We start from the raw sequence: 40,475 nt of genomic DNA, 5'->3' as shown, positions 1-40,475 counted from the left end.
GGTCAGGCCGCCCCGCCCGCCGGGGCCGGCACGCCCGGCCGCTCGCGCCGCCACGCGCGCCCGCCGGCCACCGCCGCCACCCCGCCGACCGCCGCCAGCACCGGCACCACCAGGAACGCGGTGTGCGAGCCCACGGAGTCCGCGAGCGCCCCGAGCAGGAACGGCGCGAGCCCCACGGCGACCCCGCCCCCGACGGTCGCCCGCGCCTGCGCCGCGTCGGTCGCGCCGCCCGAGGCGCCGAGCAGCAGCGCGATCCCCAGCGGGTACTGCGCGCCGTACCCGAGCCCCGCGAGGAACAGCCCCGCGAGGGCGACCGGCGCGCCCGTCGCCGTCCACAGCACGGTCCAGCCGGCGACCGCCACGGCGAACGAGGCGGCGAGCAGCCGGGCCGGCGACACGCGCAGCGACAGCGGCCCGACCACGAACCGGATCAGCGTCATCCCGGCGACGAGCCCCGCGGTCGTGGCCGTGGCGATCCCGGCGCCGGCGCCGGTGCGGTCCCGGACGAGGTCGGTCGCCCAGTAGGTGGTCGCGTTCTCGAGCGCCAGCGCCGCGACGATCGTCACGAGGAACCACCGCGACGCCAGCACCGCACGCCCGCTCCCGGCGGCGCCCGGCGGCGAGCCCGCCCGGTCCGCGCGCGCCCGCACGTCGACCTCGGGTCGCCCCAGCTCCCCGCCGGCGGGCAGCAGCCGCACGGCCACCGCCGTCGCCAGCGCCAGCGCCGCCGTCACCGCGACCGCGGGCCGCCAGCCCCAGCCCGCCGCGACGCACGCGCCGACCGCGAGCGGCCCCAGCAGACCGATCCCCGACCCGATGCCGTTGGCCTCGGTCACCGCCGCCGACGCCGCGCGCCGGTGGTGCAGCACGAGCCCCGCCTGCGCCGCGCTCACCGCGACGTTGCCGCCCACCGACACGACGACCATCGCCGACAGCGTGGCCGCCAGGGTCCAGCCGCTGATCAGCAGGCCGATCCCGGCGGCGATCAGCACGCCCGCAGCGACCAGCGCCGCCCGGCGCCCGAGCCGCCGCACGGCCCACGGCGTGAGGGCCGCCGCGAGCACCGCGCCGCCGGCCATCGCGGTGCCGTGCAGACCCGCCTGCGCGTTCGACACCCCGAGCTCGGCGGCGAGCAGCGGCACGCTCGGGTTGAACGAGTACAGCAGCCAGCCCCACGTGACGAACACGCCGTCGACGGTGAGGGTGAACCGGTCCCGGTGGAACCGCGGCGCCGGTGCCGGGGTCTGCGTCGTCACGCCGCGACCCTAGCGGCGCGGGCGCACCGCGGGCCGGGACCCCGCGCGGGCCGGGAGCTCGCGTGGAGCTCCCGGCCCGCGGCCCGACGGGGGCGCGGCGCCCGGCCACGGGGCCGCGCGGCGCCGCGCGTCAGTCCTGCACGGACACCGCCGCCGCGAACTGGCTCGCGTACAGCCGGGCGTACGCCCCGTCGGCGGCCAGCAGCTCGTCGTGCGACCCCTGCTCGACGATCGACCCGTGCTCCATCACGAGGATCACGTCCGCGTCCCGGATGGTCGACAGCCGGTGCGCGATGACGAACGACGTCCGCCCCGACCGCAGCGCGTTCATCGCCTGCTGCACGAGCACCTCGGTCCGGGTGTCGACGGAGGACGTCGCCTCGTCGAGCACCAGGATCGCCGGGTCGGCGAGGAACGCGCGGGCGATGGTGAGCAGCTGCTTCTCCCCCGCCGACAGGTTCGCCGCCTCGTCGTCGATCACCGTGTCGTAGCCGCCGGGCAGCGCGCGCACGAACTGGTCGACGTGCGTGGCCACCGCGGCCTCGACGAGCCGGTCCTCCGGCACGTCCTCGACGCCGTACGCGATGTTGTCCCGGATCGTGCCGCCGAACAGCCAGGTGTCCTGCAGCACCATGCCGACCCGCGAGCGCAGGTCGTCGCGCGTGAGCTCCCGGGTGTCGACGCCGTCGAGGGTGATCCGGCCGCCGTCGATCTCGTAGAACCGCATGAGCAGGTTGACCAGCGTGGTCTTGCCGGCGCCGGTGGGCCCGACGATCGCGACGGTCTGCCCGGGCTCGGCGACTAGGGACAGGCCGTCGATCAGCGGGGTCTCCGGCACGTACCGGAAGGACACGTCCTCGAACGCGACGCGCCCGCGCACCCGCTCCGGCAGCCGGGCCGGCCGCGCCGGGTCGGGCTCCTGCTCGTCGGAGTCGAGCAGCTCGAACACCCGCTCGGCGGAGGCGACGCCGGACTGCAGCAGGTTCATCATCGAGGCGATCTGCGTGATCGGCTGCGTGAACTGGCGGGAGTACTGGATGAACGCCTGCACGTCGCCGAGCGTCAGGGTCCCGGACGCGACCCGCAGGCCGCCGACCACCGCGACGATCACGTAGTTGAGGTTCGCGATGAACCCCATCGCCGGCTGGATGATCCCGGAGATGAACTGCGCCTTGAACGACGCGGTGTACAGCTCGTCGTTCTGGTCGTGGAACTCCTGCACCGCCTGGCGCTGCCGGCCGAACACCTTGACCAGCGCGTGCCCGGTGTACATCTCCTCGATGTGGGCGTTGAGCTTGCCGGTCCAGGTCCACTGCCCGATGAACTGCGGCTGGGACCGCTTGGCGATCGCCGCCGTCACCGCCACCGACAGCGGGATGGTCACGAGCGCGACCAGCGCCAGCACCGGCGAGATCCAGAACATCATCCCGAGCACGCCGACGACGGTCAGCACCGCGGTGATCAGCTGGGACAGCGTCTGCTGCAGCGTCTGGGCGACGTTGTCGATGTCGTTGGTGACCCGGCTCAGCACCTCGCCGCGGGGCTGCCCGTCGAAGTACTTCAGCGGCAGCCGGCCGAGCTTGGCCTCGACCCGCTCGCGGAGGCCGAACACCACGCGCTGCACGACGCCGGTGGTGATCCAGCCCTGCAGCCAGCCGAACAGCGCCGAGACGACGTAGATCGCGACGACGGCGAGCAGCAGGTTCCGCAGGCTGGTGAAGTCGATGCCCTGCCCCGGCACCACGTCCATGCCGCCGAGCATGTCGGCGAGCCGGTCCTGGCCCTGGGCGCGCAGGCCCTCGATCGCCTGCGCCTTGGTGACGCCCTCCGGCAGCTGCGCGCCGACGACGCCGTTGAAGATGACGTTGGTCGCGTTGCCGAGCACCTTCGGCCCGGTGACCGCGAGCGCCACCGAGAAGATCCCGAGCAGCAGCACCGCCGCGAGCTTCGGCCACTCGGGGCGCAGCACGCCGGCCAGCCGCTTCAGCGATGCCTTGAAGTTCAGGGACTTCTCCCCGGGCATGCCCATCCCCATGCCGGGGCCGGGCCCCATGCCGCGCCGGGGCACCCGCCGCGGGGTCTGGGCGGCCGGGGCCGCGGCGGCCGAGGCCTGGGCGGGCGGCTCGGTGGCGGTGTCGCGGGCGACGCCCGCCACGTCCCGGCTGTCGTCCGGGGTCGGGTCCGGGGTCCGGGTGGTCCGGTCCTGCGCGCTCACGCCGCCTCCTCCACGCTCAGCTGGGACAGGACGATCTCCTGGTAGGTGGCGCACGACGCCATCAGCTCGGCGTGCGTGCCGGTGCCGACGACCGCGCCCTCGTCCAGGACGACGATCCGGTCGGCGTCGCGGATCGTGGCGACGCGCTGGGCGACCACGACGACCGCCGACCGGCGGGTCTCCGGCACCAGTGCGGCCCGGAGCGCCGCGTCGGTGGCGAAGTCGAGCGCCGAGAACGAGTCGTCGAAGAGGTAGATCGCGGGCTTGCGGACCAGGGCCCGGGCGATCGCGAGCCGCTGCCGCTGCCCGCCCGACACGTTGGTCCCGCCCTGCGCGATCGGGGCGTCCAGGCCGCCGGGCATCTCGGCGACGAACGACCGCGCCTGCGCGACCTCCAGCGCGTGCCAGAGGTCCTCGTCGGTGGCGTCGGGGTTGCCGTACCGCAGGTTCGACGCGACGGTGCCGCTGAACAGGTAAGGCCGCTGGGGCACCAGACCGACCACCGACCACAGGTCCTCGGGGGCCAGGTCGCGCACGTCGACCCCGTCGACCGAGACCGTCCCCGCCGTCGCGTCGAACAGCCGCGGCACCAGGTTGACGAGCGTGGTCTTGCCCGAGCCGGTCGACCCGATGACGGCCGTCGTCTGCCCGGGCTCGGCGACCAGGTCGACGCCGTGCAGCACCGCGCGCTCGGCGCCCGGGTACCGGAACTCGACCCCCCGGAGCTCCAGGCGGCCCTGCGGGCGCTCGAGCCGGACCGGCTGCGCCGCCGGGACGACCGACGACTCGGTGTCGAGGACGGCCGTGATGCGCTCGGACGACACGACGGCGCGGGGCACCATCACGAACATCATCGTCGACATCATGACCGCCATCAGGATGTACATGATGTAGCTGAGGAACGCGGTCAGGGCGCCGATCTGCATGTCGCCGGCCTCGATCCGGCCCGCCCCGAACCACAGCACGCCCACGCTGGTGATGTTCATGATGAGCATGACCGTGGGGAACATCAGCGACATGAGCCGGCCCACGCGCAGCGAGGTGTCGAACAGCGCGTCGTTCGCCTCGGCGAACCGGGCGGCCTCGCGCCGCTCGCGCACGAACGCGCGGATCACCCGCAGGCCGGTGATCTGCTCGCGCATCACGCGGTTGATCGCGTCGATCCGCTTCTGCATCGTCCGGAAGTACGGCACCATCCGGCTGACGATCAGCCCGACCACGATGCCGAGCACCGGCACGACGACGAGCAGCAGCCCGGACAGGGCGACGTCCTCCTGCAGCGCGAGCACGACACCCCCGACCAGCATGATCGGGGCCATCAGCATGATCGTGAACGACAGCAGCGCGACCATCTGCACCTGCTGCACGTCGTTCGTGGTGCGGGTGATGAGCGACGGGGCGCCGAACTGGCCCATCTCCTGGGCGGAGAAGTCCTGCACGCGGGTGAACAGCCCCTCGCGCAGGTCCCGGCCGAAGGCCATCGCGACCCGGGCGCCGAAGTACACCGCGGCGATCGAGCAGGCGACCTGGAGCAGGCTGACGCCCAGCATCACGGCGCCGATCCGCATGATGTAGCCGGTGTCGCCCACGGCGACGCCCTTGTCGATGATGTCGGCGTTCAGGCTGGGCAGGTACAGCGTCGCGATGGTCTGCGCGAGCTGGAGCAGCAGCACGGCGACGACCTGGGGCCGGTAGGGCCTCAGGTAGTCCCGGAGCAGGCGGAGCAGCAAGGGATCTCCCGGGTGGGGACGGCGGCCGGGTGGGGACGGCGCGTCCGCGGCGGTGGCCGGCCGGGGCGGACGGGGTGCGGCGCCCGGCGGCGGGGCCGGGGTCGTGGCGGGCGGCCCCGGGGATCGAGCCGGGGCCTGGCGGCTGGGTCTGCTCCCCTGCGGGGGCGACGGTGGTCTCGGGGCGCGGGCCTCAGGTGCGGGCGGCGCCGTGCAGCAGCACGTCGACGAGCTCGGTGACCGGGACCCCGTCGTCGTCGGGCAGGACCGGCGGGCCCTGCCCCATCACCGCTGCGATCAGCAGGTGCGCGAGCCGCTCGGGCTCGATGCGCAGCTCGTCACGGTACGCCTCGACGCGCCGGACCACCGCCGCCCGCACCTCGGCGAGCGCGCGCAGCCGCGCGTCGCGGCCGGAGGGGCCGTGCAGCGGGAGGCGGTCGCCGGGGCGGTGCCCGGGGTGGTGGGCGCCGGGCGCGGCGTCGGCGTCGGCAGGCGCGGCGCCGGCGCGAGGAGCGGGGCCCGCGATCGGACGGCCGAGCGGGTCGACTCCGCGGGCGCCGCGCACGGCGGCGGCGCGGCGGCCCTCGTCGGACGCGAGGATCGCGTGCACCGCGAACATCACGCGGCGGACCCGCCGCCCGCGGGCGGCCATGACGTCGGCGAGCTGGGCGAGCTCCGCCGCGAGGTCCGGGGCCGGTGGCAGGTCGTCGATCTCCGCGACGCCGGCCGTCGGGTCGAGCGCGCGCTCGGCGGCGGCGGTCAGCAGCTCGACCTTGTCGTCGAACGCCCGGAACAGGGTGCCTTCCGCGACCCCGGCCGCCACGGCGATCTGCCGGGTCGACACCTGGGCGCCGTGGACCTCCAGCAGCGGGACCGTGGCGAGCGCGATGGCGGCGCGGCGCTCGTCGCGGCTCATCGGCCGCGCGCGTCCGGTCCGGGGCTCGTCCATGCCGCCGAGCGTAAGTGAGTGAGCGCTCACTCGTCCAGGCCGTTCGTCCCGGGCGAACGCCTGCGGCGCGGAGGCCCTGCCCCGGCACCAGGTCGGGGCGGTCGCCCGCCCGGTCCGCGAGTTCGGTACCTCCCCGGTCCGCGAGTTCGGTACCTCCCGCCGAGTTCGGCGCGTACGGCCACCGAACTCGGCGGGACCCACCGAACCCGACGCCCGACCGCCGTCGAGACCGGTGGCTCGCCCCGAGATCGGTGCTCCCAGCCACCGTTCTCGACGCGAACCACCGACCTCGGCACGTGCCCCCGCCGCCGCGCGACGACGCCCGCCGCACCCCGGAGGGTGCGGCGGGCGTCGGGTCGAGCGTGCGGCGCAGCGTGCAGCGTCCTGCGCGTCAGCGCGCGCGGCTCCGCCTCAGGGCGCCGGCGGCGTCGCCGGGCCCGGCTGCGCGGGCGGCTCGGGCTGGACCGGCGGGAGCTGGCCCTCGCCGGCGTCGCGCTGCTCGCGCCGCGTCCCGCCCGGCTGCGGCCGCTGCCCGGCCTCGGCGACCGGGTCGAACGGCCGGCCGCTGTAGGTGCCGGCGCTGGTGGCGTCGGCGGTGGCGGCCTCGGACTCGCGCCGCGCCTCGGCGAGCGCCTCCTTCGGGTCGGTCAGCGCGACCGGCGGCAGGTCGCCCGGCCCGAACGGGGACTCCCCCGCCGCCCGGCCCGACGGCGCGCCCTCCGGCGCCGCGCCGCCCGCGCCGCCGAACGCACCCGCGAAGCCCTGCGTGAACTGGCCGAGCATGCCGGTCAGCTCGGACGGCACGATCCACACCTTGTTGGCCGGCGTCGCCGCGAGCTTCGGCAGCGCCTGCAGGTACTGGTAGGCCAGCAGCTTGGGGTCGGCGTCGCCGCGGTGCACGGCGTCGAACACCTGGAGGATCGCGCGGGACTCGCCCTCGGCGGTGAGGATCGCGGACTGCGCGGCGCCCTCGGCGCGGAGGATCGCGGCCTGCTTCTCACCCTCGGCGGTGAGGATCTGGGACTGCTTGACGCCCTCGGCGGTGAGGATCGCGGCGCGGCGGTCGCGCTCGGCGCGCATCTGCTGCTCCATCGCGCCCTGCACGGAGGCGGGCGGGTCGATGCTCTTGAGCTCGACGCGGTTGACGCGGATGCCCCACTTGCCGGTCGCCTCGTCGAGGACCCCGCGGAGCTGGCCGTTGATCTGGTCGCGGCTGGTGAGCGTCTGCTCGAGGTCCATCGAGCCGATGACGTTGCGGAGCGTGGTCACGGTCAGCTGCTCGATGCCGGTGATGTAGTTCGCGATCTCGTAGACCGCGGACTTGGGCTCGGTCACCTGGAAGTAGATGACGGTGTCGATGCTCACGACGAGGTTGTCGGAGGTGATCACGGGCTGCGGCGGGAAGGACACCACCTGCTCGCGCAGGTCGACCCCCGCCCGGACCCGGTCGATGAACGGGATGATCAGGTGCAGGCCCGCGTCCAGGGTGCGGTGGTACCGCCCCAGCCGCTCGACGAGCAGCGCGACGGTCTGCGGGACGACCCGCACCGCCCGCGCCAGGGTCACCACGACGAAGATCACGAGGATGGCGAGGAGCGCCCACCCCACGATCGTGCCGATGCTCGGGTCGTCCACTGCGTCTCCTCCCAGCCGCGGCCCGGGTGGGGCCGCACGTGCGCGGCGGCGACCGGTCGGCCGCCGCCGTCCGTCAGATGCCCGCCGGGGCCTCGGGCGCGCCGGAGCCGTCGGTCGCGGGCCGGTCGCCGACGGCCTCGACGACCGCGGTGGCCCCGTCGATCCGCGCGACGCGGACCTCGGTGCCGGCGTCGAACGAGGTGCCCACGACGAGCGAGCGCGCGGACCAGACCTCGCCGCCGAGCTTCACGCGGCCGCCCGAGGCGTCGGTCGGCGCGACGACCACGGCGGGCCGCCCGACCAGCGCGGCCGAGTTGGTCTCGACCAGCTGGGTGCGCTCACGCAGCCGGTGCAGCAGGAACGGCCGCAGCGCGAACAGCAGCAGCAGCGCGGCGGCCGCGGCCACGATGATCTGGACCGCCAGCGGCGCGTCGAGGGCCGCGGCGAGCGCGCCGGCGAGGGCGCCGCCCGCGAGCATGAGGAAGATCAGGTCCAGCGAGAACATCTCGGCGACGCCCAGCAGCAGCGCGCCGCCCAGCCACCACAGCCAGTCCATCGTCGGCCCCTCTCAGCCCGGGTGCCCGGGACCGGGCACCATCGTCCGTCACCTCACGTGCGGGCGACCGCCGAGCGGCCGCTCACCACCGATCCTAGACGATCCCTTGACCGACCTGTGAGGAAATCCGGGCGCCTCTCGACCGACCGGAGGAACCAGGATGAACCGGGTCAGCGCCGCCCGCGAGCCGTCCACCGGTCGCCGGACCGCTCGACCTCGAGCGGCGTGCCGAACGCCCCGGTGAGGTTCTCGGACGTGAGGACCTCGTCGACCGGCCCGGCCGCGTGCACCTTGCCGTCGGCCAGCAGCAGCAGGTGGGTGAAGCCCGGCGGGATCTCCTCGACGTGGTGCGTGACCAGCACGAGCGCCGGCGACCGGCGGTCGGCCGCCAGCTCGGCCAGCGCCGCGACCAGCTCCTCGCGGCCGCCCAGGTCGAGGCCCGCGGCCGGCTCGTCGAGCAGCAGCAGCTCCGGGTCGCTCATCAGCGCGCGGGCGATCTGCACCCGCTTGCGCTCGCCCTCGCTGAGGGTGCCGTAGAACCGGTCGGCGAACCGCTCGACGCCGAAGGCGGCCATGAGGTCGGCGGCCCGCGACTCGTCGACGGCCTCGTACGCCTCGCGCCAGCGGCCCGTCACGCCGTAGGCCGCGGTGAGCACGACGTCCTTGACGACCTCGCCGCCCGGGATGCGCTCCGCGAGCGCCGCGCTCGCCAGGCCGATGCGCGGGCGCAGCTCGAACACGTCGACCCGGCCGAGCCGCGAGCCCAGCAGGTCGGCGGTGCCGGAGGTGGGGTGCATGCGACCGGAGGCCACCTGGAGCACCGTCGTCTTGCCGGCGCCGTTGCGGCCCAGCACCACCCAGCGCTCGCCCTCGCGGACCGTCCAGGACAGCCCGTCGAGGATCGTCGTGGTGCCGCGGCGGATGGTCACGTCCTGCAGGTCGAGCACGTCGGTCATGGACACCAGACCCTAGCCGCCCGGAGCGGCCCGGACGTGGACGTACGTTGGTGGCGTGGACCGCACCGCCCTCGCCCTGCCCCGCTCCGTGCGCCTCGCCCTCTGGCTCGACCAGGCGGGCTCCGGCGCGGACCCCGTCCAGCGCACGCTCGTCGCCGTCCAGGGCGACGACGAGCCGCACCGCGTCGTCGTCCCGGGTGCCGACGTGCCCGGGCTGGACGACGGCGCGCGCGGCTCGGCGACCCTGGCGGACCTCGTGGCGGCCTGGGCGAGCGGGCCGCGCGTGGTCGCCGCGGTGCTCCCGGCGCCGGGCGACCCCGCGGGCGCCCCGGCGTCGGTCGCGGGGGCGGCGCAGGAGGCGGGCGAGGCCGTGCTGGTGAGCACCCCCGACGGGGACTACGCCGCGGTGCCGCGGGTGGAGGTGTTCGGCAGCGTCTACGAGGCGGGGCACCTCGTGACGTGGGCGGTGCACCCGGTCGCGCCGTGGCGGAACGCGCTCGTGGGGCACGTCGGGACGCTCGCCGAGGCGGACCGCGAGCTGACCACGGCGCTCACCCGCGCGACCGAGGCGCTGACCTCCCTCGACGTCGCGCGCTGGCGGCCCGACGCCGCGGAGCGGATCGCCGCGCTGCGCGACACCCCCGACGCGCGGGGCGTGCTCCCGCGCGGGCTCGACCCCCGCCGGGTGCGGGTCATCGGCTCGGCGCTGCGGCTGCGCGCGATCGTCGACATCGCGGCGGCCGACGACGGCGCGGCGGTGAACCTGTGGCAGGCCGACCAGCGCACGTCGGCGCTGCGGGACGTCGACCGGGCGGCGCGCCGCGCGCTGGCGGTCGCGACCCACCCGGCGCACGACGCCCCGGACCCGCGCCGGCCCTGACCGCGGCGCCGCCGGGGTCGCCGCGCCGGGCCCGGTCGGGTGCGCCGACCTCGCGGCTCAGCCCAGGACGGAGCGGTACACCTCGAGCGTGCGGTCGGCGATCGCGTCCCAGGAGAAGTGGTCCTCGACCCGCTGCCGCGCGGCGACGCCCCAGGCGCGGGCGCGGTCCGCGTCGCCGACGGCCTCGGCCAGGGCCGCGCCCAGGTCGGCCACGAAACGGTCGGGGTCCACGGGCGTCCCGGTGCCGTCCTGCACCTGCTCGATCGGCACCAGCCACCCCGTCGCCCCGGCGTCCACGACCTCCGGGATGCCCCCGGTCGCGGTCCCGACCACCGGCAGCCCGACGGCCATGGCCTCGAGGTTGACGATGCCGAGCGGCTCGTAGACGGACGGGCAGGCGAACACGGTCCCGGTCGCGAGCACGGCCACCAGCTCGTCGCGCGGCAGCATCCGGTCGATCCACACCACGCCGTCGCGCCTCGCCCGCAGCTGCTCGACCAGCCCGGTCACCTCGGCGAGGATCTCGGGCGTGTCCGGCGCCCCCGCGCACAGCACGAGCTGCACCTCGGGCGGCAGCTGCTCGGCGGCCCGCAGCAGGTACGGCAGGCCCTTCTGCCGGGTGATCCGCCCGACGAACACCACGGCCGGCCGGTCCGGGTCGATCCCGTTGGCGCGCGCGACGTCGCGCGCGGTCGCCCACTCCTCGTCGCCCTCCGGCCGGCGCCAGCCCGCGAGGTCGATGCCGTTGTGCACGACGCGGACCCTCTCCGGGTCGATCGCCGGGTAGCAGCGCAGGATGTCCGCGCGCATGCCCGCGCTCACCGCGATCACCGCGGCGGCCGACTCGAACGCGGTCTTCTCGGCCCAGGACGACAGCGCGTAGCCGCCGCCGAGCTGCTCGGCCTTCCACGGGCGCAGCGGCTCCAGGCTGTGCGCCGACACCACGTGCGGCACGCCGTGCAGCAGCGAGGCGAGGTGGCCCGCGAGGTTGGCGTACCAGGTGTGCGAGTGCACCAGGTCGGTGGCCGGCCCGTCGCCGCGCCGCCCCACGCCGTCGACGATCGCCAGGTCCACCCCGAAGGTGGCGAGCGCCGCGTTGGCGTCACCGAGCGGGGCGGGCACGTCGTAGCCCGTCACGCCGGGCTCGTCGCGGGCGCCGTCGAAGCAGTGCACCCGCACGTCGACGCTGCGTCGCAGCACCGCGGCGAGCTCCGCCACGTGGACGCCGGCGCCCCCGTAGACGTGGGGCGGGTACTCCCGGGTCAGCAGGTCGACTCTCACGCGCGACACGCTAGCGCGGAACGGGAAGTTCGCCTCGCCGAGACGCAGGTGGTGGCACTACGGTCGGCACATGGCAGCGCCGCGCATCCTGGCAATCGTCCTCGCAGGTGGAGAGGGCAAGCGGCTCATGCCGCTGACCGCCGCCCGCGCCAAGCCCGCCGTCCCGTTCGGGGGCATCTACCGCCTGGTCGACTTCGCCCTGTCGAACCTCGTGAACTCGAGGTACCTGCACATCGTCGTGCTGACGCAGTACAAGTCGCACAGCCTCGACCGGCACGTGTCGAAGACCTGGCGCATGTCCACCCTGCTGGGCAACTACGTCTCCCCCGTGCCCGCGCAGCAGCGGGTCGGCAAGCACTGGTACCTCGGCAGCGCCGACGCGATCTACCAGTGCCTCAACATCCTGGACGACGAGCGGCCCGACATCGTCGTCGTGGTCGGCGCCGACCACGTGTACCGCATGGACTTCTCGCAGATGGTCGACCAGCACATCGCGACCGGCGCCGAGATGACGGTGGCCGGCATCCGGCAGCCGATCGCGATGGCCGACCAGTTCGGCGTCATCGAGACCGCGGCCGACGACCCGACGAAGATCACCGCGTTCCGGGAGAAGCCGTCCGACCCGGTCGGCCTGCCGGACTCGCCCGGGGAGATCCTCGCGTCGATGGGCAACTACGTCGTCAACACCGACGCGCTGATCCGCGCGGTCACCGAGGACGCCGAGAACCCGAACAGCCGGCACGACATGGGCGGCGACCTCGTCCCCGCCTTCGTGGAGCGCGGCACCGCGGCGGTCTACGACTTCATCAACAACGACGTCCCCGGGTCGACCGACCGGGACCGCCAGTACTGGCGCGACGTCGGGACCCTGGACTCGTACTACGACGCGAACCAGGACCTCATCTCGATCGAGCCGGTGTTCAACCTCTACAACGACGCCTGGCCCGTCTACACGGGCTACACCGGGCTGCCGCCGGCCAAGTTCGTGCACGCCGGCGCCGGGCGCCTGGGCCACGCGGCGGACTCCATCGTGTCCCCCGGCGTCATCGTCTCCGGGGCGACCGTGTCGGGCTCGGTGCTGTCGCCGGGCGTGTACCTGCACTCCTGGGCGCAGGTCACCGACTCGGTGCTCATGGACGGCGTCATCGTCAACCGGTACGCCCAGGTGCACCGCGCGATCCTCGACAAGAACGTCGTGGTGCACGAGCGGGCGCGGGTGGGCATCGACCGGGAGCACGACCTCGAGCGCGGGTTCACCGTGACGGAGTCGGGCATCACGGTCGTGCCGAAGGGCGCCGTCATCGAGCTGTGACCGCGGGCGTGGACGCGCCCCGCACGGTCGGGACGCGTCCCGCTAGCCTGCCCGGGTGAGCCTGCCGCGACCCACCCGCCTCGTCGTCATGGACGTCGACTCGACGCTCATCACCCAGGAGGTCGTCGAGCTCCTGGCCGAGCACGCCGGCTCCCGCGCGGAGGTCGCCGACATCACCGAGCGCGCGATGCGCGGCGAGCTCGACTTCACGGAGTCGCTGCGCGCGCGGGTCGCGACGCTCGCCGGGCTGCCGGTGTCGGTGTTCGACGCGGTGCTGGCCGAGGTCGTCGTGACGCCCGGGGCGGTCGAGCTGCTCGCGGAGCTGGACCGGCGCGGCTGGCCGGTCGGGCTGGTGTCCGGCGGGTTCGTCGAGGTCGTCGCGCCGCTCGCCGGCCGGCTGGGCATCCCCCGGTTCCACGCGAACGCCCTCGAGGTCGAGCACGGCGCTCTGACGGGCCGGGTGGCGGGCGAGGTCGTGGACCGCGCCGTGAAGGCCCGGACGCTGCGCGAGTTCGCCGCCGAGGTCGGCGTGCCGCTGGAGCGCACGGTCGCGATCGGCGACGGCGCGAACGACCTCGACATGCTGGCCGCCGCGGGGTTCGGGATCGCGTTCAACGCGAAGCCGGTCGTGTGCGCGCAGGCGGACGCGGAAGTCCGCGACCGGCTGGACGCCGTGCTGGACCTGCCCCCGTTCGCCTGAGCCCGCGCGGGGCGGCACCCGCGCGTGAGGTCGTCACAAGCGGATGAGGTCGTCACAAGCGCGTGAGGTCGTCACTCAGGAGTGACGACCTCACCCCGTTGTGACGACCTCACCGGACGGCGCAGGCGCCCGGGGCGGACGCCGGGCATGAGCCCGGCGGGGTCAGGCCGGGTCGACGACCCGCAGCAGGCGCGCGGCGTCCGGCTCCAGGTCGGCCCACGCCGTCGGCACCTCGAGCACCGAGTACGACGCGGTCGGCACCCCGACCCGCACCCGCGCGAGCGCGGCGTCGTCCGACCCCGGTCCCGCGAGCGCGGCGGCGGTCTGCGAGACGGTGGGCTCGTGGCCGACGACCAGCACCGTGCCGGCCGACTCGTCGAGCTCGCGCAGCAGGCCGAGCAGCTGCCGGATGCCGGCGGCGTAGACGTCGTCGGACAGCCGGGCGGTCTCCGCCGGCACCTCGAGGCCGGCGCGGACCAGGTCCCAGGTCTGCCGGGTGCGCAGCGCCGAGGACACCAGCGCGAGGTCGGGCACCAGCCCGGCCGCCCGCAGCCCCGTGCCGACCTCGGTGGCCTGCTTGCGCCCGGCGAGCGCGAGGGGACGGAGCTGGTCGTCGAGGGAGCCCGGGTGCTCCGCCTTCGCGTGGCGGAGCAGGACGAGCTGGTGCGCGGAGCCGTGGTTCACGCGCACCAGCGTCCCACGACTACTGGCCCATGGCGTGCACGCCGCCGTCGACGTGCACCATCTCCCCCGTCGTCTTCGGGAACCAGTCGGACAGCAGGGCGGCCACGGCGCGGGCGGTCGGCTCCGGGTCGTGCACGTCCCAGCCGAGCGGCGCGCGGCCGTCCCAGCCGCCCTCCATCGACTCGAAGCCCGGGATCGACTTCGCGGCGGTGGTGCGGATCGGGCCGGCGGACACCACGTTGACCCGGATGCCCTGCGGGCCGAGGTCGCGGGCCAGGTAGCGGGAGGTCGACTCGAACGCCGCCTTCGCGACGCCCATCCAGTCGTAGACCGGCCAGGCGAACCGCGCGTCGAACGTGAGGCCGACGATCGAGCCGCCGCCGGTCAGCAGCGGCTGCGTGGCCGTGGCCAGCGACTTCAGCGAGAACGCGGACACCTCGAGCGCGGTGGCGACGTCGGCCCACTCCGCGGCCAGGAAGTTGCCGCCCATGACGGACTGCGGCGCGAAGCCGATCGAGTGCACGACCCCGTCGAGGTGGTCGACGTGCTCGCGGACGCGCTCCGGCAGGGCGGCCAGGTCGTCGGCGTCGGTGACGTCGAGCTGCACGACCGGCGCCTCCTTCGGCAGCCGGCGGGCGATCGCCTGGGTCAGGCGGAACTGGCGGCCGAACGAGCTCAGCACGACCTCGGCGCCCTCCTCCTGCGCGAGCCGCGCCACGTGGAAGGCGATGGAGCCGTCGGTGAGGACGCCGGTGACGAGGAGCTTCTTGCCGTCGAGGAGGCCCATGGAGTTTCCGATCGTTCGAGGGTGCGGGGAGGAGGTCAGTGGCCCATGCCGAGGCCGCCGTCGACCGGCAGCACGGCGCCGGAGATGTACCCGGCGGCGGGCGAGGCGAGGAACTCGACGGCGGCGGCGATCTCGTCGACCGCGCCGAACCGGCCCGCGGGGATGGACGACAGGTAGGCGTCCTGGCGGTCCTGCGGCAGCTCCGCGGTCATCTGGGTCTCGATGAACCCGGGGGCGACGACGTTCGCGGTGATGCCGCGGCCGCCGAGCTCCCGCGTCACCGAGCGGGCCATGCCGATCAGGCCGGCCTTCGTGGCGGTGTAGTTCACCTGGCCGGCGTTGCCGTACAGCCCGACGACCGAGCCGATCATCACGATGCGCCCGCGGCGCAGCCGGATCATGCCCTTCGACGCGCGGCGCACGCACCGGAACACGCCGGTGAGGTTGACGTCGAGCACCTGCTGGAAGTCGTCGTCGGACATCCGCATGAGCAGGCCGTCGCGGGTCACGCCGGCGTTCGCCACCAGGACCTCGACGGGACCGTGCTGGGCCTCGATCTCGGCGAACGCGGCGTCGACGGACGCGGTGTCGGTGACGTCGCCGGTCAGCGCCAGGACGCCGTCGGGGGCGCCGCCGCTGCGGACGATGGTCGCGACCTTGTCACCGTTCGCGACGAACCGCTCGGCGATCGCGCGGCCGATGCCGCGGTTGGCCCCGGTCACGAGCACGCTGCGCGGCTCCGGGCTGCTGGGCTGGGAGTTCTCGGACACGGAAGTCGACGCTATCCGACGGCTCCCGGGCGACGGTGCACCGCCGCGGCACAGGATGGCGGGCCGGCGTTGTCCGGTTCGCACAATCCGCGGGTCCGTCGCAGCGGGCGGCACCTCCCGACAGTGGAAGGTTGTGACGGACACGCCGTCGGTGTGTCCGTCACAACCTTCCACTCTCGACGTGGGTGGCTGGGCGGACGGCCGGTCAGAGTGGGCGGCGCATCCGGTAGTTGGTCAGGGTCACGCCTCGACGGACCGGGTGCTGCTCCGCGACCACCTCGAAGCCGTGCGCCTCGAAGAACGGACGGGCCGTGATGCTCGCGTGCGTGGTCAGCTCGGTGGCGCCGTCCGCGGACGCCGTGCGGACCGCCCAGTCGAGCAGCGCCCGGGCCACCCCCTGCCGGGCGGCGTCCGGGTCGACGAACAGCATGTCGACGTAGCCGGCCGCGTCCACGTCGGTGAACCCGACGACCGCACCGTCCCGCACGGCGACCCGGGTGCGCGCCGCGGCCCGGCGGGCGGCCCAGGCGTCCGGGTCGATGTCCTCGGGCGCCCACGCGGCGACCTGCTCCGGGGTGTAGTCGCGGGCCGCGGTGACGGTGATCGCGCGCCGGAACACGGCGAGCGTCGCAGCGGCGTCGTCGGAGGTGTGGTCGCGGAGCCGGAGCATTCCCCGGACGGTAGCCCACCCGCGGTGCGCGGCGGAGCACGTCGCGGGCGTGGTCGCGGACGCGGTGGGGGGCGACGACCTGCGCCCGGCGGTGCACGCGTTCCTGCAGGGCGTCGCCCGCCGCCTGTGAGCAGGCTGAGACGTCGGCACCACCGGACGAGCCGGACGCCCAGGGGCGCCTACGATCAGGTGTGAGCAGGCGGACCCCACCACCGGCGCAGAGCATCACCAGCGCCCCCGAGCCCCTCGGCGCCGACCAGGCGCGCCGGGCTCGCCGCTACCTGATCCAGATGGGGATCCGGGTGGTGTGCTTCGTCGTCGCCGTGCTCACCTGGTCCCGCGTCCCGCTCTGGGTGAGCCTCGTGCTCATCGTCGGGGCCGTCGTGCTGCCGTACATCGCGGTGCTGTTCGCCAACGCCGGCCGCGAGCGCCGCGACGACGCGCCCCCCGGGTACGTGCCGCACCTGCTCGACGCGGCGCCGGCCGCGCGGCCCGTGGCCCCCGCTCCCCCGGAGCCCGCCCCGGCGGACGAGCCGGCGGACGAGCCGCGGCGCACCGGCGACCGGCCCGCCGAGCAGGACGGCCCCGCGGACGACGACGACACCCCCGGAGGCTCCCGATGACCGCGCCCACCCCCGACGCCGTCGGCGAGGACCTCGTGTGCAGCGCCCGCGGCTGCCGCGCGGACGCGTCCTGGGGCGTGCTCTGGAACAACCCGCGCCTGCACACCCCGGAGCGCCGCAAGGTGTGGCTGGCGTGCGACGAGCACCGGAAGCACCTGGAGGAGTACCTCCGGGTGCGCGCCTTCTACGCCGACACGGTGCCGGTCGCGGACCTGCCGCGGATCGAGCTCGGCGAGCGCCCGGGGCTGCCCGGCCTCCCGGGGCTCGGCGGCCTGCCCGGGGCCCCGGGGTCGCGATGAGGCTGCTGCACGGCAACCCCGCGGCCCGGCGCGCCGTCGGGCTGGTCCTGCTCGCCGTGGTCGTGTCGGTCGCGTGCGTGTTCCTGGGCCGCTGGCAGTGGCACCGGCACGTCGCCCGGGACGCCGCCATCCGGCTGGTCGAGCAGAACTACTCGGCCGACCCGGTGCCGCTCGGCACGCTGCTGCCGGAGCCCGGCGCGAAGCTCGACCCGGGCGACGTCTGGCGGCAGGCGACGGTCACCGGCACCTACGACGCCGACGCCGCGGTCCTGCTGCGCAACCGCCCCGTGAACAGCCAGCCCGGCTTCCACGTCCTCGTGCCGCTGGTGCAGGCGGACGGGTCGGTGCTCGTCGTCGACCGCGGGTGGGTGGCCTGGGACGACGACGCGAGCGGCGAGGTCGCCGTGCCGGCCCCGCCGTCCGGCGAGGTCGAGGTCACCGTGCACCTGCGCCGCGACGAGGCCGCCGACCCGCGGTCCGCGCCGGCCGGGCAGGTGCAGGCGATCAACGTGGGCCAGGTGCTGGCGGCCGGCGGCTCGGACGCCGCGTCCTACGGCGGGTACGGCGGGCTGGTCGACGAGACGCCCGCGCCGGCGGTCGCGCTGGGACGGCTCCCCGCGCCGAGCACCGACCCCGGGTCGCACCTGTCGTACGCGTTCCAGTGGTGGACGTTCTCGGTGGGGTCGCTGGCGGCCTTCGGCTGGCTCGCGCGCCGCGAGCTGCTCGAGGGCGCGGAGGCGGCGTCCGGCGGCGACGCGCCCGACGGCGACGGCACGCCGCGCCCCGCGCGCCCGGCGCCCGCGTCGCGCCGCCGGCGCACCTCGGACGAGGAGACCGAGGACGCCCTGATCGACTCCCAGCTCGGCTGACCGCGCCTCAGGCCAGGGTGACCAGGTCCAGGTAGGACGGGTTCCACAGGTCCTCGTCGCCGTCCGGCAGCAGCACGACCCGCTCCGGGTTCAGGGCCTCGACCGCGCCCTCGTCGTGGCTCACCAGCACGACCGCGCCGGTGTACCCGCGCAGGGCCGCCAGGATCTCCTCGCGGCTGGCCGGGTCGAGGTTGTTGGTCGGCTCGTCGAGCAGCAGCACGTTCGCCGACGACACCACCAGCGCCGCGAGCGCCAGCCGGGTCTTCTCGCCGCCGGACAGCACCCTGGCGGGCTTGTCGGCGTCGTCGCCCGAGAACAGGAACGAGCCGAGCACCGACCGCACCTGGGTGTCGGTGAGGTCCGGCGCCGACGACCGCAGGTTCTCGACGACCGTGCGGTCCATGTCGAGCGTCTCGTGCTCCTGGGCGTAGTACCCGAGCTTGAGGCCGTGGCCCGGCCGCACCTCGCCGGTGTCCGACTCCTGCAGCCCGGCGAGCATCCGCAGCAGCGTGGTCTTGCCCGCGCCGTTCAGGCCGAGGACGACGACGCGCGAGCCCCGGTCGATCGCCAGGTCGACGCCCGCGAACACCTCCTGCGAGCCGTACGACTTCGACAGGTCGGACGCCGTCAGCGGCGTGCGCCCGCACGCGGCGGGCTCGGGGAACCGCAGCTTCGCGACCTTGTCGGACGCCCGGACCTCGTCGAGGCCGGAGAGCATCCGCTCGGCGCGGCGGGCCATGTTCTGCGCGGCGACCGCCTTGGTGGCCTTCGCGCGCATCTTGTCGGCCTGGGCCAGCAGCGCGCCGGCCTTCTTCTCGGCGTTGGCCCGCTCGCGGCGGCGGCGCTTCTCGTCCGTCTCGCGCTGCAGAACGTAGGCGTCCCAGCCGAGGTTGTACTGGTCGAGCTCGCCGCGGTTCGCGTCCAGGTGGAACACCTTGTTCACGGTGGCGCGCAGCAGCTCGACGTCGTGGCTGATGACGACGAAGCCGCCCGGGTACGTCTTGAGGTAGTCGCGCAGCCAGGCGATCGAGTCCGCGTCGAGGTGGTTCGTCGGCTCGTCGAGCAGCAGCGTGTCGTTGCCGGAGAACAGGATGCGCGCCAGCTCGACGCGGCGGCGCTGGCCGCCGGACAGGGTGCTGAGCGGCTGGCCGAGCACGCGGTCGTCCAGGCCCAGGTTCGCGGTGATCCGGTGCGCCTCGCTCTCGGCGGCGTACCCGCCGCCGGCGGTGAACCGGGCCTCGAGCTTCGGGTACCGCTCCATGGCGGCCTCGCGCACCGCGTCGTCGGTCGAGGCCATCAGGCCCTCGGTCTCGCGCATCTGCTCGATGATCCGGTCCAGGCCGCGCGCCGACAGCACCCGGGACATCGCGAGGTCGGACAGCTCGCCCGACCGCGGGTCCTGCGGGAGGTAGCCGATGTCGCCGCTGCGGGTGATCTGCCCGCCGGTCGGCTGCGTCTCGCCCGCCAGCGTCTTGGTCAGCGTGGTCTTGCCCGCGCCGTTGCGGCCGACGAGGCCGATCCGGTCGCCGGGCGCCACCCGGAAGGTCGCCTCGGACAGCAGCACGCGGGCACCCACGCGCAGCTCGACGCCCTGAACGGTGATCACTCGGTAGTCCCTGCTCCCTCTGGTCGTGCACGGCCGCGGTCGATGCCGCGCGCCCCGTCGTCGCGGGCCGGCACAAACGCCGCCCATCCTACGAGTCCCAGCGCCCCGGACCCGACCGGAATTCCGTGGGCTCGCCCACGCCGCGGCCCGGGTCGCCGGCACCGGGCTCGCGCGGGTGCCCCGCGGCTGCGGAACCCGACAGGCCCGCGCGGGCAGCGTTGGGGTTCCCCGCACGGACCGGCGGGGCCGCACCGCACTAGCGTGGCGTCCGGCGAGCGCGCCCCGCCGCTCCCCCCGCCGACCGCACCCCCGCGAGGTCCGATGTCCGAGCACCGCCCCGACGCCGTCCCCGCGGCCGACGCCGCCGTCGTCCCGTCGCCCGCCGTCGCGCACGTCGCGCCCGGTGCGTCCGCGACCGCCCCGGCCCCCGTGGCCCGCGCCTCGGTCGCCACCGACGTCGCGCTGGTCGCCACGTTCGCCGCCCTGGTCGCCGTGTGCGCGGTGCTGCCCGCCATCCCCACCGGTGGAGCCGTGCCGATCACCCTGCAGACCTTCGGCGTCGCGCTCACCGGCCTGGTCCTCGGGCCGCGGCGCGGCGCCCTCGCGGTGCTGCTCTACGTGGCCGTCGGCCTGGCGGGCGTCCCGGTGCTGTCCGGCGCGACCGGCGGGCTCGGCGTGCTGGCGTCGCCGTCGGCCGGCTACCTGCTCGCGTTCCCCGCGGCCGCGGCGATCGCCGGCGGGTTCGGGCTGCTGGCCCGCCGCGCGCCCGGCCGGTGGCGCGTCCCCGCGCTGTTCGGCGCGGCGACGGCCGGCTCGCTGCTGGTGATCCACCCGCTCGGCATCGCGGTCATGGGCTGGCGGCTCGGCCTCTCGGCGTCCGAGGCGGTCGCCGCCGGCGCCGTGTTCCTGCCCGGGGACCTGATCAAGAACGCGCTCGCCGCCGTGGTCGCCGCGGCCGCGCTGCGCGCCTTCCCGGACCTGCTGCGCGGCCGGTGATCGAGCTCGACGGCGCGGTCGTCACGGCATACGCCCCGGGCGAGGCGCGCCGCGGGGCCGAGCGGGTCGTCACCCTGCTGGGCCCGGTGACCGCGACGCTGACCGAGCGCCGGGTCGCGGTCGTCGGCGCGAACGGGTCGGGCAAGTCGACGCTCGCCCGGCTGCTGAACGGCCTGACGCTCCCGTCCGCCGGCTCCGTGCGGGTCGACGGCCTCGACACGGCCCGCGACGGCGCCGCGGTGCGCCGCCGGGTCGGCTTCCTGTTCACCGACCCGGACGCCCAGGTCGTGATGCCGACCCCCGTCGAGGACGTCGCGCTGTCCCTGCGCCGCCTCGGCGTCCCCGCCCGCGAGCGCGACGCCCGCGCCCGGGAGGCGCTGGGCCGCGTCGGCCTGGCGTCCCGCGCCGACCTGCCGGTCCGCGCACTGTCCGGCGGCCAGCGGCAGCTGCTCGCGCTGGCCGCGGTGCTCGCCACCGAGCCCGCGGTGCTGGTCTGCGACGAGCCCACCACCCTGCTCGACCTGCGCTGGCGGCGCGTCGTCGACGGCCTGCTCGCGGACCTCCCGCAGCAGGTGGTCCAGGTGACCCACGACCTGGACGCGGCGGCGCGGGCCGACCGGGTGCTGGTCGTCGACGGGGGCCGCGTGGTGCACGACGGCGCGCCCGGGGCCGCCCTCGACGCGTACCGCGCGCTGATGGCGGTCGAGCCCGCGTGACGCTGCTCGGCGCGCACCGCACCGCCCGCACCCCGCTCGACCGGGCGCCGGTCGGGGCGAAGCTCGTCGGCCTGGCGCTGCTCGGCGTGGCGGTCGTGGCCACCCGGGGCGTGCCGGCGGCGCTCGTGCTGCTGGGCCTCGCCCTCGGCGCGGCCGCCGTCGCGGCGCTCCCCCCGAGACCGACGCTGCGGGGGCTGCTGCCCGTGCTCGTCACGGCACTGCTGGCCGGCGCCTACCAGGCCTGGGCGCGCGGCTGGGGCCCGGCCGTCGAGGTGGTCGCCGACCTGCTCACCCTCGTGCTCGGCGCCGCGGTGGTCACCGCCACCACGCCCGCCGACCGGCTGCTCGACGCCCTCGCGCGCGCCGCCCGGCCGCTGCGCCGGGTCGGCGTCCCGCCCGACCTCGTCGCCCTCGCGGTCGCGCTGGTCCTGCGCTCGGTGCCCGAGATCGCCCGCACCGTGCACGAGGTCCGGGACGCCGCGCGCGCCCGCGGGGCCGAGCGCGACCCGCGGGTCTGGCTGACCCCGGCGGTGCTGCGGGTCGTCGGGCGGGCGCGCGACCTCGGCGAGGCGCTGGCCGCGCGCGGGATCGTGGACTGACCGTCCCCCCGCTCGCCGCGCGCCGCCCCGCGCCCCGGGCTACCGTCCCCGGCATGACGTTCCAGGACGGCGGCCGGTTCGAGGGTGGCCGCGTGCAGTCCCGCAGCGGCGGCCGTGGCCGCGGCATCGCGGTCGGCGGCGGCCTCGGCACGCTGGTGCTCGTGGTGGTCGTGACGCTGCTCGGCGGCAACCCGGCACAGCTGCTGTCCGGCGACGGCGGGACGGGCGCCGGCTCGCAGGAGCAGGTCGCCCAGGTCGGCGACTGCACCGCCGAGCAGGCCAACGCCGAGCGCGAGTGCCGGCTGTCGGCGACGGTCCAGGCGCTCGACGCGTACTGGCAGCGCACCCTGCCGGAGCTCGCCCAGGACCCGGACGTCGAGCCCGCCGTCGTGTCCTTCCAGGACGCCACCGACACCGGCTGCGGCAGCGCGTCGGCGTCGACGGGGCCGTTCTACTGCCCGCCGGACCGCACGATCTACCTCGACCTGTCGTTCTACGACCTGCTCGCCTCGCAGTACGGCGCGCAGGGCGGCCCGCTGGCCGAGATGTACGTCGTGGCGCACGAGTACGGGCACCACATCCAGCAGCTGACCGGGATCTTCGACAGCGCGGACCGGTCCGGGACCGGCGACGACTCGGACTCGGTCCGCGTCGAGCTCCAGGCCGACTGCTACGCGGGCCTCTGGGCCGGCGACGCGGCCACGACGGTCGACCCGGACACCGGCGTGACGTTCCTGGAGCCGATCACCGAGGCGCAGCTCGCCGACGCCCTGTCCGCCGCAGCGGCGGTCGGGGACGACCACATCCAGCAGCAGTCGGCGGGCGGCGTGAACCCGGACACCTGGACGCACGGCTCCAGCGAGCAGCGCCAGCGCTGGTTCATGACCGGCTACCGCGACGGCACGGTCCAGTCCTGCGACACGTTCGCGGCCGCCTCGCTCTGACCCCGGACGCACGGACGCCAGGACGGGATGACCCCGCCCCGGCGTCGTGTCGTCCTCGGGCTCAGATGTTGAAGCCCAGCGCCCGCATCATCGCGCGGCCGTCGTCGGTGATCTTCTCCGGGCCCCACGGCGGCATCCAGACCCAGTTGATCCGCACCGAGTCGACCAGCCCCTCGAGCGAGGTGCCCGCCTGGTCCTCGATGACGTCCGTCAGCGGGCACGCCGCCGAGGTGAGCGTCATGTCGATGACGACGTTCCGGCCCTGCTCGATCGCGATGCCGTAGACCAGGCCGAGGTCGACGACGTTGACGCCGAGCTCGGGGTCGATGACGTCGCGCAGCGCCTCCTCGACGTCGGCGGCGTTCACCGGCGCCGGCGCGGCGCCGTCCTGCTGCGGGGACACCGTGGTGTCGCTCATCGCCCCTCCTCGGGGTTCGTGGTCGTCACGGAGGCCTGCGCCACCGCGTCCTTCATGGCCGCCCAGCCGAGCAGGGCGCACTTGATGCGGGCCGGGTACCGCGCGACGCCGACGAACGCGACGGCGTCCTCCATCTCCTCGGCGAGCCCGTCGCCCTCGAACTTCTCGGGCAGCACGCCGCGGGAGTCCATGAGCTCGCGGAAGTCGTCGGACAGCGCGAGCGCGTGCTGCACCGACCCGCCGGCGACGGCCTGCGACATCACCGAGGCCGAGGCCTGCGAGATCGAGCAGCCCTGGCCGGTCCAGGTGAGCTCGCCGATGACCGGCGCGCCCGACGCGTCGGCGTCCAGGCGCACGCGCAGCGTCACCTCGTCCCCGCAGGTGGGGTTCACGTGGTGGACCTCGACGTCGTACGCCTCCTGCGCCCCGCGGTGGGCGGGGTGCTTGGCGTGGTCGAGGATCAGCTGCTGGTACAGCTGCTCCATGCCGGTGCTCATGCGGTGCGGCTCTCGCTCTCTCGGGTCTGTCGTCGTCCCAGTATCAGTCGCTCAGTCCGAAGAACGTCCGGACCCCCGCCAGTGCTTCCCGGAACACCGCGATCTCCTCGTCCGTCGTGTAGACGGCGGCCGACGCGCGCGCGGTCGCGGCGACTCCGAACCGGCGGTGCAGCGGCTGCGCGCAGTGGTGGCCCACCCGCACGGCCACGCCGCGGTCGTCGAGCACCTGGCCGACGTCGTGCGCGTGCACGCCGTCGACGACGAACGACACGGTCGCGAGCCGGTCCACGTTCGCGGTGGGGCCGATGACCCGCACGCCGGGGACCGAGGCCACCGCGTCGAGCAGCAGCCCGGCGAGGTGCCGCTCGTGCGCGGCGACCGCGTCCATGCCGAGCTCGGCCAGGTAGGTCGCGGCGGCGCCCATGCCGACGGCCTGCGACACCATCTGGGTGCCGGCCTCGAACCGGCGCGGCGGCGGGGCGTAGGTGGTCTGCTCCATCGTGACGACCTCGACCATCGACCCGCCGGTCGTGACGGGCGGCATGGCCTCGAGCAGCTCGCGGCGGCCGTACAGCGCGCCGACGCCGGTCGGGCCGAGCATCTTGTGCCCGGAGAACGCGGCGAAGTCGACGCCGAGCGCGGCCAGGTCGACGGGCAGGTGCGGCACGCTCTGGCAGGCGTCGAGCACCGTCAGGGCGCCGACCTCCCGGGCGCGGGCCACGAACGGCGCGACGTCGGTGACGGCGCCGGTCACGTTCGAGGCGTGCGTGAACGCGAGCACCTTGGTCCGGTCGGTCACGACCGTGCCGAGCTCGTCCGCCCGGATGCGGCCGTCGTCGTCGACGCCGAGCCAGCGCAGCGTGGCGCCCGTGCGCGCGGCCAGCTCCTGCCACGGCACGAGGTTGGCGTGGTGCTCGGCCTCGGTGACGACGATCTCGTCCCCGGGGGCCAGGGCGAACCGCTGCGCCGCCGCTCCCCCGCGCCCGAGCGTCGCGTTCGACATCGCGTAGGCGACGAGGTTGAGCCCCGCGGTGGCGTTGGACGTCCAGACGATCTCGTCGTCCTGCACGCCCACGAACGAGGCGACCTCGTGCCGGGCGGTCTCGAACGCCTCGGTGGCCTCCTCGGCGAGCTGGTGCGCGCCGCGGTGCACGGCGGCGTTCCGCTGCGTGTAGAAGTCCTGCTCCGCGTCGAGGACGACCTCGGGCTTCTGCGAGGTCGCGCCGGAGTCGAGGTAGACCAGCGGGCGCCCGTCGCGGACGGTCCGCTGCAGCAGGGGGAAGTCCGCGCGCACGGCGGCCAGCTCGGCGGCGTCCAGCGTCCGCCCCTGCCCGTCCTGCGGGGCCCGGTCCAGCGTGTCGGTCATCTCGGTGTCCTCGTCGTCGTGCGTCGTGGCCTGGCGCCCGGTCGCCCTCCGGGGTGCGGGGCCGGGGCGGCGGCGGTGCGGCCGCCGCCCCGGGGGCCTCGCGGGTGGTGCGAGACCGTCAGGCGGAGGCGCCCGAGGTCAGGAACCGGTCGTAGCCCTCGTTCTCGAGGCGCTCGGCGAGCTCGGGCCCGCCCTCCTCGGCGATCCGGCCGTCCACGAACACGTGCACGAAGTCCGGCTGGATGTACCGCAGGATGCGCGTGTAGTGCGTGATGAGCAGGACGCCCACGTCGGTCGACTCCTTGGCGCGGTTCACGCCCTCGGAGACGATGCGCAGCGCGTCGACGTCGAGGCCGGAGTCGGTCTCGTCGAGGATCGCGAACTGGGGCTTCAGGAGCTCCATCTGCAGGATCTCGTGGCGCTTCTTCTCGCCGCCGGAGAAGCCCTCGTTGACCGAGCGCTCGGCGAACGAGGAGTCCATGCGCAGGCGCTCCATGGCGCCGTCGACGTCCTTGATCCAGGTGCGGAGCGCGGGCGCCTCGCCGTCGATCGCGGTCTTGGCGGTGCGCAGGAAGTTCGACACCGAGACGCCGGGGACCTCGACCGGGTACTGCATGGCGAGGAACAGGCCGGCGCGGGCGCGCTCGTCGGCCGACATGGCGACGAGGTCCTCGCCGTCCAGCGTGACGGTGCCCGAGGTGATCGTGTACTTCGGGTGCCCGGCGAGCGAGTAGGCCAGCGTGGACTTGCCGGAGCCGTTCGGGCCCATGATGGCGTGCGTCTCGCCGCTGTTGATGGTCAGGTCGACGCCGCGGAGGATCGGCTTCGGACCCTCCTTCGTCTCGACGCTGACGTGCAGGTCGCGGATCTCCAGGGTGGGCATGCGGGTTCTCCTCGGAAGGCTCAGGCAGCGCCGTCGACGTCGACGAGCACGCGCTCGCCGTCGACGGTCAGGGGGTAGACGGGGACGGGGCGGACGGCCGGGGGCCCCAGCGGCTCGCCGGTGCGCAGGTCGAACCGCGACCCGTGCAGCCAGCACTCCACGGTGCAGCCCTCGACCTCGCCGTCGGACAGCGAGACCGCGCCGTGCGAGCAGATGTCGCTGATGGCGTGCAGCGCGCCGTCCTCGTCGCGGACGACCGCGACCTCGACCGGGCCCGACGGCCCCTCGAGCTCGACACGGAAGGTGCCGGCGTCGGGCACGTCGGAGGTCATGCACGCGAGCTGTGCGGTCATGCGGGCTCGTCCGCGGAGGCGACGGAGGCGGGCTCGTTCAGGATGGCGCGCTCGGCGTCGGTCTCGTCGGTGACGTCGGAGGCCAGGTCGCCGCCGGACACCGCCGCGGCACCCCGGAACTCCGTCATCGACTGCGCCAGCTCGGCCTCGATCGCGGTGATGAGCCGCTCCTCGACCTCGGGCACGCCGATCTGGTGGATCAGCTCGGCGAAGAAGCCGCGCACGACCAGGCGGCGGGCGTCCGTCTCCGGGATGCCGCGCGAGCGCAGGTAGAACAGCTGCTCGTCGTCGAACCGGCCGGTGGCGCTGGCGTGGCCCGCGCCCTCGATGAGGCCCGTCTCGATCTCGAGGTTCGGCACCGAGTCCGCGCGCGCGCCGTCCGTGAGGACCAGGTTGCGGTTGAGCTCGTAGGTGTCGGTGCCCTCGGCCTCCTTGCGGATCAGCACGTCGCCGACCCACACGGTGTGCGCGCCCTCGCCCTGCAGCGCGCCCTTGTAGGTCACGCGGGACTTGCAGCTCGGGACCGCGTGGTCGACGAACAGCCGCTGCTCCTGGTGCTGGCCCGCGTCGGCGAAGTACACGCCGAGCATCTCCACCGAGCCGCCCTCGCCCGCGAACTCCGCGTCCGGGGTGAGCCGGACGACGTCGCCGCCCAGGGTGACCACGATGTGCTTGACCGTGGCGTCGCGGCCGAGCTTCACGCGGTGCGCCGCGTTGTGCACGGCGCCCTCGGACCAGTCCTGCACGGAGACGACGGTCAGGTGCGCGCCGTCCTCCGCCACGACCTCGACGGTCTCGGTCAGGAGCGCGGACCCGACGTGGTCGATGACGACCGTCGCCTGCGACATCGGCTTGGCGTGCACGAGCAGGTGGCTGCCGGTCGGCTCCAGCTGGCCCTCGACGCCCTCGACGCGCACCGAGGTGACCGTCGACGCGACGGCCTCCTGCGGCACGGTCACGACGGTGGCCCGCGGGAACGACGCCCACGCGACGGCCGCGGCGCGGTCGCCCGGCTTGCCGGCGCGACCCAGGCGGGCGTCGTCGCGATCCACGATCTCGACCTCGACCTCGGGCGCGTTCACGACCGTGGTGAGGACGCCGTGGCCCGTGAGCCGGCCCGTCTCGGGGGCGAACAGGGGCGCGAGCCGGTCGACCGGCGAGAACCGCCACTCCTCCTCGCGCCCGGTCGGCACCGGGAAGTCCGCGACCTCGAACGAGGTGGCGCGGGCCGCGCGCGACGACTGCGGCACCTCGGCGACGCCGTGGCTGTGCGCCTCGTCGGCCGTCGCGCGGGAGTGGTCGGTGGAGAGACCGGGGGTCTCGGGTGTGGTGGTCGACATCAGCCGACGGCCCCTTCCATCTGCAGCTCGATCAGGCGGTTCAGCTCGAGGGCGTACTCCATGGGCAGCTCGCGCGCGATGGGCTCCACGAACCCGCGCACGATCATCGCCATGGCCTCGGTCTCGGTCATGCCGCGGGACATCAGGTAGAACAGCTGGTCCTCGGACACCCGGGAGACCGTGGCCTCGTGCCCCATCGACACGTCGTCCTCGCGGACGTCGACGTACGGGTAGGTGTCCGAGCGGGAGATCTGGTCGACCAGCAGCGCGTCGCAGAGCACGTTGGACGCCGAGTGCGACGCGCCCTCGAGCACCTGGACCAGGCCGCGGTACGAGGTCCGGCCGCCGCCGCGGGCCACCGACTTCGACACGATCGACGACGAGGTGTGCGGCGCGGCGTGCACCATCTTGCAGCCGGCGTCCTGGTGCTGGCCCTCGCCCGCGAAGGCGATGGACAGCGTCTCGCCGCGGGCGTGCTCGCCCAGCAGGTAGATCGCCGGGTACTTCATGGTGACCTTGGAGCCGATGTTGCCGTCGACCCACTCCATCGTCGCGCCCTCGGCCGCGGTCGCCCGCTTGGTCACGAGGTTGTAGACGTTGTTCGACCAGTTCTGGATCGTCGTGTACCGCACGCGGGCGTTCTTCTTCACGATGATCTCGACGACCGCGGAGTGCAGCGAGTCCGACTGGTAGATCGGCGCGGTGCAGCCCTCGACGTAGTGCACGTACGAGCCCTCGTCCGCGATGATCAGCGTCCGCTCGAACTGGCCCATGTTCTCGGTGTTGATCCGGAAGTAGGCCTGCAGCGGGATCTCGACGTGCACGCCCGGCGGCACGTAGACGAACGAGCCGCCCGACCACACGGCGGTGTTCAGCGACGCGAACTTGTTGTCGCCCGGGGGGATGACCGAGCCGAAGTACTGCTCGAACAGCTCCGGGTACTCGCGCAGGCCGGTGTCGGTGTCGACGAAGATGACGCCCTGCGCCTCCAGGTCCTCGCGGATCTGGTGGTAGACGACCTCGGACTCGTACTGCGCGGCGACGCCGGCGACCAGGCGCTGCTTCTCGGCCTCCGGGATGCCCAGGCGGTCGTAGGTGTTCTTGATGTCCTCCGGGAGCTCCTCCCAGGACGTCGCCTGCTTCTCCGTCGACCGGACGAAGTACTTGATGTTGTCGAAGTCGATGCCCGACAGGTCCGCGCCCCACCAGGGCATCGGCTTCTTGTCGAACAGGCGCAGCGCCTTCAGGCGGGTCTTCAGCATCCACTCGGGCTCGTTCTTGAGCGCCGAGATGTTGCGCACCACGTCCTCCGACAGGCCGCGCTGCGCCGTGGCGCCCGCGTCGTCGGCGTCGTGCCAGCCGTAGCCGTAGTTGCCGATCGAGGCGATGGCCTCGTCCTGGCTCATCGGCTCGGCCGCTACCGGGCGTCCGGGGTCCGTCGTCGTCATCTCATCGTCCTTCCGCGGGTGCACGGGGGTCGGGGGGCTCGGGTGGGTCGGTCAGTCCGTCGTCGTCGGCCGGCGGACCGGCACGATCGGGATGTTCGTGGTGCAGACGTGGCCGCCGCGGGCCAGCGTCGCGAGGCGCTGCACGTGCACGCCGAGCATGCGGGAGAAGGCGTGCGCCTCCGCCTCGCAGAGCTCGGGGAACTCGCGCGCGACGTCCTGCACCGGGCAGTGGCCCTGGCACAGCTGGATGGCGTGGCCGCCGGGCACGGGACGCGCGGTGGCCGCGAAGCCGTCGACCGCGAGGCCGTCGGCGAGCACCTGCGCCCGGCGGGCCGGGTCGTCGCCCGCCTCCGCCAGCGCGTCGGCGTGCCGGACCTCGAGGTCGCGGACCCGCTTCTCGGCGAAGCTGCGCACCGCGTCCGCGCCGCCGATCTCGGCGACGAACCGCAGCGCCTGCGACGCGAGCTCGGAGTACTGCTGGCTCAGCGCCGCCTGCCCGGCCGCGGTCACGACGTACCGCTTGGCGGGGCGGCCGCGGCGCGCGGGCCCGACGGCGCCGCCGTCGTGCACGCCGATCTGCTGCTCGCCCTCCAGCACCGCGAGGTGCCGGCGGACGGCCGCGGCGGTCAGGTCGAGCTCCGCGGCCAGCTCGGCGGCGGACACCGGGCCGTCGGCGGCGATCAGGTCGAGCACCCGGCGGCGGGTGCCCGCCTCGGCCTCGGACTCGGGCTCCGTGGGGCGGGGCGCCGTCGCGGCGGCGACGGAGCGGACCGTCGCGTCGGTGACCTCGGTCGCGCAGTCGGCCTCCGGCGCGGCGGCGGTCCCCGGCGTGCTGGCGCTCATGGCACACACCTCCGGTTCACTGCTGCGCGGCTGGTTCGCGGGGGCGGACCGCCGTGGCGGCGCCGGCCCCGCGGAGCCCCGACGAGGGCTCCCGATATCGGCAACATCCTTGTTGCCGAAATAAGTCCTGGCAAGCAAGGTCAGCCTCACCACACCGGGCGAGCGGCTGCGACCCCTACACTCGCGGGGTGCTCGGCCAGTCCTCCTCCCCGCCCGCCGTCGAGGTGCGCGGGCTCGTCAAGCGGTACGACGGCCGCGCCGTCGTCGACGGGCTCGACCTGCACGCGTCCCCCGGTCGGGTGACCGCGGTGCTCGGTCCGAACGGCGCGGGCAAGACCACCACCGTGGAGTGCTGCGAGGGGCTGCGCGCCCCGGACGCCGGCTCCGTGCGCGTCCTGGGCCTCGACCCGGTCGCGGACGCCGCCGCGCTGCGCCCCCGCGTGGGCGTCATGCTGCAGGACGCGGGGCTGCCCACCGGCGTGCCCGCGCTGGGCGTGCTGCGGCACGTCGCCGAGATGTACGCCCGGCCGCGGGACGTGGGCGAGCTCGCCGAGCGGCTCGGCCTCACCCCGTTCGCCCGGACGACGGTGCGCCGGCTCTCGGGCGGCCAGCGGCAGCGGCTCGCCCTCGCGACCGCGGTCGTCGGGCGGCCGGACGTCGTGTTCCTGGACGAGCCCTCGGCGGGCATGGACCCGCAGGCGCGGCGCGCCGTGTGGTCGCTGGTCGAGGAGCTGCGCGCGGACGGCGTCGCGGTCCTCCTGACGACGCACCTGATGGACGAGGCGGAGGCGCTGGCCGACGAGGTGGCCGTCGTCGACCACGGCCGGGTCATCGCCCACGGGTCTGTGCCGGCGCTGCTGGCCGGGGCCGACTCCTCGACGCTGACGTTCCGGGCCGAGCCGGGGCTGGACGTCGCCGCGCTGGGGGCCGCGCTGACCCCGGCGGGTGCCGCGGCGAGGGCCGCGGTCACCGAGACCGGCCCCGGCGCGTACGCCGTCGACTCCCCCGCCACCCCGGCGCTCGTCGCCGTGCTCGCCGCGTGGTGCGCCGACCGCGACGTGCTGCTCGCCCGGGTGGACGTCGGGCGCCGCACCCTCGAGGACGTGTTCCTCGACCTGACCGGACGGAACCTGCGATGACCGCGCCCGCTCCTGCCCCTGCGGGCGCCGCAGGCGCCGACCGCGCGGCCGACCGCGCCGCGCCCGCCGGTCGCCGGATCCGCGCCCAGGCCCGGTTCGAGACGATGGCCGTGCTGCGCAACGGCGAGCAGCTGCTCGTCACCCTGATCATCCCGGTGGTCGCGCTGATCGCCCTCGGGCGCGGGTCGTTCCTCGACATCGGGGTCGGCGACGCCGAGCGGATCGACGTCGTCACCCCCGGGATCCTCGGGCTGGCCGTGATGGCCGGCTCGCTCACCTCGCAGGCCATCGCCACGGCGTTCGACCGGCGCAACGGCGTGCTGCGGCTGCTGGCCACGACGCCGCTCGGGCGCGGGGGCCTGCTCGCGGGCAAGGCGCTCGCCGTGCTCGCGGTCGCGGCGCTCCAGGTGGTGGTCGTCGGCGTGGTCGGGCTCGCGCTCGGCTGGCGCCCCGAGCCGGCCGGCATCCCGGGCGCGGTGCTCGCGCTGCTGCTCGGCGTCGCGGCGTTCACCGCGCTCGCGCTGCTGCTCGCGGGGACGCTGCGCGCGGAGGCGGTGCTCGCGGTCGCGAACCTGCTGCTGGTGGTGCTGGCCGTCGTCGGCGGCCTGGTGCTGCCCGTGTCCGACCTGCCCGGGTGGTGGGCCTCCGTCGCGGAGTGGCTGCCGCCCGGCGCGCTGGGCGAGGCGCTGCGCGCGTCCCTCGTCGACGGGGCCTTCCCGGCCGCGCACCTCGCCGCGCTGGCGGTGTGGGCGCTCGCGCTGGCCGCGGCCGTGCGCCGCTGGTTCCGCTGGTCGTCCTGAGCCCGCCGCGGCACCCGGGTCGCGTGATCAAGACCTCGTGCACGGCGGCACGAGCGCGGGTCGGCGGACCGTAGGCTGGGCGCCGTGAGCCCCGATGTCGCCGCCGCCCCTCCGACCGCCCCGTCCGGCCTCGCCCGGTTCGGCGCGTGGGCGCAGGAGCGCCTGACCTACCCCGTCCTCGTGGCGAACCTGGTCGCGCAGATCGGCATCGTCGTCACGGGCGGCGCGGTGCGGCTCACCGGCTCCGGCCTCGGCTGCTCGACGTGGCCGCAGTGCGAGCCCGGGCAGTTCACCGCCGCGTTCCACCCCGAGACGACCTACCACCAGTACGTCGAGTTCGGGAACCGGACCCTGACCGGCGTGCTCGGCGTCATCGCCGTCGCCGTCGCGCTCCTGGTCTGGTTCGACCGCGACCGGTCCCGCTCCTACCGCTGGCTCGGGTTCGCCCCGCTGGCCGGCGTGGTGCTGCAGGCGCTCATCGGCGGCGTCGTCGTCCTGCTGCACCTGCACCCCGCGTGGGTCAGCCTGCACTTCATGGTGTCGATGGCGCTGGTCGCGGCCTCGACGCTGCTCGTGCACCGCAGCCGCGAGGGCGACGGGCCCCGGATCCCCGTCGTCGGGCCGTGGTCCCGGCGGCTCGCGCCGGTGCTCGGCGCGCTGCTCGTGCTCGTGCTGGCGCTCGGCGTCATCACCACGGGCGCCGGCCCGCACTCGGGCGACGAGGAGGTCGGCTACCGGATCGCCGTCGACCCGTACCTGATGGCCCGGGTGCACGCCGCGTCGGTGTGGCTGTTCACCGGGATGCTCGTCGTGCTGCTGTGGCTGAACCGCCGGGGGCCGCGCCTGCTGCGCCGCCGGGGCTGGGTCATGGTCGGGCTCGTCGCCCTGCAGGGCCTCATCGGGTACGTCCAGGTCGCCACCGACCTGCCGATCCTGCTCGTCATGCTGCACATGCTCGGCGCGGCGCTGCTCGCGGCGGGGGCCACGCGGTACCTGCTGACGTTCCGCACGCGGGCCTGACCGCCGGGGCGCGGGTCAGCCCGCCGCCACCAGCGGCACCCCTGCGTCCGCGAGCGCCCGCGCCGCCGGGTCGTCGGGGTCGACGTCCGTGACCACGCCGGCGACCTCGTCCAGCGGCAGCACGCGGAACGGCGACGCCGCGCCGATCTTCTCGGCGCTGGCCAGCACGTAGGTGTCCCCCGCGCGCCGGGCGAGCGCCCGCTTGGTCGCGGCCTCCTCGGCGTCGCCGGTGGTCAGCCCCGCCTCCGCGTGCACGCCCGTGACGCCGAGCAGGAACACGTCCGCCCAGACGCCCGCGGCCGCCTCGGCGAGCAGCGCGCCCGACGTGACCACCGAGTGCTTGAACAGCCGACCGCCGAGCACCAGCACCTCCACCGTCGGGTGCTCCGCGAGCGCCGCGGCGACCGTCGGGCTGTGCGTCACCACCGTCGCGCGCAGGTCCGGCGGCAGCGCCCGCGCGACCGCGAGCGCCGTGGTCCCGCCGTCGAGGATCGCGGTGCTCCCGGGCCGCACGAGCCCGGCCGCGCGCCGGGCGACCCGGTCCTTGTTCTCGACGGCGACCGTGCGCCGTCCCGCGTAGTCCGCCACCGCGGGCGACACCGGCAGCGCACCGCCGTAGACCCGCTGGCAGAGCCCCGCGGCGGCCATCTCCCGCAGGTCGCGCCGCACCGTGTCCTCGGACAGCCCGAGCCGCTCGGCGGCGTCCTTGGCGACGACGCGCCCCTCGGTGCGCAGCACGCGCAGCAGCTCGTCCCGTCGCTGTGCCGGCAGCATCGCGGCCTCCTCGGTGGTCGCCCGGTCTTTCTCGTTGGTGCCTAGTCTTGCACGGTTCTGCGCGTTATGGTCGGAGGCATGACCGCACAGCTGATTCTCATCGCCGGCCCCTACCAGTCCGGGACGGGCGGCGACCCCGCCGCCATGGCCGCCAACCTCCGCCGGCTCGAGGAGGCCGCCTGGCCGATCTTCGAGCGCGGGCACGTGCCCATGATCGGCGAGTGGGTGGCGCTCCCGGTGCTCGCGAGCATGGGCGCCGACGGCCCGACCGACCCCCGCGCCCAGGACGTGCTCTACCCGACCGCGGAGCGGCTGCTCGCCCACTGCGACGCCGTGCTCCGGCTGCCCGGGGAGTCGGCGGGCGCGGACAACGACGTCGCGATCGCGCGGCGGCGCGGGATCCCGGTGTACACGTCGGTCGACGAGATCCCGCGGGCGGCGGCGGGCTGAGGGCGGACGGGCGGGCTGGCGGGCGGCGGGCGGCACCGCGGGCACTCTGCCGCGCGCCCGGGTCGCCGCCCGCCATGCGGACGCCCCGGGGACCACGCACGACCAGGACGTACGCTCGCGCCATGGATCCGATGAGCAACCGGGGCTGCGCCCCGCGCCGGGGGCCCGGGGCCTGACCCCGGCACGCCCGACGCTCGCGTCGGCGTGCCGCGCAGGCACCCCGACCACCGCCCGCCGCACCGGCGGGCCGTCCCGCTGAGGACCCTCATGCTCTCGTTCCCCCTCGGCGCGCGCCCGCGCGCCCTCACCGCCGCCGCCTTCGTGCTGGTCGGCTCCGCGTCCGTGCAGATCTCGGCCGCGCTCGCGTCGTCCGCGTTCGGCTCGCTGGGCACGCTCGCCGTCTCCGGCTACCGCATGACGGCCGCCGCCCTCGTCCTGCTCCTGCTGACCCGGCCCGCGCTGCGCGGGCGCAGCCGCTCGGCGTGGGCCGGCATCGCGCTGTACGGCGTCGCGATGGCCGCCATGAACGTGCTGTTCTACGCCGCGCTCGACCGCATCCCGCTCGGCGTCGCCGTGACCCTGGAGTTCTGCGGGCCGCTCGCGGTCGCCGCCGTGGCGTCCGCGGGGCGCGCACGGCTGCTGCCGATCGTCGCGCTCGCCGGCGTGGTGCTCGTCGTCGGCACCCCGACCGGCGGGCTCGACCCGGTCGGCGTCGCGCTGGGCCTCGGCGCGGCCGCGGCGTTCGGCGGGTACACCGTGCTCGCGGGCCGCGTCGGCTCGGGGTCCGGCGGGCTCGGCGACCTCGCGCTGTCGGTCGCGGTCGGCGCCCTGCTGCTGTCGCCGTTCCAGGTCGCGCAGGCGCCGACGCTGGACGAGGGGCACGTCGCCCCGCTGGTGCTGTCCGGGCTGATCGGCGTCGCACTGGCGTTCTCGCTCGACTTCCAGGCCGCCCGGCTCGCGGGCACCCGTGTCGTCGGCACGCTGTTCGCGATCGACCCCGCGATGGCCGCGCTGGTGGGGGCGGTCGCGCTCGGCGACCGACTGCCGGTCGCGGCGCTGGGCGGGATCGCGCTGGTGGTGCTCGCGGGCGCGGGCGCGGTCTGGTCCGCGGGCCGCGGCGCCCCGGCGTCGGCGCAGGAGGAGGCCGCGGCGCCGGAGGCGGTCGAGCCCGCCCCGCTCCCGCTCGACTGACCGCCTCCCAGCGACCGCGGTCTCCGCGAGTGCACAGCCGACACGTCGAGTGCCTATCCGCGGGGTAGGCACTCGACGTGTCCGGTAGGCACTCGACGCCGGCGGAGCAGGCTGGTCAGGCGTCGGGGCCCGGGAGCGCGCCGGTGCGGGCGCGGGACAGGACGTGGTCGAGGAACAGGCGTGCCGCGGGCGGAAGGGCGTCTTCCGCGAACGTGCTGAGGCCCACGTCCCGGGTGGCGCCCTCGTCGAGGACGCGCAGGTGCCGCACGGGCCCCGTGTCGGCGGCCGACTCGTCTCCGACGTCACCACCCGCGCCGCCGCCCGCGCCGTCCGCGCCGCCGACCCGCCCGCTCCCACCGCCCGCGCCACGCCCGGCCCCACCACCCGCGGCGCCGGGCGCCGCCGGGGAGCCCGCCGGCAGCAGCGCCACCCCGAGCCCCGCTGCGACGAACCCGTGCAGCGTGGGCACGTCCTCGCCCTCGAACGCCGGCGTCGGCCGGAACCCCGCCGCCTGGCACAGCCGCTCGGTCTGCCGCCGCAGCGTCGACGGCGGCCGGAGCAGCAGGAAGGGCTCCCCCGCGGCGTCCGCCAGCCGCACCGCCTCCCGCTCGGCGAGCCGGTGCCCGGCCGGCACTGCGAGCCGCAGCGGCTCGGTGAGCAGCACCCGGTGGTGCACCGCGGGGCCCGAGGGCGGCACGGTGGAGATGAGCAGGTCGACGCGCCCGGAGTCGAGCAGCGCGTCGGCCAGGTGGTCGGGCGTCTGGGTGAGCTCGAACCGGACGCGCGGGTGCTGCCGGCGGAACGTCCGGACCAGCTCGGGCACCAACCACGAGCCGAGGGTCGTCTGGAACCCGAGTGTCACGGTGCCCGTGTCCGGCTGCACCGCCGCGTCGACGGCGGCCAGGCCGTCGTCGAGCTGGTGCAGGACGCCGTCGAGGTGGCGCTTGAACACCGCGCCGGCGTGCGTCATGCGCAGGTGCCGGCCCGACCGCCGCAGCAGCGGGGCGCCGACCTCGCGCTCCAGGCGGGCCAGCGCCCGGGAGACACCGGGCTGGCTGACCTGCTCCACGTCCGCGACCTCGGTCACGGTCGCGCCGTCAGCCACCTGCTGGAACCACCGCATCGCCTGCACGTCCACGTCGCATGACGCTAGCGCATGGATCCATGACGTTGGTGTCATTGGACGCATGGGCCCCACGTCACGAGACTGGGTGCCATGTCGTCGACCTCCACCCGCACCCCGTTCGCGACCACCCTGCGCCGCGCGTTCGCGCCGTACGCGGCGACCACCGCGGTCGAGATCCGCACCGCGGGCTGGACCCGCGGCGTACGCGTGACGCACCAGGCCCCGACCGCGCCCGCCGCCCGGGCCGGGCGCACGCAGGACGTCCCCGCCACCGCCTGAGCCCAGGCCCGCACACCGCCGCGTCGCTCACCCGCCGCCCCTGCCGCCCACCTGCGGGCGTCGGGGGCGTTGCTCCATCCGGGTGGACCTGCCACGTCGGCCGGAATCGGCTTGCCGGCGGTGTGACCTGCACCGGGACCGCCGGGAGGGGCGACCCCGACTCCGGCGCGATGGGTGATTGAGGATTCATCTACCCATCCGGATCGCCCTCCGCGCCGAACGAACGGGTGAGCGCCCGCCGCGCACCGCCGGCGAGCGCGACCCGCCCAGTCGCACCGGAGCCCCCATGACCACCCTCGCAGCCACCCGCCGAGCCGTGACCGACCTGTTCGGCGAGCCCCTGAGCCCCCGCGAGCGCATCGTCCTCGCCGAGCTCGCCGAGGACGTGACCCTCGAGGACATCGCCCGCAAGCTGTTCGTCTCGCGGAACACCGTGAAGACCCAGGTGCGGTCGATCTACCGCAAGATCGGCGCCTCGACGCGCGCCGAGGCGGCCGCGTGGGCCGAGGCGGCCGGCCTGCGCTGAGGTGACGACGCTCTGACCTGCGTCCGCACCCCCGCGCGCGAGGTCGCTCGGCAAACCTCTTCAAGTGTGTCGTAGGTCACATCTACGCTCGCCCCATGGAACAGGCGATCGAGGCCCGCGGGCTCGTCAAGCGCTACAAGGGCGTCACCGCCCTGGACGGCGTCGACCTCACGGTGCCGTCCGGCACCGTGCTCGGTCTGCTCGGCCCCAACGGGGCGGGCAAGACCACCATCGTCCGGGTCCTGTCCACGCTGCTGCGCCCCGACGAGGGCACCGCGCGGGTCACGGGCGTCGACGTGCTCGCCCGCCCGGGCGAGGTCCGGCGGCGCATCGGGCTGTCCGGCCAGTACGCGGCGGTGGACGAGTACCTGTCCGGCTACGAGAACCTCGAGATGATCGGGCGGCTGTACCACCTCGGCAAGCGGCGGTCCCGCGACCGGGCGCGGGAGCTGCTCGCGTCGTTCCGTCTCGAGGACGCCGCCGACAGGCCGGCCAAGACCTACTCCGGCGGCATGCGGCGCCGGCTCGACCTGGCGGGCGCGCTCGTGGCCGACCCGCCGGTGATCTTCCTGGACGAGCCCACCACCGGCCTCGACCCACGGGGCCGGACCGAGATGTGGGACGTGATCCAGACGCTGGTCGCCGGCGGCACCACGCTGCTGCTGACCACGCAGTACCTGGAGGAGGCCGACGTCCTCGCCGACGAGATCGTCGTCATCGACCACGGCCGGATCATCGCCCAGGGCACCGCGGACCAGCTCAAGCGGCAGGTCGGCGGCGAGCGCCTGGAGCTGACCGTCGCGGACGTCGCGCTGCTCGCCGGCGTCGAGGAGGCGCTCGCCCCGCTCGGCGTCGGGCGGCCCACCGTGGACGACGGCCGCCGGTCGTTCGTCATGCCGGTGTCCGGCGGCCCCGAGGTGCTGAGCGAGGCGCTGCGGCGGCTCGACGAGCGCCAGGTCCGGCTGGAGGACGTCGGCCTGCGCCGTCCCACCCTGGACGACGTGTTCCTCGCCCTGACCGGCAAGACCGCGGAGCAGGACGGCGACCCCGACCCGAAGGCAGGTGCGTGATGCCGGTGCCACCCGTGATCGCGGACGCCTCCGTGGTCGCCAAGCGGAACATCATCAAGATCAAGCGGGTGCCCGACCTGCTGGTCTTCACCACGCTGTCCCCCATCATGTTCGTCCTGCTGTTCTCCTACGTGTTCGGCGGGGCGATCGACCAGGAGGGCGGCGGGCAGGCCTACCGGGAGTTCCTCATCGCGGGGATCTTCGCCCAGACCGTGATCTTCGGCGCGACCGTCACCGGGGCGGCCCTCGCGGAGGACCTCAAGAAGGGCATCCTCGACCGGTTCCGGTCGCTGCCCATGGCGCCGTCGGCGGTGCTCACCGGTCGCACGTTCTCCGACGTGGTGAACAACGTCATCGTGCTGATCGTGATGGGCCTGACCGGGCTGGTCGTCGGCTGGCGGATCCGGTCGTCCGTGCTCGACGCCCTGGCGGGGTTCGGCCTGCTGCTGGTGTTCGCCTACGCGATCAGCTGGATCATGGCCTGGATCGGGATGCTCGTCCCGAGCCCCGAGGTGGTGAACAACGCCTCGTTCATCGTGATCTTCCCGCTGACGTTCGTCGCGAACACCTTCGTCCCGCTCGACACCCTGCCGGCGCCGCTCCAGACGTTCGCCGAGTGGAACCCGGTGTCGGCGGTGACCCAGGCAGCGCGCGAGCTGTTCGGCAACATCCCGCCCGGGGTTCCCGAGCCGACCGCGTGGCCGCTGCAGCACCCCGAGGTGTACACGCTCATCTGGTCGGCGCTGTTCCTGGTGGTGTTCGTGCCGCTCGCCAACGCGCAGTACCGGGTGTCGACCAGCCGCTGACCGCGCCCCGGCGCCGGACCGACCCGGCGTCCGACCGACCCGGCGTCAGACCGACCCGCCGACCCGCCGCCCCTTGCGCGCGTACAGCGCGTCGTCGGCACGGGCCAGCGCGTCCCGCACCGGCTCGTCGCCGTCGGCCTGCGCCACGCCGTGGCTCCAGGTGGGGTCGCCCGCCGCGAGGCGCTGTCCGGCCGCGGCCACCCAGTCCTCCGCGCCCGCCGCGTCCCGGCCGGCGAGCACCACCGCGAACTCGTCGCCGCCGACCCGCCCGATCAGGTCCCCGTCGCCGAGCCCGGCCCGCCACCCGGCGACGAGCCGCACCAGCACCTCGTCGCCGGCGGCGTGCCCGAGGGTGTCGTTCACGACCTTGAAGTCGTCGACGTCGAGGCAGACGACGGTGGCGGGCCGGCCCCGGCGCGCGGCGTCGTGCAGGACGAGGGCGGCGCGCTCGTCGAACGCGGCGCGCGTGAGGGCGCCTGTCAGGTCGTCGGTGGTGGCGAGCAGCCGCAGCCGCTGCAGCAGGTACGTCACCAGGCCGCTCATCACGACGGTGGTGAGGGCGAGCACCAGCCAGGTCGTCAGCGCGAACGGCACCGGCGAGGCGAGCATCGCCAGGCCGAGCACGACGACCACCAGCCCGAGCACCCGGCGCACCGTGCGCGGCTCCCCGAGCAGCGCGGCGGCCTGCCCGGCGACGACCAGGCCGAGGCTCGTCGTGACGACGCCCGCGAGGGTCTGGCAGCTGGCGACCAGCACCCCGCCGATCCCGACGGCGGCGACCAGCGCGGCGAGCGGGGCCCGCGGCCGGTCGCGGAGCAGCAGCAGCGCGCCGGCCAGCAGCGCCAGCGCCGCCGAGCCGCCGTACCAGACGCCGACCAGCGCCATGCGCGAGGGCGGCCACACCGCGCTGACCAGGCAGAGGACCGCGCAGAGCAGCAGCGCGCCGGCGGTGTGCGACGCCGCGAGGAACAGGCGTGCGCCGTCTCTCGGGGGGCGGGTCCGCGCGCGCACGGCCACCCCATCGGCCGCGGGCGGGATCACCTGACCGGTGGGCGGCCGGACCACCCGTCCGGGCGAACGGGCGCGGCGCCGGGCAGGCGGGTTCGCCCCGCCGCC

The 40,475-nt window shown here is 75.3% G+C and carries 43 protein-coding genes; 19 read left to right on the top strand and 24 right to left on the bottom strand.

All coding sequences use genetic code 11. From position 1 onward, the window contains the following. Nucleotides 1-2: 2 nt before the first annotated feature. From AC3WUG_RS14375 to AC3WUG_RS14345, 7 genes are all read right to left on the bottom strand, one after another. Nucleotides 3-1,256: an MFS transporter gene (locus AC3WUG_RS14375; protein WP_492328298.1), complete on the bottom strand. Its 1,254-nt coding sequence runs from the start codon at nucleotides 1,254-1,256 to the stop codon at nucleotides 3-5. A 130-nt stretch (nucleotides 1,257-1,386) separates the two neighbouring features. Then, entirely contained in the window at nucleotides 1,387-3,309 is a 1,923-nt protein-coding gene (locus tag AC3WUG_RS14370) for an ABC transporter ATP-binding protein (protein WP_492328300.1), read from the bottom strand. 158 nt (nucleotides 3,310-3,467) lie between these two features. Then, entirely contained in the window at nucleotides 3,468-5,201 is a 1,734-nt protein-coding gene (locus AC3WUG_RS14365) for an ABC transporter ATP-binding protein (protein WP_492328297.1), read from the bottom strand. 190 nt (nucleotides 5,202-5,391) lie between these two features. After that, nucleotides 5,392-6,147, bottom strand: a complete 756-nt coding sequence (locus tag AC3WUG_RS14360; protein WP_492328296.1) for a TetR/AcrR family transcriptional regulator — start codon at nucleotides 6,145-6,147, stop codon at nucleotides 5,392-5,394. Between the two features lie 411 nt (nucleotides 6,148-6,558). Next, nucleotides 6,559-7,782: an SPFH domain-containing protein gene (locus tag AC3WUG_RS14355; protein ID WP_492328295.1), complete on the bottom strand. Its 1,224-nt coding sequence runs from the start codon at nucleotides 7,780-7,782 to the stop codon at nucleotides 6,559-6,561. Nucleotides 7,783-7,855: 73 nt separating this feature from the next. After that, nucleotides 7,856-8,338, bottom strand: coding sequence for an NfeD family protein (locus AC3WUG_RS14350; RefSeq protein WP_492328294.1), 483 nt, complete (start codon nucleotides 8,336-8,338; stop codon nucleotides 7,856-7,858). Nucleotides 8,339-8,508: 170 nt separating this feature from the next. Further along, nucleotides 8,509-9,294 (bottom strand): ABC transporter ATP-binding protein, encoded by a 786-nt coding sequence (locus tag AC3WUG_RS14345; protein ID WP_492328293.1) that lies wholly within the window; start codon nucleotides 9,292-9,294, stop codon nucleotides 8,509-8,511. A 55-nt stretch (nucleotides 9,295-9,349) separates the two neighbouring features. Between AC3WUG_RS14345 and AC3WUG_RS14340 the strand changes: the two genes are divergently transcribed. Next, a complete protein-coding gene (locus tag AC3WUG_RS14340) occupies nucleotides 9,350-10,174 on the top strand; it encodes an Rv1486c family protein (RefSeq protein WP_492328292.1) in 825 nt (274 codons plus the stop codon). Nucleotides 10,175-10,231: 57 nt separating this feature from the next. Here the strand turns inward: AC3WUG_RS14340 and glgA are convergent, their stop codons facing one another. Beyond that, complete coding sequence (glgA, locus tag AC3WUG_RS14335) at nucleotides 10,232-11,455, bottom strand: glycogen synthase (protein ID WP_492328291.1); 1,224 nt, start codon at nucleotides 11,453-11,455, stop codon at nucleotides 10,232-10,234. 70 nt (nucleotides 11,456-11,525) lie between these two features. Here glgA and AC3WUG_RS14330 point away from each other — a divergent pair, with 70 nt between their 5' ends. Continuing rightward, complete coding sequence (locus AC3WUG_RS14330) at nucleotides 11,526-12,767, top strand: glucose-1-phosphate adenylyltransferase (protein ID WP_492328290.1); 1,242 nt, start codon at nucleotides 11,526-11,528, stop codon at nucleotides 12,765-12,767. Between the two features lie 61 nt (nucleotides 12,768-12,828). Continuing rightward, nucleotides 12,829-13,467: a phosphoserine phosphatase SerB gene (gene serB / locus AC3WUG_RS14325; RefSeq protein WP_492328299.1), complete on the top strand. Its 639-nt coding sequence runs from the start codon at nucleotides 12,829-12,831 to the stop codon at nucleotides 13,465-13,467. 162 nt (nucleotides 13,468-13,629) lie between these two features. On the opposite strand, the gene AC3WUG_RS14320 is transcribed toward serB, so the two are convergent. From AC3WUG_RS14320 to AC3WUG_RS14305, 4 genes are all read right to left on the bottom strand, one after another. Then, nucleotides 13,630-14,151 (bottom strand): SixA phosphatase family protein, encoded by a 522-nt coding sequence (locus AC3WUG_RS14320; protein ID WP_492328289.1) that lies wholly within the window; start codon nucleotides 14,149-14,151, stop codon nucleotides 13,630-13,632. A 19-nt stretch (nucleotides 14,152-14,170) separates the two neighbouring features. After that, nucleotides 14,171-14,938, bottom strand: a complete 768-nt coding sequence (fabI, locus tag AC3WUG_RS14315; protein WP_147793710.1) for an enoyl-ACP reductase FabI — start codon at nucleotides 14,936-14,938, stop codon at nucleotides 14,171-14,173. Between the two features lie 35 nt (nucleotides 14,939-14,973). Further along, a complete protein-coding gene (locus tag AC3WUG_RS14310) occupies nucleotides 14,974-15,708 on the bottom strand; it encodes a beta-ketoacyl-ACP reductase (protein ID WP_492328288.1) in 735 nt (244 codons plus the stop codon). Nucleotides 15,709-15,913: 205 nt separating this feature from the next. Continuing rightward, nucleotides 15,914-16,378, bottom strand: coding sequence for a GNAT family N-acetyltransferase (locus AC3WUG_RS14305; RefSeq protein ID WP_492328287.1), 465 nt, complete (start codon nucleotides 16,376-16,378; stop codon nucleotides 15,914-15,916). Between the two features lie 191 nt (nucleotides 16,379-16,569). On the opposite strand from AC3WUG_RS14305, the gene AC3WUG_RS14300 reads away from it, so the two are divergent. Genes AC3WUG_RS14300 through AC3WUG_RS14290 form a run of 3 tightly spaced genes read left to right on the top strand, consistent with a single transcriptional unit; the run spans nucleotide 16,570 to nucleotide 18,169 of the window. Then, the gene (locus tag AC3WUG_RS14300) at nucleotides 16,570-17,001 is read left to right on the top strand and encodes a DUF3099 domain-containing protein (protein WP_492328286.1); all 432 of its coding nucleotides are present in this window, start codon (nucleotides 16,570-16,572) and stop codon (nucleotides 16,999-17,001) included. Beyond that, the gene (locus AC3WUG_RS14295; RefSeq protein WP_492328285.1) at nucleotides 16,998-17,300 is read left to right on the top strand and encodes a hypothetical protein; all 303 of its coding nucleotides are present in this window, start codon (nucleotides 16,998-17,000) and stop codon (nucleotides 17,298-17,300) included. The genes AC3WUG_RS14300 and AC3WUG_RS14295 overlap by 4 nt, the downstream gene beginning before the upstream one ends. Next, the gene (locus tag AC3WUG_RS14290) at nucleotides 17,297-18,169 is read left to right on the top strand and encodes an SURF1 family cytochrome oxidase biogenesis protein (RefSeq protein ID WP_492328284.1); all 873 of its coding nucleotides are present in this window, start codon (nucleotides 17,297-17,299) and stop codon (nucleotides 18,167-18,169) included. The genes AC3WUG_RS14295 and AC3WUG_RS14290 overlap by 4 nt, the downstream gene beginning before the upstream one ends. 7 nt (nucleotides 18,170-18,176) lie before the next feature. Here the strand turns inward: AC3WUG_RS14290 and abc-f are convergent, their stop codons facing one another. Then, a complete protein-coding gene (abc-f, locus tag AC3WUG_RS14285; protein ID WP_492328283.1) occupies nucleotides 18,177-19,775 on the bottom strand; it encodes a ribosomal protection-like ABC-F family protein in 1,599 nt (532 codons plus the stop codon). 321 nt (nucleotides 19,776-20,096) lie between these two features. Between abc-f and AC3WUG_RS14280 the strand changes: the two genes are divergently transcribed. Genes AC3WUG_RS14280 through ypfJ form a run of 4 tightly spaced genes read left to right on the top strand, consistent with a single transcriptional unit; the run spans nucleotide 20,097 to nucleotide 23,030 of the window. After that, entirely contained in the window at nucleotides 20,097-20,771 is a 675-nt protein-coding gene (locus AC3WUG_RS14280) for a biotin transporter BioY (RefSeq protein WP_492328282.1), read from the top strand. Beyond that, nucleotides 20,768-21,487, top strand: a complete 720-nt coding sequence (locus tag AC3WUG_RS14275; RefSeq protein WP_492328281.1) for an energy-coupling factor ABC transporter ATP-binding protein — start codon at nucleotides 20,768-20,770, stop codon at nucleotides 21,485-21,487. Before AC3WUG_RS14280 ends, AC3WUG_RS14275 begins: the two co-directional genes overlap by 4 nt. Then, nucleotides 21,484-22,086: a CbiQ family ECF transporter T component gene (locus tag AC3WUG_RS14270; protein ID WP_492328280.1), complete on the top strand. Its 603-nt coding sequence runs from the start codon at nucleotides 21,484-21,486 to the stop codon at nucleotides 22,084-22,086. Before AC3WUG_RS14275 ends, AC3WUG_RS14270 begins: the two co-directional genes overlap by 4 nt. Before the next feature lie 53 nt (nucleotides 22,087-22,139). Continuing rightward, the gene (gene ypfJ / locus AC3WUG_RS14265) at nucleotides 22,140-23,030 is read left to right on the top strand and encodes a KPN_02809 family neutral zinc metallopeptidase (protein ID WP_492328279.1); all 891 of its coding nucleotides are present in this window, start codon (nucleotides 22,140-22,142) and stop codon (nucleotides 23,028-23,030) included. A 61-nt stretch (nucleotides 23,031-23,091) separates the two neighbouring features. Here the strand turns inward: ypfJ and AC3WUG_RS14260 are convergent, their stop codons facing one another. The 8 genes from AC3WUG_RS14260 to AC3WUG_RS14225 all read right to left on the bottom strand — a co-directional run bounded on the left by AC3WUG_RS14260 (nucleotide 23,092) and on the right by AC3WUG_RS14225 (nucleotide 30,178). Continuing rightward, nucleotides 23,092-23,448, bottom strand: a complete 357-nt coding sequence (locus tag AC3WUG_RS14260; RefSeq protein ID WP_147793719.1) for a metal-sulfur cluster assembly factor — start codon at nucleotides 23,446-23,448, stop codon at nucleotides 23,092-23,094. Further along, entirely contained in the window at nucleotides 23,445-23,945 is a 501-nt protein-coding gene (sufU, locus tag AC3WUG_RS14255; protein WP_492328278.1) for a Fe-S cluster assembly sulfur transfer protein SufU, read from the bottom strand. The genes AC3WUG_RS14260 and sufU overlap by 4 nt, the downstream gene beginning before the upstream one ends. 43 nt (nucleotides 23,946-23,988) lie before the next feature. Continuing rightward, nucleotides 23,989-25,311, bottom strand: coding sequence for a SufS family cysteine desulfurase (locus AC3WUG_RS14250; protein ID WP_492328277.1), 1,323 nt, complete (start codon nucleotides 25,309-25,311; stop codon nucleotides 23,989-23,991). Between the two features lie 118 nt (nucleotides 25,312-25,429). Beyond that, the gene (gene sufC, locus AC3WUG_RS14245) at nucleotides 25,430-26,194 is read right to left on the bottom strand and encodes a Fe-S cluster assembly ATPase SufC (RefSeq protein ID WP_492328276.1); all 765 of its coding nucleotides are present in this window, start codon (nucleotides 26,192-26,194) and stop codon (nucleotides 25,430-25,432) included. 20 nt (nucleotides 26,195-26,214) lie between these two features. Further along, nucleotides 26,215-26,547: a non-heme iron oxygenase ferredoxin subunit gene (locus tag AC3WUG_RS14240; protein WP_492328275.1), complete on the bottom strand. Its 333-nt coding sequence runs from the start codon at nucleotides 26,545-26,547 to the stop codon at nucleotides 26,215-26,217. Further along, the gene (gene sufD / locus AC3WUG_RS14235) at nucleotides 26,544-27,887 is read right to left on the bottom strand and encodes a Fe-S cluster assembly protein SufD (protein ID WP_492328274.1); all 1,344 of its coding nucleotides are present in this window, start codon (nucleotides 27,885-27,887) and stop codon (nucleotides 26,544-26,546) included. Before sufD ends, AC3WUG_RS14240 begins: the two co-directional genes overlap by 4 nt. Then, entirely contained in the window at nucleotides 27,887-29,293 is a 1,407-nt protein-coding gene (sufB, locus tag AC3WUG_RS14230) for a Fe-S cluster assembly protein SufB (protein ID WP_410053285.1), read from the bottom strand. The genes sufD and sufB overlap by 1 nt, the downstream gene beginning before the upstream one ends. Nucleotides 29,294-29,386: 93 nt before the next feature. Continuing rightward, nucleotides 29,387-30,178 (bottom strand): helix-turn-helix transcriptional regulator, encoded by a 792-nt coding sequence (locus tag AC3WUG_RS14225; protein WP_492328273.1) that lies wholly within the window; start codon nucleotides 30,176-30,178, stop codon nucleotides 29,387-29,389. Between the two features lie 188 nt (nucleotides 30,179-30,366). On the opposite strand from AC3WUG_RS14225, the gene AC3WUG_RS14220 reads away from it, so the two are divergent. From AC3WUG_RS14220 to AC3WUG_RS14210, 3 genes are all read left to right on the top strand, one after another. After that, nucleotides 30,367-31,317 (top strand): ABC transporter ATP-binding protein, encoded by a 951-nt coding sequence (locus AC3WUG_RS14220; protein WP_492328272.1) that lies wholly within the window; start codon nucleotides 30,367-30,369, stop codon nucleotides 31,315-31,317. Next, complete coding sequence (locus tag AC3WUG_RS14215) at nucleotides 31,314-32,117, top strand: ABC transporter permease (RefSeq protein WP_492328271.1); 804 nt, start codon at nucleotides 31,314-31,316, stop codon at nucleotides 32,115-32,117. Before AC3WUG_RS14220 ends, AC3WUG_RS14215 begins: the two co-directional genes overlap by 4 nt. Nucleotides 32,118-32,201: 84 nt before the next feature. Further along, nucleotides 32,202-33,137 carry a COX15/CtaA family protein gene (locus AC3WUG_RS14210; protein ID WP_492328270.1) on the top strand — a complete coding sequence of 312 codons (936 nt, stop codon included), beginning with the start codon at nucleotides 32,202-32,204 and terminating at the stop codon, nucleotides 33,135-33,137. Nucleotides 33,138-33,152: 15 nt separating this feature from the next. Here AC3WUG_RS14210 and AC3WUG_RS14205 read toward each other — a convergent pair whose 3' ends face one another. Next, nucleotides 33,153-33,911, bottom strand: a complete 759-nt coding sequence (locus tag AC3WUG_RS14205) for a DeoR/GlpR family DNA-binding transcription regulator (RefSeq protein WP_492328269.1) — start codon at nucleotides 33,909-33,911, stop codon at nucleotides 33,153-33,155. Between the two features lie 78 nt (nucleotides 33,912-33,989). Between AC3WUG_RS14205 and AC3WUG_RS14200 the strand changes: the two genes are divergently transcribed. Both AC3WUG_RS14200 and AC3WUG_RS14195 read left to right on the top strand, forming a co-directional pair. Next, nucleotides 33,990-34,361, top strand: coding sequence for a DUF4406 domain-containing protein (locus AC3WUG_RS14200; protein WP_492328268.1), 372 nt, complete (start codon nucleotides 33,990-33,992; stop codon nucleotides 34,359-34,361). Between the two features lie 267 nt (nucleotides 34,362-34,628). Beyond that, nucleotides 34,629-35,552 (top strand): EamA family transporter, encoded by a 924-nt coding sequence (locus AC3WUG_RS14195; protein ID WP_492328267.1) that lies wholly within the window; start codon nucleotides 34,629-34,631, stop codon nucleotides 35,550-35,552. A 115-nt stretch (nucleotides 35,553-35,667) separates the two neighbouring features. Here AC3WUG_RS14195 and AC3WUG_RS14190 read toward each other — a convergent pair whose 3' ends face one another. Beyond that, complete coding sequence (locus tag AC3WUG_RS14190; protein ID WP_492328266.1) at nucleotides 35,668-36,690, bottom strand: LysR family transcriptional regulator; 1,023 nt, start codon at nucleotides 36,688-36,690, stop codon at nucleotides 35,668-35,670. Between the two features lie 78 nt (nucleotides 36,691-36,768). On the opposite strand from AC3WUG_RS14190, the gene AC3WUG_RS14185 reads away from it, so the two are divergent. The 4 genes from AC3WUG_RS14185 to AC3WUG_RS14170 all read left to right on the top strand — a co-directional run bounded on the left by AC3WUG_RS14185 (nucleotide 36,769) and on the right by AC3WUG_RS14170 (nucleotide 39,359). After that, nucleotides 36,769-36,957 (top strand): hypothetical protein, encoded by a 189-nt coding sequence (locus AC3WUG_RS14185; protein WP_492328265.1) that lies wholly within the window; start codon nucleotides 36,769-36,771, stop codon nucleotides 36,955-36,957. 286 nt (nucleotides 36,958-37,243) lie between these two features. After that, a complete protein-coding gene (locus AC3WUG_RS14180; protein WP_492328264.1) occupies nucleotides 37,244-37,483 on the top strand; it encodes a LuxR C-terminal-related transcriptional regulator in 240 nt (79 codons plus the stop codon). A gap of 95 nt (nucleotides 37,484-37,578) precedes the next feature. Further along, nucleotides 37,579-38,553 carry an ATP-binding cassette domain-containing protein gene (locus AC3WUG_RS14175; RefSeq protein WP_492328263.1) on the top strand — a complete coding sequence of 325 codons (975 nt, stop codon included), beginning with the start codon at nucleotides 37,579-37,581 and terminating at the stop codon, nucleotides 38,551-38,553. Continuing rightward, nucleotides 38,553-39,359, top strand: coding sequence for an ABC transporter permease (locus AC3WUG_RS14170; protein ID WP_492328262.1), 807 nt, complete (start codon nucleotides 38,553-38,555; stop codon nucleotides 39,357-39,359). The genes AC3WUG_RS14175 and AC3WUG_RS14170 overlap by 1 nt, the downstream gene beginning before the upstream one ends. Before the next feature lie 45 nt (nucleotides 39,360-39,404). Here the strand turns inward: AC3WUG_RS14170 and AC3WUG_RS14165 are convergent, their stop codons facing one another. Next, nucleotides 39,405-40,370: a GGDEF domain-containing protein gene (locus tag AC3WUG_RS14165; RefSeq protein ID WP_492328261.1), complete on the bottom strand. Its 966-nt coding sequence runs from the start codon at nucleotides 40,368-40,370 to the stop codon at nucleotides 39,405-39,407. Between the last annotated feature and the right edge of the window lie 105 nt (nucleotides 40,371-40,475).

It is taken from the genome of Cellulomonas sp. EB106-03-03-XG116 (assembly GCF_058792015.1).
This window is presented reverse-complemented; position numbering and strand designations above follow the sequence as displayed.

Coding starts and splice junctions, on each gene's coding strand:
- AC3WUG_RS14370 (WP_492328300.1), bottom strand. CDS start 3,309: ATGGGGCCCGGCCCCGGCATGGGGATGGGCATGCCCGGGGAGAAGTCC.
- AC3WUG_RS14360 (WP_492328296.1), bottom strand. CDS start 6,147: ATGGACGAGCCCCGGACCGGACGCGCGCGGCCGATGAGCCGCGACGAG.
- AC3WUG_RS14350 (WP_492328294.1), bottom strand. CDS start 8,338: ATGGACTGGCTGTGGTGGCTGGGCGGCGCGCTGCTGCTGGGCGTCGCC.
- AC3WUG_RS14345 (WP_492328293.1), bottom strand. CDS start 9,294: ATGACCGACGTGCTCGACCTGCAGGACGTGACCATCCGCCGCGGCACC.
- AC3WUG_RS14330 (WP_492328290.1), top strand. CDS start 11,526: ATGGCAGCGCCGCGCATCCTGGCAATCGTCCTCGCAGGTGGAGAGGGC.
- fabI (WP_147793710.1), bottom strand. CDS start 14,938: ATGGGCCTCCTCGACGGCAAGAAGCTCCTCGTCACCGGCGTCCTCACC.
- AC3WUG_RS14305 (WP_492328287.1), bottom strand. CDS start 16,378: ATGCTCCGGCTCCGCGACCACACCTCCGACGACGCCGCTGCGACGCTC.
- AC3WUG_RS14295 (WP_492328285.1), top strand. CDS start 16,998: ATGACCGCGCCCACCCCCGACGCCGTCGGCGAGGACCTCGTGTGCAGC.
- AC3WUG_RS14290 (WP_492328284.1), top strand. CDS start 17,297: ATGAGGCTGCTGCACGGCAACCCCGCGGCCCGGCGCGCCGTCGGGCTG.
- AC3WUG_RS14280 (WP_492328282.1), top strand. CDS start 20,097: ATGTCCGAGCACCGCCCCGACGCCGTCCCCGCGGCCGACGCCGCCGTC.
- ypfJ (WP_492328279.1), top strand. CDS start 22,140: ATGACGTTCCAGGACGGCGGCCGGTTCGAGGGTGGCCGCGTGCAGTCC.
- AC3WUG_RS14260 (WP_147793719.1), bottom strand. CDS start 23,448: ATGAGCGACACCACGGTGTCCCCGCAGCAGGACGGCGCCGCGCCGGCG.
- sufU (WP_492328278.1), bottom strand. CDS start 23,945: ATGAGCACCGGCATGGAGCAGCTGTACCAGCAGCTGATCCTCGACCAC.
- AC3WUG_RS14250 (WP_492328277.1), bottom strand. CDS start 25,311: ATGACCGACACGCTGGACCGGGCCCCGCAGGACGGGCAGGGGCGGACG.
- sufC (WP_492328276.1), bottom strand. CDS start 26,194: ATGCCCACCCTGGAGATCCGCGACCTGCACGTCAGCGTCGAGACGAAG.
- AC3WUG_RS14240 (WP_492328275.1), bottom strand. CDS start 26,547: ATGACCGCACAGCTCGCGTGCATGACCTCCGACGTGCCCGACGCCGGC.
- sufD (WP_492328274.1), bottom strand. CDS start 27,887: ATGTCGACCACCACACCCGAGACCCCCGGTCTCTCCACCGACCACTCC.
- sufB (WP_410053285.1), bottom strand. CDS start 29,293: ATGAGCCAGGACGAGGCCATCGCCTCGATCGGCAACTACGGCTACGGC.
- AC3WUG_RS14225 (WP_492328273.1), bottom strand. CDS start 30,178: ATGAGCGCCAGCACGCCGGGGACCGCCGCCGCGCCGGAGGCCGACTGC.
- AC3WUG_RS14215 (WP_492328271.1), top strand. CDS start 31,314: ATGACCGCGCCCGCTCCTGCCCCTGCGGGCGCCGCAGGCGCCGACCGC.
- AC3WUG_RS14205 (WP_492328269.1), bottom strand. CDS start 33,911: ATGCTGCCGGCACAGCGACGGGACGAGCTGCTGCGCGTGCTGCGCACC.
- AC3WUG_RS14200 (WP_492328268.1), top strand. CDS start 33,990: ATGACCGCACAGCTGATTCTCATCGCCGGCCCCTACCAGTCCGGGACG.
- AC3WUG_RS14195 (WP_492328267.1), top strand. CDS start 34,629: ATGCTCTCGTTCCCCCTCGGCGCGCGCCCGCGCGCCCTCACCGCCGCC.
- AC3WUG_RS14185 (WP_492328265.1), top strand. CDS start 36,769: ATGTCGTCGACCTCCACCCGCACCCCGTTCGCGACCACCCTGCGCCGC.
- AC3WUG_RS14180 (WP_492328264.1), top strand. CDS start 37,244: ATGACCACCCTCGCAGCCACCCGCCGAGCCGTGACCGACCTGTTCGGC.
- AC3WUG_RS14175 (WP_492328263.1), top strand. CDS start 37,579: ATGGAACAGGCGATCGAGGCCCGCGGGCTCGTCAAGCGCTACAAGGGC.
- AC3WUG_RS14170 (WP_492328262.1), top strand. CDS start 38,553: ATGCCGGTGCCACCCGTGATCGCGGACGCCTCCGTGGTCGCCAAGCGG.